Source organism: Bacteroidota bacterium (assembly GCA_016183775.1).
Lineage (GTDB): Bacteria > Bacteroidota > Bacteroidia > JABDFU01 > JABDFU01 > JABDFU01.
This window is the reverse complement of sequence record JACPDY010000119.1, coordinates 1-57,671: the sequence shown is the minus strand read 5'-3', so window position 1 is coordinate 57,671 and position 57,671 is coordinate 1. Positions and strand designations below refer to the sequence as shown.

Below are 57,671 nucleotides of genomic sequence, written 5' to 3'. Positions count from 1 at the left end.
TCTGCCTTTTTTGTTTGATGTAAAATTCTCGACAGTTACCATGCGTAAGTTATGGCAAATGCTGGCACATTTACAAAGCGGTATACTTAATGCCGAAAGCCTGGGCCGCTCACTGGATATTACCGGCACAACCCTTAAACGCTACCTCGATTACCTGCAAGGGGCTTTTATTATTAATAAGCTGCCTCCTTTTTATGTAAACATTGGCAAGCGATTGGTTAAAGCTCCTAAAGTGTATATAAGCGATAGCGGCATTTTGCACTTTTTACTTAATATACATACCAACAAAGAACTCCTCAGCCATCCATCCCTCGGTGCATCCTGGGAAAGCTATGTGATAAGCCAGGTTATGTACGCTAAAAATAACCGCACTGATGCATTTTATTACCGCACGCAAGCCGGCGCGGAGTGCGACCTCGTTCTCGCACGCGGCCAAGAAGTGAAGGCCTGTATTGAAATAAAACACAGCAAAAGCCCTGTACCTACTAAAGGGTTTTACCAATCTATGAAGGATTTGAAATGCAAGAACAATTTCATCATCACTTCTGATGACACTGAATACACTACAAAAGAGAAAGTAAAAATTGTGGGATTGAGTGTCTTCCTGAAAAAACACCTGCCGGGATTAAAATAATCATCCTTGTAAATTTCAAATTGAATTTGAAATTTACAATCTTATCAGAAAATAAATAAAAAGACATCCGATCTTCTCGCTTATACTAATGATTTTATTAGGGAGATAATCCGGTATGATCAATGTTTTCTTATTAATTACATCCTATCCTCACCCAAATGCCTTCACAAAAACATACAAATTAAACCCTGGCTTGCCGGAGGTCTCCTCAATCATTTTCTGAAGATCAACCTTATGAATATCCTTCATGCGTTTATTTTGGATAAGACGATAGGCTTTTTCGGTGAGTAAATACGAGCGTTTGCTGTTTACTTTTTCTTTGTGAAGTTTGTCAATGGCTTGTATTAATTCTGATGTCCCTTCATCACTGGTGGCTACGGCTTTAATTACGGGCACCTCTGTCTCATCTTTTTCCAGGCGTGAGTGAACAAGTGTAATAATATTTTTAATGAAAGTACCGGCCCCATCCCGATCGGATTTATTTACTACAAAAATATCGGCGATCTCCATTACCCCCGATTTAATGGTTTGTACTTCATCCCCTGATTCAGGCACAAGTACAAGTATAGTCAGGTCGGCAAGGCCTACAATTTCAACTTCGCTCTGCCCTACTCCAACCGTTTCAACAAACAAATAATCGAAATCAAAACATTTCATTACATCCACCACTTCAATTATTTTAGCCGATAAACCGCCTAATGAGCCACGTGTTGCCAGCGAACGGATAAATACATTTTCATTATTAAAATGATCAGCCATACGCAGTCTGTCACCTAACAGAGAGCCAAAATTGAACGGGGATGTCGGGTCAATAGCAATTACACCAATCTTTTTGTTTTGTGTAGTTAGTTGCTTTATAACAGAATTAATGAGTGTGCTTTTTCCCGCACCGGGAGGGCCGGTAATACCGATAATAGGAATGCTCCTTTGTGCCTGCAAAGAGGTGAGTATTTCCTCATAGCCTTCCAACTCATTCTCAACAATGGTGATGCAGCGGGCTAAGGCTTTTTTATCGCCTTGCTGTAATTGAAGAAGGAGTTCCTTTATATTCGCACCCATTACTAACAAAGATAATTAATTTGCAGTGTTGACAGACCGTAGACAAAACTTCATTTTGCACGCAAAGGCGCAAAGCTCGCAAAGGCTTTAAATTGGAGCGGTTTCCTGTTTTCTCTTTGCAAGCTTTGCGTCTTTGCGTGAAACCATGAGGGATACCTTTGTGGAATAGCCATATGATGCTATGCAGATTAAATAATATTAAATTTGTGCAAGATGATCCAATTATCAGTCGTAATAATAACGTATAACGAAGAACGCAACATTGCCCGCTGCCTTGATTCTGTAAAAGAAATAGCGGATGATATTGTTGTTGTTGATTCTTACTCGACCGATAAAACTCCGGAAATATGCAAATCAAGGGGGATACGTTTTGTGCAACATACATTTGAAGGACATATAGAACAAAAGAATTGGGCCATTACCCAGGCTAAATACCCTCATGTACTGTCGTTAGATGCTGATGAAGCATTATCTGTTGAACTTCAACGATCAATAGCACAGCTAAAAAATAATTGGAAGCACGATGGCTATTACATGAACCGTCTCACAAATTATTGCGGAAAATGGATCCATCATTGCGGCTGGTACCCCGATCGTAAATTACGATTATGGGATTCACGCAAAGGCAAATGGGGAGGATTGAACCCGCACGATAGATTTGAAATGACCGGCCCTGATTCCAAAAGAGGATTTTTAAAAGGTGATATTTTGCACTACGGATATTATACCGTTGAAGAACACTTTAATAAGATCGGCTACTTTACTGATATATCTTCCAAAGCCTTATTCGAAAACGGGAAGAAACCATCTCTTTTAAAACGATTTGTGAGTCCGGCTGCGGCATTTTTGGGTGACTACGTTCTGAAACTCGGTTTTTTAGACGGGTATTATGGTTTTGTAATAAGTAAAAGCTCCGCGATCGCCACTTACCAGAAATACAATAAACTGAACAGGCTATTTAATAACTCCAAATGAAGGTATTGCACATTTCATCGGAACCAGAGTGGCGTGGCGGAGAACAGCAGCTCGCTTACCTGGTTGATGAGCTATATAAAAACAATGTTCAGCAATGGATATTATGTCTTGAAGGATCATCTCTTCACAACTATTGCAAGAAAAAACACCTGACACACCTCACTTTTTCAAGAGGTCTTCTGCATCAGATACGTGCTGCAAAACAAGTGAAGGATATTTGCCAAAATTATATGATCGAACTGATCCATATTCACGATTCGCATGCTCACAATTTTGCTGTGCTGGCTGCTGATATATTCTTCAACCCCACTCCACTTGTCCTGAGCCGGAAAGTGGCATTTCCAATAAGCAGGAATTGGTTTTCAAGATATAAATACAATCACAAAAAAATAAAAGCAATAATTTGTGTTTCCGAAGCGGTAAAAAATATACTATCGGAGGATATCCGCAACAAGTCAAAACTCTGTACCATTTACGACTGTGTAGACCTGAATAATTTTAGCGGAGGCAGATCAGGGACGCTTCGCAAACAACATAACATTGGTGAAAACGAATTAATAATCGGAAATATAGCCGCACTTACTTCGGAAAAAGATCATATCACATTCATCAATACAGCCGAAGTGCTTATTAAGAAAGACGTAAAGGCCTGGTTTATTCTTGTCGGAACAGGAAATGAAAGGAACCCGCTTGAGTTACTTATAAAACAGAAAGGTCTCCATGATAAAATTATTTTTCATGGCTTTGCGTTAGATATTTCCGCTGTATTACGCGACTTGGATATTTTCCTTTTTACTTCCAGGAAAGAAGGACTGGGATCTATCCTGCTGGCATCGTTTGCCGCCCGGACACCTGTTGTTGCAGCTCAAACAGGAGGCATACCCGAACTTGTGAAACATAACGAAACAGGCTTACTTGCTCCCATTGGAGACGCAACCCGGCTGGCAGAAAATATTATTTCACTGATAAAATCACCGGAGCTTAAAGAAAAAATCATTGTAAATGCTTCTACTTTTGTACAGCAATTTTCGAAAGAGGCCATAAGTAAGCAGATGCTTGATATTTATAAGGAAATTGTGATTAAGTAATCTTAATTGCCCTTCTCTCTTCCAAACAAAAGCAATGCATTAAAGAAAGCGAAAAAGGTAACTCCCGGCTGGGTCTCAAGAGTATCTTCGTTTAAGAAAGAAAGCACAACGATCAGAAAAAACACAAAGTAAAAATAATCATTCCACATTCTATGCCACATGAACGGGCAGATAAGTGTTATTAAAAACCACGCCAACCCGGATATTCCGAATGCTACAGCAATTGACAAATACTGATTGTGCGAACGCAGCCGATGATGTACATCTAGTGGTGAATTCATTTCAGTGTATTGTTCCGCATAGACATTTTTTATATCGCCTGTTCCAACACCGAAAACAGGATGCTTCTTAACAATAGACCAGCCTGCTTTCCAGAACTCCAGCCGCATTACTGCCGAATGACCATTAATATTGGCTCCTCTTTTATAATCCTCAAACTCCCACAACGTTTCCATGATTCGAATTGTTACGGCAGATTTTCCAAGATAATTAACGTTAGCAATGCCATTTTCAATTGCACCCACCTCTTTGTCACCCAAAGAACGAACAGCAGCAGCATCTTTCTTAAGTCCCTTTGAAGCCAGGTATCGCACAAGGGTGTATTGCACCAGGTCACCTCTGGTGTTCTTCCCATTAAAGTCTATTGTTGATCGCTCATTCCAGGCCTGCTCAAGCTCTTTCCAGCATATATAAATCCAAACGGGGTACCCATTTTCCTTTTGAGTATTAGTCGTATCATTCTCATATATATTACCTGATGCGGTAGTTTTTTCAAGTTTTGAATATTCTATCGGAGGAATGTCTTTGCCCGGAGTTACCAGTGGTTTAATATATAAGATTACACCGGTGACCATAACTAAAACTCCAAAAACAGCTACAATCCTAGGCAATAATTTCTTTAATGTAAAAATAAAATAGAGCATAAGGGCAAAGGTGACAAATACCAACGCAACAATCCCGGTAAGGGAATCAAGTATGGTCATGAATATGATCAGCCAGGTTATCACAACTGCCAGTATAACTTTCGAAAAAATAGACGGATCAGAATACAGGTACCATGCTGAAATAAAAATGGAAAGGCAGATCAATAAACTAAAACGGATATGCGAAATAAAAATAGAAATATCGCGAATGTCAGTCACCGGATTTTTGGCATAGATCATCCCGCAGTACACCCCCATACTGATAAATGTACCCACCACAACTGATGCAACAAAAATCGCCATCAACCAGTTAAACAATTGCTTTGAAAGGGGCGCAGAGGTTGAGATCAGCAACGGCAAGACAAGCAGTGGCGCCTTTATGCGTATATCCTTGAAAGCATACTCAAAATCGCTGGTGTAAAACAGGCCCAATAGGTGCATGAGAATTACAGAACTCACAAGCACTGCCATTTTATTCTTCCAAAAATATTTCACTTTTTGAATTATTCCGCCTTCGAGAAGCCAATTTCCCAAAATAATGAACTGTCCTATACTCATTAAAAATTCGGACACAGGCATACCAACAGCAACAACAGATAAACCAAAAAAATAGATCCACTTGTGTGTTTGAGGATGGAATAGTTGCATGCAGTTAATCTAACGCAGCAAAGGTAAATTAATTGTGTGAAACCGGATGTTGATTGTTAGTTGCGTCGCCTGACAACAAACAGTCAACAACAATATCGGAAGATTACTTAAAAAGAGTATACACCACAAAACTCGCCCCGTAAGCCATTATCCCCATATAAAGAAACTGGATGACAGGCCACTTCCAGCTTTTGGTTTCCCGTTTTACTACAGCAAGGGTACTCATGCACTGCATTGCAAACGCAAAAAATATCATCAAGGAAAGTCCTACTGCCTTTGAGTAAAGAGGCTCTCCTGTAGTCACATTTTTTTCAATCATCATTTTTTCACGGATAGACATTGTATTTTGAGCATCTCCCACGCTATATATGGTCGCCATAGTGCCCACAAACACTTCCCGCGCCGCGAATGATGAAATTAATGCGATCCCTATTTTCCAATCAAAACCTAACGGAGCAATGGCCGGCTCTATGGCTTTACCAAGCATTCCTGCATATGAAGCTTCGAGTTTTTGGGCCGCGATGAGCGCATTATTGTCAGCCAGATCGCTGGTTGGCACTGTATTATACCTGCTTTCAATTTCAGCAAATTTGCCGGATGGCCCGTGGGATGACAGCACCCAAAGAATTACTGAAATAGCAACAATTACTTTACCTGCATCAAATAAAAACACTTTTACTTTATCATAAATTGTATATGCAACATTCGTCCAGCGCGGAGCGCGGTACACAGGAAGTTCCATAATAAAATAGCTTTTCTCTTTTGTCTTTATAATAAACTTCATTACTAAGGCCGCCGCCATTGCCGCCATGAAACCGATAAGATACATCAGCATTAATACTAGGCCATGCGCATTAAAAAAACCTGAACTTGTCCCGGCCGGGAAGATCAGGCTGATAAGCAATGTATAAACAGGCAGCCTGGCCGAACAACTCATAAGTGGTGTTATTAAAATTGTCACAAGGCGCTCCTTCCAACTGCTAATGGTGCGGGTACCCATAACAGCAGGAACCGCACAGGCTACACCGCTTATAAGCGGTATTACCGAACGGCCATTCAAACCAAACCTGCGCATCAGTTTGTCCATTATAAAACTAACCCGGGCCATATAACCCGTATCTTCAAGTAAGGCAATGAAGCCAAACAACAATGCTATTTGGGGAACAAATATCACCACCCCGCTTAACCCTGAAAGCACGCCATTGATCAGCAGGTCAGAAAGCTCTCCTTTGGGCAAATACAAATGACCCAAATCTGAAAAACGTATAAATAATTTTTCCCCCCATTGCATCGGGAAAGCGGCGATGTAAAATATACTCTGGAAGATGAAAAACAATACCAGTAAAAATATCAGGTAGCCCCATATCCTATGTGTCAGTAGTTTATCCAGGCGATGTGTTAACGATATTTTATTATCAGGCCTGTCTTCTTTAACAATATCATTTACAAGAGCCGAAATAACATTATACCGTTCAATGCTTTCAACAGCAGGATTCTCGTTAGCGGGAGCGAATTTTATTGTTGATGGCATTATCAATCCACTCAATATCGTCTTAAGTTCGCTAATCCCCTGTTCGTTCCTCGCGCTTATTGGAACAACGGGTACGCCAAGCCGTTCAGCAAGTACACTTGCTTTGTCTGAGATACCCAAATGACCGGCAAGATCAATCATATTTAATGCAACAACTACCGGAAGTTCCAGTTCAATTATTTGTGTGACTAAAAAGAGATTCCGTTTTAAATTTGTGGCATCCACTACAACCACAACCACATCAGGATAATCAGGGTGATTTTTATTCTTCAGTATTTCACAAGCCACTTCTTCATCAATTGAACGGGGCTGCAGGCTGTAAGTGCCAGGCAGATCAATAAAACTGGCTTGTATAACAAGCCCGCTTTTATTCAAAAGATTTGCATAGCCAACTTTCTTGTCAACAGTAACTCCGGGAAAATTTCCTGTTTTTTGATTAAGCCCTGTAAGCTCATTGAATAAGGTAGATTTGCCACTATTAGGATTACCCGCCAGTGCAATTTTTATTACAGATGATGATCTATTCACAAAGAAAAATAAATGATTTGTCGCGGCAAACTACTACACTAAGTTTCGGTGCACTCAGTTGAAATATGCACGATTCAGCTATTCATCGCAGGTTTTACCAATATTGTAGATGCCTCTTTTTTCCGCAAACTTAATAAATAGCCTGAAACAAAAATGGCTATAGGATCGCCCATCGGCGCAATATTATCCACCACGATAGTTTCACCAGGGGTACAGCCCATCTCTAATAGCTTTAAGGACATTTCGTTATCAGTGAACGAATCAATGACAGCCCTCTCGCCCAATTTCATACTCGCCAGCGTATATGTGCCTCCCTGTTTCATTCTATGGGCTAAATTATTCATTTAAAAAGTAATGTATATACCCTGAATTAGGTATTTAGTTGTCAGCAGGTTAAAAAACTGACAACCAACAACATCTTCTGTCCTTACAGATGTGGGCAATCACAGCTTTTTGGGGTCCTTGAGTGCCTGACCTTTGAGGAGCTGCTACATGCAATAAAAAGGCAGCAAACCAATAGTATGATAAGTCTTGATAATCTTATTATTTTTATCCCTGGGTCCATTCCGCCAACTCCTATCTAAGATACCAAATTATTAGCTATTTTTAACCAATTATTGCTTATAAACATGAATTTACTATATCATTTCGGGAAATATTACCTGCTGATCAAACGCACTTTTCATAAACCCGAAAAATACTCCATTTACTATAAACAACTAATGGCCGAGATCAATTCATTAGGTATCGGTTCGCTTGGAATTGCCGCAATCATTTCGGTATTTATGGGCGCGGTTATTACTATTCAATCTTCATTTAACTTCACCAGCGCCTGGATCCCCCTTTATGCAGTTGGTTTAGCCACGCGCCAGGGTATTATACTGGAGTTTGCGCCTACTATTATAAGCCTGATCTTAGCGGGTAAGGTCGGTTCAAATATCGCTTCCGAGATTGGAACAATGCGCGTAACCGAACAAATTGACGCGTTGGAAGTAATGGGGATCAACTCTGCCAGCTACCTGATAATGCCCAAAGTGCTGGCCGCTGTTTTCATAAATCCTTTTATTATTCTGATAAGTATGTTTCTGGGAATATTTGGCGGATGGCTCTTCGGGATCATTACCGGTGTGGTTTCTTCATATGAATATGTTTATGGTATACAATATCAGTTCAAGCCTTTTGGAGTTACTTATGCATTGATAAAAACGGTGGTCTTTGCTTTTATTATTACATCTGTATCTTCATATCATGGTTATTATACAAAAGGCGGTGCGCTTGAAGTAGGACGGGCAAGTACCAAGGCGGTGGTATACAGCAGTATTTTGATCCTTGTATTTAATTTCCTTCTTACACAATTATTGATGTCGTGATCCAGGCGCGCAACATATCCAAAGCTTTTGGCAACCGGCCCGTCCTGAAGAATGTTTCATTTGACCTTGAGCCGGGTAAATGCAATCTTATTATAGGGGAAAGCGGATCCGGAAAAACTGTATTTACCAAATGTATGGTCGGCTTGCTTAAAGTTGATTCCGGCGAAGTGCTGTACGATAACCGGAACTTTACGACAATGAGTTTTTACGAAAAAAAGGTCATACGTAAAGAGATCGGTATGCTTTTCCAGGGAGGCGCACTGTTTGATTCAATGACAGTGGAAGAAAACATTATTTTTCCCCTCTCCATGTTTACTGATAAAACACAGGAAGAAAAACGTGAAAGGGCGAACTTTTGTTTAAACCGCGTAAATCTTCCGAATGCCGCATCCCTTCTGCCTTCAGAGTTAAGCGGGGGTATGAAAAAAAGGGTTGCTATAGCACGCGCAATAGCTGTTGAACCAAGGTACCTGATCTGTGACGAACCCAATTCAGGCCTTGACCCACGAACTTCTATTGTTATTGATGAGTTGATCAAAGAAATAACTTATGAATATAATATTACAACGCTTGTCATCACTCACGACATGAATTCTGTACTTGAAATAGGCGACAATATTGCTTTTTTGTACAACGGAGAAATTCTATGGAAAGGCAACAAAGAACAAATATTGCATGCCGGAGCAAAAGAGTTGGTTGACTTTGTATACGCCACTAAATTCCTGAAAGAATTCAGAAAAAGAGTTATTCAATAATTTTTGCTTTACACTATTGCAATAATTAAAAAAACCTTCCGGGATCCCGGAAGGTTTTTTACTGATATACTTATAATTATTTATTTAACAAGTGTCATCCGTTTGGTAACACGGGTTTCACCTGCAGTCAATGTATAGAAATATACACCAGCCTCCAGGTTAGTGCCATTAAATTGAATATTATGGCTTCCGGCAAACTGTCTGCCTTCATTAATAGTCTGAATTTTTTTCCCTGTAATGTCAAACACTTCGAGTGCTACATTAGCGCCTTCGATAAGTTCGTAGCTAATGTATGTGTTATCATTAAAAGGGTTCGGGGTATTTTGTCCAACGCGGATATTGTTAGCCTGCTTTTCATTAATTCCTACAGGCTGATTTGAGATAATTACGCTTACATTCCATGCAAAGTCAGCACTTGGACGCATACATGAATTTAAATACGCTCCTGTACCTGTGTACTTTCCATATCTTCCAACATGATAGTAGTCAACTCCTGAGTTTTTTGTTTTAGCAGGATTGGTAGCCTGTGTACTTTTATCATACAGATAGGCAGAATTGGCTTTTCCACCTCTCAAAGATCCCGCGAAACCATTTTTTGTTGCAGGACTCATCGGATTGGAATATTGGTATACCACATCACCTGCAGTATAATCAGTCCCCGGAATGAATGAGTAGGTAACCGCCAAAATATTATTTGCCGGAATTTTAAGGCCGCCTGCAGGCATTACAAATACATGTACGTTTGCATAAGCATTACCAACAGTGATCGTGTCGGCTGCAGTTAATACCTTTTTAAGAAATATACGGTTAGTTGCCGGACAGGTTAAGTGCGATACGTCACCATGACTGGTGGAAGAATTAACAAAAGGCGTTAGCCAGGTTCTTGGCGATATTGAACTCAAAACAGTTTGCCACACGCTTGTATTTAACGTATCAGCCCAGCATATCTCAAGTAATAACGTATCATTTACAGAAGTCCTTCTTTGATAAAAACCAACGATTAAAATTGAATCGACCTGATAAGCATCAGTGGGGGTGAGGAAAGGGACTTCATCAAAAGCAGGACCAGGGCTATAATAAGGCGATTTAGGATCCACAATAACTCCCGCACGTATATTAAATACATTTGCAGTAGAAGAACTATTACTGTATTTAGCGGTTGAGTCCATAAATAATACATTCCCGTAATAAGTAAAATCCCCAACAGGAGCATTATTTACACCCTTTTCATATTCTGCTTTTGCATATTGCCAGTTAAGCTCATAATGAAAAACCCCTGATTGGAGTGCTTTAACATTGCGCGCATTAATATCATAATTGGGTTTCCAATTCAGCATTGGGCCGGATTGCACCGGTTGTGTTTCAATGGTATTATATTGAGCCAATGTGTTGATACTCAATAAAATCATGCTAAATAGTGTATTGCTGACAAAATTAAACTTCAACCGAAAGATTTAGAACAAAAAAAATCCCCCCGCCCAAACCGGCGGGGGGATTTTTTTATTGTAGTTAAAATTACTTATCTAACAAGTGTCATGCGTTTAGTAACACGAGTCTCTCCTGCAGTTAATGTATAGAAGTATACACCAGCCTGAAGATTGCTTCCGTTAAATTGAATGTTATAGTTACCGGCAAATTTTTTGCCTTCGTTAATGGCTTGTACTTTTTTACCGGTAATGTCAAACACTTCAAGTGTAACATTTGCACTTTCAATCAGCTCATAACCAATATATGTATTATCATTGAACGGATTAGGAATGTTTTGTCCAACACGTAAATTGTTTGATTTGTGCTCATCAATTCCCACCACCTGGTTAGAAATGATAGTTTCTATGTACCAGCAAAAATCAGCACCAGGATACATGCAGGAATTTGCAAATGCCTGACCACCGGTATATTTTCCATACCTTCCGTTTGTGTAGTAATCCATGCTGCTGTTCTTTGTTTTTGCAGGATTTCCTGACAAGTCTCTATCATAATAATAACTCAGCCCATTTGTACCGTTATAATCTTTCTGGCCAGCCAGGTAACCACCAAAACCATTTTTTGTAGCCGGAGTTGTCGGGTTGCTATACTGGAACACAACATCACCTATGGTGTAGCTTCCCGGAACAAAAGTGTATGTAACCGCTACAGGATTACCTGCAGGGATCTTCACGCCTCCATTTGGCATTACTACAACAATTGCACCTGCAAAAGGGTTACCAACGGTGATCGTATCAGCTGCAGTCATAACACGCTTAACGATTACACGATTACCTGCAGCGGCAGTTAAGTGGGACACATTCCCATGTGATGCAGATGAGTTAAGTTTAGGACAAACCCAATACTGGTTTTTCCCTGAATTATAAACCTGTGTCCAGGTAGTATAGTTGGCAGTATCACCCCATGATAATTCCACTATCATTGTATCATCAACACTAACACGTCTCTGATAGTTTCCATCGATCAAAACTGTATCAACCTGATATGCATCAGAGGCAGTAAGAAAAGGACCGGTGAAAGTAGAATCGTAATAAGGAGATTTGGGGTCAACAACAACTCCTGCACGCATATTAAATGGATTGTCATTTCCGGTACTGCTGCTTGTTACAGCAGTTGAATCCATAAAAACAACATTTCGGTATACGGCGAAATTCGAGGCCGTTGCATTATCAACATTTATGTTCCACCACTCCTTAGCAGCAGCCCATACTAACTGATAATGAAATACGCCCGAACGTATTGAATTGTTATTTATTTTATTAGCCCTGCCACTTGGTTTCCAATCAACAAGCTCTAATCCGTTTTTAGCAGGACTTACGGTGTTGTCCTGCTGAGCATGCTGAGCAAATAAAGCTACCCCGGCAAACATTAAAGTACAAAAAGTAATTTTTTTCATGGTGTCGTTGTATTTAATAATAATTAATAAAACAGTTTTTACAAAAAATTAAGAGCTACGAATTTACAATTTTTTTACAAATAGCAATTGAAGCCGAATTAACTTTTATCCGCAATTAAACTATTTTCATACGATAGAATCACAATTTTGGCAGCACATAACATGCTGATTTTCAAACTAATTCTTCTATATATTGTTCGATTGGCGGACAAGAACAAACCAAATTTCTGTCGCCATGCGCATTGTCAATACGGGCAACTGAAGGCCAAAACTTATTGTCTCTTACCCATTTTAATGGATAAACAGCCTTTTCACGTGAATAGTTATGATTCCAGTCATTGCTAATTGCCGCCTTTGCGGTATGCGGAGCATTTTTGATCACATTATCCTGTGGATCGGCTTTGCCTTCAGCAATTTCCTGTATTTCCTTTCTAATAGTTACCATTGCTTCACAAAACCGGTCTAATTCAGCCATTGATTCACTTTCTGTCGGTTCGATCATTAATGTATCATGTACGGGAAAAGCAACTGTTGGTGCATGAAAGCCAAAGTCCATCAGGCGCTTTGCAATATCGCCCACCTCTATACCCGTGGTACGCTTAAACTCTTTACAATCAAGTATCATCTCGTGCGCAACACGATTATTTTTTCCAACATATAAAATAGGGTAATATTCTTTTAATACTTCTTTCATGTAATTCGCGTTCAGTATGGCCGTTTTGGTAGCCTCAGTTACACCTTCCGCACCCAGCATTTTAATGTATCCATAAGATATAAGCAATATGAGCGCACTACCCCATGGGGCCGCCGAAACAGCTGAGATACCCTGCTCTCCGCCCGTTTTGATCACCGCATGCGAAGGAAGAAACGGAACCAAATGTTTTGCAACCCCAATTGGCCCCATCCCCGGACCTCCACCGCCGTGCGGGATAGCAAATGTTTTATGTAAGTTAAGGTGGCACACATCTGCGCCAATATTGCCCGGGCTGGTCAATCCCACCTGTGCATTCATATTCGCGCCATCCATGTAAACCTGCCCGCCATTATCGTGAATAATTTTGGTGATCTTTTTTATACTCTCTTCATAAACACCATGTGTGGACGGATAGGTAACCATGAAACAGGAAAGATTGTCCTTATGCAATTCGGCCTTTTCCTTCAGATCTGCCAAATCAATATTCCCGAGATCATCGCATTTCACTACTACAATATGCATCCCTGCCATAGCAGCACTCGCGGGATTTGTACCATGCGCAGAAGATGGGATAAGGGCAATGTTCCTGTGTCCGTGGCCCCGTGAAATGTGATATGCGCGAATTACCATCAACCCCGCATATTCACCCTGTGCGCCCGAATTAGGTTGAAAGCTCATGGCCGCGAATCCTGTTATTTTTGAAAGATCCTTATTGAGTTCTTTGAATATTTGCTGGTATCCTTTTGTTTGCTCAACAGGTGCAAAAGGGTGAATATTCGCGAACTCCGGCCATGTGATCGGGCAAAGTTCCGATGCAGCATTCAGCTTCATGGTGCAGGAACCAAGCGCTATCATTGAATGTGTCAATGACAAATCTTTGTTCTCCAAACGCTTGATGTAGCGCATCATTTCACTTTCCGAATGATATAAATTAAATATCGGGTGAGCTAAGAATGGGGACGTACGCTTTGCAAAAGAAGAGGTGAGATGTGAAGCATGAGATGCGAGGTGCTGTTCAGTAATTCCATTTGATGTTTTGCCCAGTGTTTCTGCAAACACAGAAATAATATCATTCAGGTCGTCAATACCAACTGTCTGATCCAGGGCAATACCAACGGTATTTTCATTTATATAACGGAAGTTGATCTCCTTTTTCAGGGCAATGACCTCCACCTGTTTAACAGAAGTTCCGACAGGTAATTTCACTTTGATCGTATCGAAAAATAGTTCATTCTCAATGGTACAACCCAAAACTTTTAATTCATTTGCCAACGCCGCCACGGAAAAATGTACCTGTTCCGCAATTCCTTTTAATCCTTCCGGGCCATGATATACGGCGTACATACTGGCCATTATAGCCAACAAAGCCTGCGCGGTACATATATTTGAAGTGGCTTTATCTCTCCTTATGTGCTGCTCACGTGTTTGAAGAGCCATACGAAACGCCGGGTTCCCTTCCGCATCAACTGAAACACCTATGATACGCCCCGGCAGCAGTCGCTTGTATTCTTCTTTGGTAGCAAAAAAAGCGGCATGCGGCCCCCCGTAACCCATCGGAACGCCAAAACGCTGAGAGTTACCGAATACAACATCGGCGCCCCATTCACCGGGAGGAGTTAACAATGTCAGGGCAAGCAGATCGGTAGCAACAGCAACCATAGCATCGCCTGCTTTTGCACGTTTTACAAAATCTGCATAATTATTAACAGCACCATCAATATTTGGATATTGTATTAATGCGCCATAAATTTTTTCACTGAATTGAAATGTTTTCCAATCGCCCGTTTCAATTTTTATTCCGAGTGGAATTGCACGTGTTTTAAGAACATCAATGGTTTGCGGATACACATCATTTGAGACGAAGAATACATTCGCTTCTCTCTTCTGCGATTCGCGGGAACGATTATTGAATAACATTGTCATTGCTTCGGCACCCGCGGTGGCTTCATCCAATAATGAAGCATTTGCAATTGGCAGCCCGGTAAGATCAATGACCATCGTTTGAAAATTGATGAGCGCTTCCAGGCGACCTTGTGATATTTCTGCCTGGTAAGGCGTGTAAGCGGTGTACCATCCCGGATTCTCGAGAACATTACGCTGAGTTACGGCCGGAATGATCGTTCCGTAATAGCCCAAACCGATATATGAACGATATGCCTTATTTTTTGAAGCGATCTTTTTAAGATCCTTTAAATATTGATACTCCGTCGCAGCTGAGTTGATATTAAGGGACTTGCTCAACCTTATACCGTCGGGAATTGTCTGGCTGATCAGTTCATCAACAGAATTTACCCCGATCTTATGGAGCATCTTTTCTACTTCGTTCGTACGCGGACCGTTGTGACGGTTTACAAATGTGTCTTTAACCATTTTACCTGATTTTTAAGGGTAACAAATGTAATAAATTGAGTATTGATTATTTAATTCTACGTTAATTAAAACATCAACAAAAAACAGGCAGGTGTTCAAATCAGGGTATTATGTGGTTATATTCGCCTCACTTTGACTGCTCTACGACAATTTGGCAATTTTCTATTATTTGGTAACCTCTTTGTATCATTGTGTGCAGGAGCACTAACTGCCCAAACTTATTTATTATTTCACATCAGACCAAACCTCGCCTATATTGCTTTTATTTTTTTTGCAACGCTTTGTCTTTATAACCTTCAGCGGGTTGTTTTATCGCCCGCCTATGGTCAAACAATACCTTCGATAAGACATCATTGGATCATCAATCACCGAAAAACACTGATCTCACTTTTTAGTTTGGGAGGAGCCGGACTATTAATTTGTATCTTCCTCACAGGAACAACATTTTTATACATTATGACTCCCCTTGCTATTGTATCAGTACTGTATTTTTTGCCGGGAGTACGGTTGCGCAAGATCCCGGCCGTAAAAGCATTAATGGTTGCGTTTGTATGGGCTACCGTTAGTTTGTATATACCCTTACAGCTCAATGGAGAAGGTCAGTTAAATAAGGAGTTGCTGATTATATTCCCGGAGCGGCTGTTGTTTCTCTTGTCGCTTTGCATTGTTTTTAACATCCGGGACATTGAGCACGACAAGCTTTCGGCAGTGCGCACCATTCCATCTTTATACGGCATCCAGGCAGGAAAAACAGTGGCAATTGTATGCCTTCTGCTCTCATTACCCCTATCTGTTATCCTGTACCAACATAGTATTTACAGCATGTCAAATATGCTGGCAATTATTATATCAGCAATAATAACCACTGCACTTATTTTAAATTGCAGGAAAAAAAGCAGTGAATACTTTTATTTATTGGGGATCGACGGGATGATGCTTTTACAACCCTTACTGATATATTCTTGTAATTTTATTTAATGCTTCGATAAAAGCATAAGCGGTTTTCATCAGGTCGACCTCGCTATGCGCCTCTGAAACAAATCCCACTTCATATCCTGACGGCCCCAGGTATACACCTAGTTCGAGCAGTTCGCGATGCAGCAATTTGAAATGCTTCATACTATCGGGATCGATCTGTTCAGCAGCCTGAATTTTTTGCTTATCCGTAAATGCAATCCAAAAGATCGATCCAATGGAAAAAAGTTGAAGATTAAAACTTCCGGGTTTCAGGTTTTGCTTTATCTGATCAAACAAAAAAACAACTTTCATTTCGAGGTCCTTATAGAAGCCGGGCTTTAAACATTCCTTCAGCTGCGCCAGCCCTGCCGCCATGGCAACGGGATTTCCACTAAGAGTACCGGCCTGGTACACATCGCCATCAGGCGATATATTGCTCATGATCTCAGCACTTGCTCCATAAGCACCAACAGGCAAGCCGCCTCCAATAATTTTCCCGTAAGTAATAATATCCGGCTGTATGTTATAATAACCGGCAGCACCTGTAAAGCCAATACGAAAGCCGCTTATCACTTCATCAAAAACAAGAAGCGATTTATTAACAGTACATATTTCGCGCAGAAATTGCAGATACTCTTTATCCTGCAGCAACAAGCCATTATTAGCCGGTATGGGTTCAATGATGATACAGGCTATTTCATTTTTAAATTTGGCAAAGGCCTCTTCAACCGCTGCTTTATTATTCAATGAAACAACAATGGTTTCATCCACAAAACTTTTAGGCACGCCAGCCGATGAGGTATTTCCAAAAGTAACCAGACCGGAGCCTGCTTTTACCAAGAGGGAATCACTGTGTCCATGGTAACATCCTTCAAATTTTAAAATTTTATTGCGCCTTGTGAATCCGCGTGCCAAACGGATTGCACTCATCACAGCCTCTGTCCCGGAACTTACAAAACGCAGTTTTTCTATGTACTTATTGTTACTTAATATTAATTCTGCCAACTCGTTTTCCAACTCCGTCGGCGCCCCGAATGAGCTGCCATTCTCAACGGTATGCTTAATTGCATTCACAACTTTTGGGTTAGCGTGCCCCAATATCAATGGACCCCAGGAACAGCAATAATCAATGAACTCATTCCCATCGGCATCCCAAATGTGCGAGCCCTTTCCCCGCTTGATAAAAAGAGGAGTTCCGCCAACCGAACGAAATGCCCGCACCGGGCTATTGACTCCGCCAGGAAAATACGATTTGGCCTTTTCATACAAGGCATTTGATCTGTCTCTCTTCATGACTTTTCCACTTTTGCTATACAAATATATATCTTTGGGCCTCAACCCAACGTATCTTTCTTACGAAGAAAAATATTAATCAGCATGAAATACGAAAATACATTACAGTTCGCCAAAAAACTTGATGCAAAAGATCCGCTAAAGAAGTACCGCAACCAGTTTTTATTTCCAAAACACAAAGGAAAAAATGTGATCTATTTTACCGGTAATTCGTTGGGATTACAACCAAAAAATACACAAAAATATATTCTGCAGGAGTTAAACGATTGGGCGAAGTTTGGTGTTGAAGGACATTTTGAAGCTAAAAATCCGTGGTATTCCTACCATGAGTTACTTTCCAAACCATTGGCAAAATTGGTTGGAGCAAAACCCGAAGAAGTAGTTGCAATGAATCAGCTGACAAGCAATATTCATTTTCTGTTTGTTTCATTTTACAGGCCAACTGCTGCACGCTACAAAATTTTATGCGAAGCAAAAGCGTTTCCATCCGATCAGTATTTAATTGCTTCACAGGTAAGTTACCATGGGTATGATCCTGATGAAGCCATTATAGAAGTTGCTCCAAGAGAAGGCGAATACACCATTCGTAATGAAGATATTTTAGCTGCCATTGAAATGCATAAAGACGAACTGGCACTTGTATTTATCGGAGGTGTGAATTATTTCAGCGGACAGGTATTTGACATGAGATCTATTGCCGAAGCCGGCCATAGTGCAGGAGTAGTGGTCGGGTTTGACCTGGCGCATGCCATCGGGAACATCAAATTAGCGCTCCACGACTGGGGTATTGATTTTGCGGCCTGGTGCTCATACAAATATTTAAATTCCGGGCCGGGCAGTGTAGGCGGAGCTTTTATTCATCAACGACACCACCTGGCAAATTTACCACGCTTTGCCGGCTGGTGGGGGCATGATAAAAACAAGCGCTTTAAAATGGAGAAGACCTTCACCCCTATTCCAACTGCGGAAGGCTGGCAGGTAAGCAATGTACCCGTATTAACCATGGCCGCGCACAAAGCAGCGCTTGACATTTTCGAAAATGCAGGGATGAATGCGTTGACAGCCAAGAGCTCAAAACTCACCAATTACCTGGCATTTGTTATCGGAGAAATTAATAACAGAACGAAGGACAAGGGACAGCATCTTGAAATAATAACACCTGTAAATTCATCGATCACACAGGGATGCCAGCTTTCAATCGTTGCGCATGGAAACGGGAAAGAGCTTTTTCAAAAACTTACCTCAAAAGGCGTAATAGCAGATTGGCGCGAACCGAATGTAATACGCATTGCACCGGTACCTCTCTATAATTCATTTGAAGATGTTTACCGCTTTGGAGAAATACTACATCAGCTACTGTTGAAATAGTGTGCTTAAGTCTTGGGCTTATTATTAAATCGCAGACCGAACATTATTTCATGTGTGCCTGTTGAATAATTGCGCAGGTTGGTAGTTGTCATATCGTACGCATAAGCAAACGTCAGGTAGTTTTGATAGGTATAACCGACAAGTGCTGTGATGGCATCTTTAGTGCGGTAAGCCACACCTGCCCATATCATTTCTTTGTAAATTGCCCGTACACCAATATCTACCTTAACCGGAGCAGGAGAAACATATTTTATCAATACACTTGGCTCCAGACGGATTTTATCATTCAGATCGTACCTATACCCGCCCATTGCATAAAAGTGAGTAGCCAGTTTGCTGAGTGTTGATGTAGTATAATCAAAAAATTTAAGTTTGCTTTGATAAAGCTGAGGAACAGAGACTCCAGCGTAAAATTTATCGTGACGCAGCATGGCTCCAAAACCAAAATCAGGTACAATGACTGATTGCATACCACCACTTAAAGCAAGGTCATTCTGGTCACGCAAAGTTATTTTTGAACCATCAACTGAAAATTGCAACAAACCACCATTTAAACCCAGCGACAGCTTATAGGCTTCATTCAGTTTTAAATGGTAGGCGTAGCTTAATGTCAAACCTATTCTGCGTGTAGGTCCGGTGATATCAGTAAATACATACCCTCCGTAACCCATATTCTTTGATTTATACGGACCATTGGCGCTTAGCGTAAATGTGCGGGGGGCATCGGTAATTCCAACCCATTGATAGCGGTTGTTTGACTTTACCTCAAAATAATCTTTTGTTCCGCTAAGGGCAGGGTTAATTACATAATCATTGATCATGTAATTAGTGAACTGCGGCAATTGCTGAGCCTTTGATACACCTGACAAAACAAGTGCCACTATCAGGATATGTATTAACCGCCTCATTAGATAATTATTAATCATTAACGCATAATTGTTATAGGTCCGGTGAACGCATCAGGGAACAATGGATCATTTAATTTTATCACATAATAGTATGTTCCTACGGGCAGATCCTTGCCATTATACCTGCCATCCCAGGGTGTTCCATACCCGGTTGAGCTGAACAAAAGATCTCCCCAGCGGTTATATACTTCAACTACACATTTCGGGAATTTCTGTATATTATCAATTATCCATGTTTCGTTTTTACCATCGCCATTTGGTGTTATACCATTGTTAAAAACGATCTCGGGCAACACGGTCAACCGTACAGTATCACTTGCAACACAACCATTCGCATCTCTGACAACAACTTTGTAAAGTGTCGTAGTAAGCGGTGACGCTTCAGGATTCGCAGCTGTGCTATCGGTTAATTCCTTACCTGGAGTCCAGCTAAATGAAGCTCCTGAAGCAATAGAAGTCGGAGCGCCTCCAATCATTGTGCTTTGCAAAGAGAATATGGTCTTGTCGGCTCCGGCATCCACAACCGGCAAAGGATTTGCTGACACTACAACAGTATCTGTATCCGAACAAACACCGTTTATTGCCACTAACATGTAGTTGGATGTACCGGCTGGCGGGGTAAGGGTTACAGTTGAATCGTTTCCGATATTAGTTAATGCTGGCATTTGCAGCCATTGATAGGTGGTTCCGGTTATCGGCAGAGAACTATCCCCGCTAAGAATAATCGAACCTCCCAGGCAGAACGAAGTGTCATTACCTGCTTTAGCAATAACATTAATTGTTGCGTTCACAGCCGCTGTATCCAGTTTCTGACATCCATTAGCATCGGTTATTGTTACCGGATAGGAACCGGCATATAGCCCAGCAAGATTCTGGCTGCCGGATGTAAACGCACCAGGCCCTTTCCAGTTATATGTATATGTTCCCACACCACCAGTCACTGAAATGGTCACAGAACCATCATTGGTATTGTTACAGTTCGCATCAACAGGAGTTTTAACAACAACCATTGGCGCAGGCGACTGCACGCTATCCGTATGCTGAACCGTGCAGCCATTTGCATCAGTTAACGTAAAAGAATATTGGCCTTTACACAAAGGACTTGCAACCGAAGTTGTTCCGGTAAAGGAAGACCAGGAGAACATGTATGGGAATAAACCACCTGAAGGGACTGCTGTAATGCTGCCATCACAACTGCCAATACATTTTTCCTTCGTTGTACCTGAAATAGATAAGTTAAGTACGGATGGTTCGGTTATTGTAACAGATGAGGAGATCTTACACCCTACATTATCGGTTACCTGAACGAAATAGGTGCCTGCACATAACGTCTTGGCGGTATCAATTACCGATGACGGGGTATCGCTCCATGAGTAAGTATATGGCTGCGTACCTCCATTGGCCCTTACAATCGCTTTACCATCACATTTTCCAAAGCAACTTACGTTTACAGAACTATCGGAAAGCACCGGGGCGAATTTATCATTCAATGAAATTACCGTCGTTTGTGTACATCCTGATGCATCAGTTACAGTAACACCATAAGTTCCCCCGCCAATATTAATCTGGGTAGTCCCTGTACCTGAATTACTCCATGCATATGTATAAGTACCTGCTCCCCCTGAAACGGTAAGCGCAATGGACCCATCGTTTACATTACATGAAGTCGGATCAGTAGTTACTCCCGCAATACTGATCTGGGAAGGCGATCCGACAAGAATTGAATCGACCAGTATGCAGCCATTTGAATCGGCGACCTCAACAAATCCCAAACCTGCACATAATCCTGACGCAGTAGCGGCAGTTTGTCCGGAAGGAAGCCAGCTATAAGTATAAGGCAGTGTTCCGCCAATCGGGCTAACAGAAGCAGATCCATTGCAGGACCCAAAACAGGTTGCATCAGTTACTACTCTACCCGAAGCAGTTGGCGCGCCTGTATTACTTACCGGTAAACTGAAACTTGACTGACAACCAACTCCATCAGCAATATCAATAGAATATACTCCTGCACAAAGGCTGTCAGTTGAACTGCTTGTTGAACCATTACTCCATAGGTATGAGAATGGCGCATTCCCACCCACAACGTTCACAGAGGCCGTTCCATTGCATATGCCACAGGTCGGGTTTGTTACAGCACTTGTAATAACTATTGGTGTTAAATTTTCATCAACCGATATTACCTGCACTAGGGAACAACCTGCAACATCTGTAACAGTAACAGAATAATTGCCTACACATAAACTACCAATACCCGATGAAGTTGAAGCGTTGCTCCAGCTGTATACATAAGGCAAGGTCCCGCCGGCAGGAAGGACTGTTGCCGAACCATTACAAACTGCTATACAGCTTGCATCTGTTTTTACTGGCGAATTCAACATTAACGGACTCGGCTCAGTAATGGTTACGGACGAAGTGATCAGACAGCCTGCCGCATCGGTGACCTGAACAAAATAGGTCCCCTGGCACAACCCTATGGCAGTATCAATTGATGAAGGCGGAGTATTATTCCATAAGTATGTATATGGCAAAACTCCGCCCATGGCGGATATTGCAGCGTATCCATCGCAACTGCCGGCACAGGATACGTTCCCGGACGTTCCGGCAAGAACAGGTGCTGAAACATTATTTATTGCAACGACCGTAGATTGGGCACAGCCTGCGGCATCTGTAATTGTCACTGTATACAGTCCGGCTCCAAGATTTGTCTGAGTCGCAGATGTTGCCGCGTTACTCCATGTGTATGTGTATGGAGCAGTACCGCCGGAAGGACTTAACGTAATAGCCCCGTCGTTCACGCTGCAGGCCGTTGGCTGAGTAATATTTTCGTTCGTTGCAAAAGCCATTGGTTCGGTAATGTCAACTGTATCGGTTAAGATACATCCATTGGCATCTGTGATCTGAACAAAGCCCGTTCCCGAACAGAGATTAGATATAGTTTGTCCGGTATCGCCAGATGGAAGCCATAAATAAGTAAAAGGTGCGGTTCCTCCAACAGGAGCAACGGAAGCTCCGCCGCTACATTGACCATTACACAAAATGTTTGTCACGGATTTACCTGAGCCTGTTGGTCCGCCGGTATTACTTATCGGAATAAAGAAACTTGCAGAGCATCCGTTTGCGTCTGTCAGATCTATCGAATACACTGCGGCACACAATGAGTTAACAGTAGCTCCCGTGGCACCATTGCTCCATAAATAATTATAAGGCAGGGTGCCGCCACTGGCAATTACAGCGGCTTGTCCATCACAAAGGCCACAGGTGGCATTAGTTAAAGTCGGTGTAACTGTAAACGGTGCCGCTGATGGCACAATTGTTATTGCCTGTGTTGCGTTACAGCCATTTGCATCTGTAACCACAATAAAATAGGTGCCTGAACATAAATTAGCAACCGTAGCGGCTGTCGGACCCATGCTCCATGAATACGAATATGGCAGGGTACCACCTATTGGCAAAGCGGCAGCTGTTCCGTTACAGGCAGCGGAGCAGGAAGCCTGTGATGTAGCGGGAGCCGTTAATGTTAAAGCAGCAGGTTCGGAGATAACAACTGTACTAATGGTCATGCAAGCATTCGCATCAGTAACTGATACGGTATAGGTTCCCGCACAAAGAGAACTTGCTGTATTGCCTGTAGCACCGGTACTCCAGCTCATTACATAAGGTGCAAGTCCGCCTGATGGTGTCGCCACTGTACTGCCGTTACAAATACTATTACATCCCAGGTCTTGTATGGCCAGTGTTAACGCCGGTGCATTATTATTGCTGACAGGGAATGATGCTGTTTGCGTACAGGAAGAAGCGTCGGTAATCGTGAGATCATACGTTCCGGCACTTAAGCCGGTGATCGTCGCAGTTGTGAACCCTCCGCTCCATGAGTAGGTGTATGTTCCGGCTCCGCCTGTAGGAGCAACAACGATCTGTCCATCACTTAAGCCGCATGTCGCATTGGTCACTGCCTGGTTCGGAACAATCTGCGTCGGTGAAACAATATTCGCAGTATCTGTACGGATACATCCGTTGGCGTCAGTTATCTGCACCAGATTAACTCCTCCCGCCAAACCTGTAACAGTGTTTATCGTTTGTCCGGTTGATATCCATAAATATGTATATGGAGGTGTACCGCCATTGGGCGTTACATTTGCGGCACCATCATTCGAACCAAAGCAGGTGACATCAGTTGTAACAATAGTAGAAGCTGATGGGCCATTGGTATTATTAAGAGGAATATTGAACGATTGGGTACATCCATTCGCATCGCCGATATCTAACCCATATACCCCTGCACAAAGTCCGGAAATGGTTGGAGCAGTTGCTCCTGTTCCCCATGTGTACGAATATGTGCCTGTTCCACCGGAAGGGGCTACGCTGATCTGTCCGTTACAAACACCGCAGGTTGCAGTTATAACAACCGGTGTTGTTATGATCGCCGCAGGCTCTGTTATGGTAACTACTTTAGTAATGTTACACCCATTCGCATCACTGACGCTTACCGTATACGCGTTTGCACAAAGGCCTGACGAAGACGATGCTGCAGCACCGTTACTCCAGGTAAATACATATGGACTTGTACCACCACCCATAGCTACATCAGCAGTTCCGGTACACAATGCATTACAAAGCGGATCGGTCTGAGTCACAGAAGCGGTTAACACCAGCGATGTCCCGACCACAACGACCGAGGTAGCAGTGCATGAATTGGCATCCGTAAGAGTGACCGAGTAAGTTCCGGCACACAAAGAAGACTGAACAGCACCTGTCGCACCCGAATTCCATGAATATACATAACCACCCCCGCCCCCTGCGGCTGAAAGCGTTATTACTCCATCACATTTGCCGCTGCAGGTTTCATTTGTAAGAGACACTGAAATGACAAGCGGTGCAGGTGAAGTGATCGTAACCGGTGAATTTCTTATGCAACCATTCGCATCGGTAACTACCAGGGTATAGGATCCGACGCACAAGCCGGTCCTTGCATTTGAAGTGTTTGCAACATCAGTCCACAAATAGGTATAAGGTGTAGTTCCTCCGATCGGTGTAACAGTTACAGTACCGTTACAATCGGTGCTGCAAATATTGTCAGTAGTAACAACGGTCTCTCCCGTAGGACCTCCCGTATTATTAACCGCGATAACAAAGGCGGAAGTGCATGTATTTACATCCGTAATTGTAAGCGAATAATTCCCGGCACACAAAGCTGATAGTGTCGGTGCGGTAGCCCCTGAATTCCATAAATACGAATAGCCGGGTGTTCCACCGGAAACGGTGACATCAATCGTTCCATCGCAAGCACCGCAATTCGCATCCGACACCGCCTGTACAATAGTGATCGGAACAGGAGGTATAAGTGTTACCGATTGTGTATCAGTACAACCATTACTGTCAGTAACTGTTACAGTATATGATCCTGCAGCCAAAGAATTGATAGTTTGAGTCAGTGCTCCGTTACTCCAATTATATGTATAGGGCACTGTTCCACCTGCAGGAGCAGATGTTGCAGAACCACTTGTTGCGCTTAAACAACTTGGATCTGTACCCGTAACATTAGCCAATAATGTAGAGGGCTCGGTAATGGTAACTATTTTTGAATTCGTGCATCCCTTACTGTCTGTCGCTGTTACAGTATAGCTTCCCAGGCACAAGCCCGTTACCGTTTGTCCGGTCGCGGCATTACTCCACAGGTAGTTGAATGGTGCCGTTCCGCCGGCCACTGTCACATTTGCCGTACCATCACAGGCCGAATTGCAGCTCACATCAACCTGGTTAACCGTGAATGACAATACCGCAGGCTGATTGACAACAATTCCTCCTACAGTTGTACACCCGTTCGCGTCGGTTACAGTTACATTGTATGAGCCAGCGAATAATGCAGTGGCTGTAGCCCCGGTTTGTCCGCCCGGCACCCAGGTATAACTGTACCCTGGAGTACCCCCGCTTGCATTGACAAATGTTGTACCATCAGAACCACCATTACATGACACATCTGTTTCACCTGTTGCAGCGGTTAACGCCAATGCCGGCTCCGTTACTACGGCAGTGGAAGTGGCCGTGCAATTATTCGCATCTGTAACCGTAACCGTATATGTATTAGGGCATAGATTAATGGCTATGTTCAGGAGCGCTCCACTGCTCCAGCTGTAATCGTAAGGCGATGTACCTCCTGCTTCTGCAGCAAACGCACCGCCATTACATGCTCCCTTACAGGTTACATCGGTTGCAATTGTGCTGGCTGACAATACGGACGGTTCGGTTATAGTAACTGTGTTTATCGAATCACAGCCGTTTGCATCTGTAACTGTAAATGTATAAGGTCCGGGGGCTAAATTGGTTATTGTTGAGGTCGTTGCCGTATTACTCCAGCTAAATGTATACACAGGAGTACCTCCAGCGGGAACAAGAATGATAGCGCCATCTGCTGCACCTCCGCAGGTAATATCAGCGCTTACCTGGTTAGGAGATATCTTTGAAGGCTGCTTTATAAGCAGTGTATCAACTGTTACACAACCAATACCATCCGTAACCGACAATGTATATGATGCTGCACACAGGCCATTCACAGTTTGCGCGGTTGATCCCGTACTCCAGTTATATGTAAAGCCGGGGGTGCCGGCAGGTGTCACAGTTGCCGTACCATCACAGTTTCCGTTACATAAAGTATTGGTCCGCACTTTAGTCAAACTAGGACCCGCCGTATTGCTTATCGAATAATTAAATATTGATTGGCATGTGCCTCCTGCGGTGAGGGTAAGAGTATAAGTTCCTATACATAATCCACTAACATTTTGACTGGTGGCCGAAAACGCGCCCGGGCCGGCCCATGCATATGTATAAGCAGCGCTTCCTCCTGATGGGCTCACCCCGATTGTACCATCACAGTTTCCGCAGGTTGCTGTAGCCACCACTTCATTGTCATTGAGAGAGGAAGGCTGTGTTATGGTTACCGTTGATGTTTGCGTACACGCATTGGCATCGGTAACAGTTACCGTATATGTTGCCGCACAAAGCGCACTTACAGTTGCTGAGGTTGCTGCATTAGACCATGTATACGAATACCCTCCGGCACCTCCGGAAGGAGCGGATACCGCGGTACCATCACAAATGCCGTTGCAGGTCGCATCTGTTTTTGACACATTGGGTACAATAACAGCAGGGTCAAGGAACACCGCGGTTGAAGTACTGGAACAGGCGGCAGCGTCAGTAACCGTTACAGTATATGAGCCCGAACACAATCCGGTTACGCTCTGTGTTGTTTCGGTGTTACTCCAGTTATAAGTGTATGGTAAAACACCGCCTATTGCATTGGCGGTGGCTATTCCATCACACGAACCAAAACAGCTTAAATTTATGGAGGATGTTGTTACAGTGATCAGCACTGTTGGAGCAACGGCCACTGTTCCGGTAGCCGTACATGCATTAATGTCACTAACAGTAACCGTATATGTTCCCACACATAATCCTACCGCCGTAGGAGTTGATTGCGAATCGGACCAGGTATAATTGTAGCCGGGAGAACCGCCTGAAGGATTAGCCGTTCCTGTTCCATTACAAACACCGCAGCTGGAGGCGCTTGAAGTAAAGGAAGCATTTAAAGCGGTTGGTTGAGTGATGGTAACAGTTTGTGTTGTCTGACAGCCACCATTGTCCGTAACAGTAACCGTATATGTAGCCTGGCACAAGGCAGATATGGTTTGAGAAGTGGATCCGGTGCTCCAGTTATAAGTATATGCCGGCGTACCTCCGCCAGGATTCGCTGTCGCACTGCCATTACACAAACCGCTACAAGTCATATTTGAAGCATTAATAACAACCGACACTACACTCGGTGCAGTTATTGTAACATTGGAGGTTGCCGTACAACCATTGGCATCGGTAAGTGTCAGCGTGTATCCCCCGACACATAACGCTGAAATAGTCTGAGCCGTTCCACCACTTGACCAGGAATAAGTATAGGCGGTAGTTCCACCTCCGGGAGTAGCGGAAACAGAGCCATTACATAAACCCGAACAGCTTACATTAGTTGGCGTAAGAGAAATGGTTAACGGCGCAGGTTGTGTAATTGTAGTGGTTGAAGTGGCCGAACAGTTTTTGGAATCCGTAATAGTAACCGTATAAGACGCTGCACATAACCCGTTTATTGATACTGTGGTAGCCAGTGTACTCCACAAATAGGTATAGGGGGCAGTACCTCCGCCGGCGGAAGCCGCTGCTGTTGCATTACAACTAAGATCACACGATACCGGTGTTGTGGCGATAGATGCAGTTACCGCAACGGGTTCTGTTATTGTAGCCGATGTTGTAGCGGTACAATTATTCGCGTCGGTGACAGTGACTGTATAGCCCGCATCACAGAGCGCGCTTAAATTTGCGGTAACCTGGCCCGATGACCATGCATAGGTATAAGGGGTCGTTCCTCCATTGGTAGTTGTGTTTATAGCACCATCACATATCCCGTTACAGCTTGCATTTGTAATCAACCTTGTTATACTGAGAGTAGCAGGCTGGTTAACGCTTACCGCTCCTGTTTTGGTACAGGAGTTAGCATCTATAACAGTTACGGTAAACCCGCCCACACACAGGCCAAACTGGGTAGCGGCTGTTGATCCGTTGGACCATGCAAAGGAAAAAGGAGTTGTCCCGCCGGAAGGTGTCGCACCTACACTGCCATTACATAAAGAGTTACAGGTAATATCCGTTTTAGTGGCATTTGCCGCCAGGACTCCCGGTTCTGTTATTGCTACGGTTGAAGTACTTGTACATCCTTTTGAATCGGTAAGTGTGACTGTATATGTAGCGGGACATAGCGAAGCGGCGGTTACAGCGGTTGCACCACCGGGACCCCAAGAATAGGTATAAGGTAAAGAACCTCCGGAAGGATTTGCATTGACAGTTCCATTACAAGCACCAAAACAGGTAACATTTGTACCTGTTGGGGCAGTTACCAGGGCTGTAGGTTCTGTAATTGCAGCCGATGACGTTGTGGTACAACCATTCGCATCGGTAACAGTACATGTATAATTAGCGGCACATAACAATGTTAAAGCGGCGTTTGTTGCGCCATTTGACCATGAATAGGTATATGGGATAGTACCGCCAACCGGTGTAATAGTTGTGGAGCCATCGCATTTACTGAAGCAGGTTACATTTACTTTTACCGTTGATGCAGTTAAGGCGGCAGCCGGTTGAGTAATTGTGGGGGAATAGGTTTTTGAACAGGCATTTTTATCGGTAACTGTTACCGTATATGTTGCAGGACATAGGCCCGCCAAACCTGTTGCCGCTGATGAGTTACTCCAGCTATATGTATACGGGACTGTTCCGCCAGATGCGCTTACAGAAGCAGTTCCGTTACATAAGCCAAAACACGTAACATTTGTTGATCCCCCAACCAAAGCCAAAACAGTTGGCTGATTTACTGTTGTGGTATTTGATGCTGTACAACCATTCGCATCTGTAGCAGTAACAGTATAAGTTCCTGCACAAATATTATTATTGATAGCTCCGGTAAACGCATTTGACCAAACAAATGTTACTGGATTTGTACCTCCAACTGATATGGCTGTAGCGCGTCCATCACATGAGCCAAAGCACTTAGTTGCAGTGGAAGTTGGGGCAATACCAATAGGAGAGAAAGATTGAGCCTGCTTTGAATCCGACACAATTGTACCATCAAAAGTATCTTCGGCAAAAATCGAATAGAATTTACCTTCACAAACACCCGTAAGCGTATCGGTTGTAGATGCTGTTGGTCCATGTATTACAGTGCTCCCATCAGGTAAAACCCATGTATAATTATATGGTCCCGTGCCACCAGATACTGTTGCTACCATTTTACTCTTGCAATCACCGGCACATTTATTAAGAACTATTTCAGTTATAACAACTGAAAATGCCATCGCTTGCATTGTTCTTACTTTCCCATAAGGAAATTTTTGTGATTGGAAATTGGAAGTGCTTAACTTATTAACAAGAACAACTTGCGCTTTTGAAGCCTCTAATGTTAAATTATCCGCTTCATTTAGCAACCAATTATTGTGAATAATCATTGAAGATTTATTCAATTGCAAAGAACGCGATAAATTTCCCTGGGCTATAAATGAACCACAGTTAACAGTTTTACTACTTGTGGAAAAAATTCCACTTTTAAAATAAATGGTTGAAGCCGGGGAAGTTGTTAAGTTGTCCGTAAGGTTTAGCGTTCCCCCATTCAGATCAACATATATATCGGATTTTATGACAACGCCAGCGGAATTCAGGAAAGAAGCGGTTTCGGATTTAAAGACCAGGTCACCTTTAAAATTATACAGCAACTCCTTATTAAGTTTCATGGAACCATAAACTGACAATAAACTGCCAGTGGATCCCTCTATAGAAGTATTGCTTTGAATACCATTAAAATATATGTCAGCGCAACTGGCCAACCCATCTATGGCAACACTTTGACCTGAACCGGGAAATGATAAAGAAGTAAAAAATGTATTATCCTGTGAAGTCGGAACAGAAGCCCCACCTACCCCTCCATTCGCAACCGACCAATGCGAGACATCGCTCCAAGCTCCTGTACCGCCCACCCAATAGCGATCGGCAGAGTGCCCTGCAAAAACACAGAATAAGAATAGATGAACTATAAGTATTACTTTTTTCAAAAGCGAGATACTTTATACTATGGACTGCAATACCTGTTTTTTACGCAAACAACCACAAATATGTTACACAAACACCGCTGTTTTAAGCAATTAGCCTGATCTTTATCCACAAAGTAGTTAACAATTTTAACAAAAGAAGGCTTTTCTGTTAAATCAATTGCCTGAACTGCAAGTATTAAGGCCCGAAGATACAAAACTCTTTTGTAAAACAAGAAAAATGAAACTTGTGGGCCTGGCATCCACAAGTTTACTGTTATAAACGGATATTTACATAGACCGGGCTTTGTTGCATTTTGAAAAAGTCGGAAGACTTCAAACTTCCGACCTCGAACTTCCAACCCTTACTTCTTAATTTTAAAAGGAACCACCACCTTGAAACTAATGTTTCTGCCCATATTGTATACACCTGTACGGCCCGTAGTATAATTCAGGTCGGAATATTTTAACCGGTTCAAATGACTCTGGTATCCTATATCCGTGAGATTATTTACACTTATATAAAATGATACAACAGTTTTATCTTTCACAATCACATCTGCTCCGGCACCCAAATTGACAAGTGTGTATCCAGGAGTTTTTGTTTCGGTGTTGTATGCAGAATAGATCTTGTCCTGCGTGAAATAATGATCAACCCCTAATTTAATGTAGGCATTCCCGAAAAACTCTCCCGCTTTCCTGAGATCGGCCCTGAGATCGGATTGCAATTTAGGCGCAGGTGTGAAAGGCAGATATTTAGTTGAATCTGTCTGTCCTGACTGAACGGCCTGCACATACGAAAATGAGTTTTCGAAATGAAGCCAATCGAGCGGGTGCGGATGCACATCAATCACAATTTCGCCGCCAAGCAACCCTGCATTACCCTGCACAAATTTGAATGTGCTGAAACCTTCACTGATCGAATCGCCTCCGCTCACACTGCTTAACTTCCGTAAAAAAGTAAAATTGTTAATGGTATTAGTGAACAGATCAAGCTCGGCTGAAATGTGTTTGGTATTGAAGCCCAGCGCATAATCGACCTGCAAACTGCTCTCTGAATTTAGTTTGGGGTCGCCAATCTCATAACGTATTGTTCCGTCATGTATACCGTTAGCCCCTATCTCGCCAATATTTGGTGCACGGTAACCGCGCGAAAAATTGAGCTTTGTATAAACATACTCCGAGAACTGGTATGTCGCGCCTATGCTGCCCGAAAAACCCCTGAACCCGGTGTTGAATTTTGCAAATCGTTGTATGGAACCGGTATCAGGCACTTCAACTTTTTCATCCTTACTGTTCAAATATAACTCCTTGCCCCGCTGACCTCTTGAATCAAAACGGATTCCTCCGCTGACATCCAGTTTATCAAACGATTTTTTAGCTAAAGCGAATAGCCCTGCATCAAACAGGTCATACTCCGGCACCAAATATTCACTCCCTTTGTTTTGGGATGTTTGCTGCATGCCATTTAACCCAAATGAAATATGGAAATTATTTTTTTCAGGCAACACATAACGCACGTCATAATTAAATGTGTTGAGTAAAAAAAATAACCCATACTGCCCTGGTTTAAAAATATCGGCATACTCCTGCCGGTGATTTTGTTGAAAGCCAAGTGTAAGCTTTAAATTTCCCCGGCCAATAATAAAATTATTATTAAGCGCCGCCTTATAATGTTTTATCTTTTGATACGGGGTGAAAGGGGCATAGCTTTTCATTTCAGCCGGAGAAACAAGTTGAGTTCCCTCTGTGGTATCATTAAGTGCAATCGATTTTACAAACCGGCCTGTCGCGCTGTCGCGCGCGCCTTCAACAACACCGGGCATAAAATCATATATACTGAAATGCAGGTGTGAATATCCCCACGAACGATTCAACCCGGTCATTCCGGAGAAATTATTTTCTGTGAATCCCGAATTAAAAACATACCCGTCATATTTATTTTTGTAGGCATGCGCCTGCTTATTGGTGTATCGCAGATCCCAGATAAATCCATTTATATTTCCGGCAACATTTCCCGAATGGCTGATGAGTCCGTTATTTGTCTGGTAATTTACTGTTATGCTCCCTTCTATCTTTCCATTGGGCAGCGTAGGTGCGCTCATCATATTGACCACACCTGCCATGGCATCCGAACCATAAGCAAGGCTCGCTGGCCCTTTCAGAATCTCTACCCTGTTCACTGATAATTCGTCAATTTCAATTCCATGCTCATCACCCCATTGATTACCTTCCTGACGTATGCCATCATTTACCACCACAACCCTGTTATATCCCAATCCCCGGATCACAGGTTTTGATATCCCGGCTCCTGTTGTTAGCTGCGACACACCGGGTTGAGCCGCGATGGCGTCAATGATATTTGTGGAAGCATTCTGAAGCAACTGCGTTTTTGACACCAATGAAATTGGTGTCGGAGTTCGTGTGCGTTCAGCAGCCTGCGATAGTCCTGTCACAACAACCTCATGCATCTCTTTGATGGATGCTTCCAAAACAAAATCTCTCACAGTGCTCTCAGCCAGGTTAATGTTTTCCACGATGCTTTTGTATCCGATCAAACTTACCTGCACAAGTGTCTTAATCCGGGGCAGATTTTCAATTTTATAAGTGCCGTCAACCCCCGATGCGGCACCGGTTTTCAGGTCAGGAAGGTATATAACCGCCCCTGCCAGCGGCTCACCTGTTGCACTATCAGTAACCGTCCCCGATAAAAATGTTTTCGCACTATTTACAGTGGTTAATGCCAGGGTAACATCAACGATAAATACATATATAATGAATAATATAATCTTCTTCATAAGAAAATAATTTAAGGAATAAATAAGTATGATTTACAGGCTGTCAATACCGGCATAACCGGTATGCAGATTGGCCTTGCATAAGGACTTCTATAAAAGGTCAAGCTTGTACAGGAGGAGCCCGGGAGGTGGAGAAAAACAGATCACCTGCTGTGAAAGAATTATGATAATTGTTTACGTACAGGAAAGATCGGCAGTAAACTTTAAAATCACAACAGGAAGACTGAGCCAATTGGGCAGGCAGTTCATAATCACAAACCGAACAATTGTGTTCGTGTTCATGAAAATGTTTGCTTGCCGAAGTGCAATGAACATCATTACGATGTCCGTAAGAGTGAATACTCTTTTCAATGATGGGTGCTAAAATGCCGGCACACAGAATGAATGAAAATATTTTTTTTAGTACGCCGGACATTGCGGAACAAAAATAACAAATAAATTCAAAATACTGATTCTTCTTATTCTTAAACCCATTGCTTTTATTGTAATTTTACACAATGAACAGAAAGCAGTTTAATCTTTTTTTATTCATGTTATTTATTCTGAATGTTTCTATAGCGCAACGCTTCAGAGCAGGATTAACAGCAGGAGCCGTCGCCACCGATGTTGCGGGGGCGGGAACCCGGGATAATTTCACTCATTTTAACAAACTGGGGTTTACGGCCGGCGGAATAGTGAATACCACTCTTAATGAAAAAAATGTTTTTCAGCTTGAAATAAATTATGTTCAAAAGGGAAGTTTACAGCGCCCGGATTCCGCCAATAACGATTATTTTAAGCTTTCATTCAACTATGTTGAGATACCGCTTATTTTCAGACGGCATTTGCATTTTACATTGTTTAAAAAACCTTCGACCAGGTTTGACCTTGAGGGGGGCGTGTCGGTTGGCCGTTTGATCTATTCCGAACTGATCGGCAACACCAACTACACCCAGAGCATTGATCCGAAAAATTTCAACAAAACCGATGTGAGTATTTTAGCGGGTATCGATTATAATTTCAATTCAAATTTATATTTCTGTCTTCGTTACAGCAATTCCGTTATTCCGGTCACAAAAAAGAATCCCGCTCCGGGACCCGCACTGGTTTATCTGCCCGCCGCGTTCAACCAGGGAAACAATTTGGCCTTTCAATTTTCATTTAAATATATTTTTAGCGGTGGGGAAAGCAATATTGAAACAAAAACCGAATGAAATTTGATCCTTAAGAAATTGACTGCAACCATACCTTAAAACACCAAAACCAAAAATGAAACTGCTCTCCATATTGTTGATAATAACTTTCTGCCGGTTAAATATACTTGCACAGAAAGATACGTCGGTTAAATCTCAAATCCCTTTCGAGGGAATGGACCAGACCTGGCAAAATGGTAATGACCGGCGGGATTCTGCGGTGCTGACCGGCAAATATGTTACCGGCATCATTATGATCGATGTGAATTATACCAATTCATTCAATAATCCTATCGATCACACAGTTGTTGGTTCCACAGCGCTTGCCCGCAACAATGAATTGGAAATTTCATGTGCCGGCTTAGGGGCTGAATTAAATTATCTTGGTGCACGGGGCCGGATCGTGACTCAGTTTGGGACGCGCTCAACAGTTGTTCCCCGCAACGATTATAGTGTGTACCGCGGACAATATGATCTTGCAAATGTTTACCGTTACCTGAGCGAAGCTTACGGAGGATATCATTTTAATGTAATGCATGGCATTAACGTGGATGCCGGAATGTTCATGTCCTATTTAGGCCTCAACTCCTATTACCAGGTGGAAAACTGGGAATATCAGGCCTCATTTACTTCCGATAATACACCCTGGTTTTTCAACGGTATCCGTGTTCAGTTATTCCCGACAAAACGGCTGAAGATCGAGCCATGGATCATAAACGGATGGCAGAGTTATGGTATGTTCAACGAAATGCCGGGAATCGGAGGAAATGTTACGTGGTGTCCGAATGAAAACATTAAACTTCTTACAAATAATTATTATGGCGCAGATGCGGCGGGACTGCCCGGACGGCACAGGTTTCACTCCGACAACAGCTTTTTGGGAAGGTATTACAGTAACAAGAAATCAAAGAGGGTGAGTCAAATGGCATTTTCACTTACGGTAGATATAGGTTATGAAAAAGGTTCCGGCGTGAATGGGTTTCAAAGTGATGCCGCGAAAGGTCCCGCACAAAATTTTGTAAGTGCAATGTTTTACAATCGTGTATGGTTCAATAAAAATAAATTCGCATGGACCATAGGAGGAGGAATGATGTCGAATCCCGGACGTTATTTAGTTCTCTATCCCACAGGGCAGGCGAGTCCTTTGCCAAATCCAACCAATCCCACTGCAACTGCAGGAGCCTTTCCGTTCAGCGCAAACCCCGGAGACCAATTTAACGGGTGGGATTGTTCAACCAATTTCGATTGGATGCCGAATCAAAGTATAACATTCCGTATCGAATACGTTCACCGTGAATCAAGTGTGCCCTACTTTGCCGGCCCGGGCGGCGTTACCTCTCCTACAGGTTATACAACCACACCTTTACCTTTTGGCTGGGCTCCTGACCTTGTAAAATCAGAGGACAGGATAATTTTCGCAATGTTGTTTCGGTTATAAAAAACGGAGAAATCTTCTTTCTGTTCAATAGAGATCGTATTGAATAAGATTATTGCATGCCATTTTTTTCAAAAAAATATTTGGTACAAACCTGCCTGACCTGCAGGCATGTTTGTAGCTTTCGTGCTTTGGTGGCTAAAATCCAATTGCCACTAAAACACCAAAACATGAAAGCCCACCAAAAATCTTATTTGATATAAACTTTAACAAATTATTTGAAAAAGAATCCATTCGGAATAACACCTACCTGGAAACTATCTACTTTGCTTCCTGTAGCATTAAACCGGATCACATATCCGTTACTGCTGAAATTACCGGCATCGGCACCGTATAAATAATCATTTGCAGAATCTATCCCCATCCCATAAAAGCTTCTGCCAATAAATGCCGTGCTGCTTAAACCAGGAGCCGATATATCCTGCGTATAAATGTTTCCCTGGTAAGTGTAGTACAATTTATTTTTTGCACCATTGATGGAAAGATTGGATGGAGTTGAAGAAGTGGAGCTAAATGTATATGTTTGTTCAACAGTGTTGTTTGAAGGATTAATCCTTACCAATGCTCCTGTTTCGGCCAACGCTGTAAAAGAAGTGTTCCATCGTCCTCCGCACAGCACCCATATTTTTCCATTAGCATCTACCTGTATGCCATCCGGATTTGGACCAACTTTAATACTTGTTGAAACCACATCAGTTGTCGAATTAATAACAGTTACTACACTATCATTATCGAACCCTCCTTTGCAAGTAACATAAACAGAATTGCCCGACTTAACCATTTTTTCGGCTCCCTTCCCTGTATTGATAGTTGAAGACACGGTATTAGTTGCCAAGTTGATCACTTTTACCGCGCCATTGAGCCCGGTCGTCCCCCACTCGGTAACATACCCTTTACTGTTATCGATCCCTAAAAAATAACGGGGTTGATTGACCCCGGTAATAGTGCCGGATGATTTAAAATTATCAGCAGTTACTACTTCCACCTTACCCGCATTATTCACTGCGACATATCCTTTTCCATTATAAACACTCATTGATTGTACCACATTACCAAGCGGCAGGCTATTCGCGGTCTGAAAAATATCATTGCTCACCGCTCCGGTGCTTCTGTTATAAAAACTCACAGTTCCGGTTCCGGACCCATAAGGTCCTTCACAGGTTATAAATATTCCGGATCCATAAGCTCCTGATGGGCTATTGGTATTTACCGGGTCAGCTTTTTTACATCCGGATATTGATACTGCAAATGCTATTGAGCCTATTGCCAGCCATTTTGTTACTTGAGTCATTTTGTTTGGGTTTTTAGATTTATAGTTTGTTTTGATTATTTATTCAGGTGCTCGAAATTTACGGCGATGCCTGCCTGGTAATATCTGCCGGGCATAGCGAAGTATGCAATAATCTGGTAGGCTTGGTCCCATATATTATTCACCTGAATAAACGCTTTCACATTCATTTTAGAAACGATAAGCGTTTTACTCAGCGCAGCATTACCTATGTGATAAGGATTCAGATATTGGGTATTATCAGAGGTAGTATATCTATAGCCCACATAGTTATAAGAAAATGAAAATTTAAAACCCTTATACTCCAATCCTGCATTAACAATAGCCTTTTCTGCAGGAGAATAAATGAGCTGTTTATTCAATGAGGCTTCGCTGCCTAAATATATTTTCCTGTTGGTTGAAAGCACAAAATAATAATGTGCTCCAAAAGCTATTTTTATTTTATTTATAGAATACTGCAGTTTCAGATCATATTCCATCCCACGGGCCCAAACGGATAAAACATTTGCCGGCGACCATATTCCATATTTGTCAGGCAGCCAAATGATCCAATTATCAACGTTGTTATTAAAAGCGGTTACTTCTGCCTCTAGTAAAAAATCAATTGTGTGATGAATTAAAGCAAGTCCCAGCTCTTCACTTATTCCACTTTCTGACACCAGACCCGGATTCCCACCAGGCGTCCAATACAGATCATTGAACGTTGGCAGCCGGTAGTTTTTTGATACGCTTCCTCTTGACCTGATCTTCTTAAACACCCGGCCTTCAAATCCTGCTGATGCTGCAAATGGATATTTGCCATTACTTACAAACTCCTGCCGCAGGGTAAGTGTTCCTCTCCATGTATCCTTTTTGTTATTTATGCGATAGGAACTAAAAAATGATGTCCTGTTTTGATACGGACTTTTAATATAGTCACTCGTCACCACCTCATTAATACTCTTTTTTGAAACAGCTTCATTGTATGTATTGTTAATCCCAATATTAATTGACTGCACAGAAGTAATACGGATCTTACTTTCGGCTTCAGAAATAAAAGATCCGGAATGACTTCCTGATCTCAAACTAATGAGTGGATCAGTATAAGTGAGTGCCTCATTAAAATACGCGGAACGAACAAACACAGAAATTTTTTCCTTTTTCAATTGCCATTCCAGCGTAGTGCGACAGGATTCATCCTTTTGATTTGATTTGCTGCTGCCAACCGTCATACTGGCGGGAATGTTACGATCGTTGAATTGATACCAGAATCTGAAACTTATTTTTTGACCTTCGCCTATTTTAAAATAATTTTCCTGCAATATTCCATACTGCTTTAATTCCGCGTTTGCCATCTTTTGTTCAGGCATTCCGAATCGGGCGACATTGGTAAACGGGAAATCATTTTTAGCATCGTGGTTAAATATCTTTGCAGATGAAACAAATCTTTTCCTGCTTATCGTTACTTCAATGTTTTGCTGTTTGTCTTCAAAACTTCCATAACTGAATGTTCCGCCCGCAGAAATCCCTTGGTCAAATACTGCAATGTTATTCAGGTGTATTGCACCACCCACTGCTCCGCTGCCCCACAAAGCTCCTGAACCGCCGTATTGAAGCCCTATAGTATTTATAAAATTTACAGGCACCAGGGCAAGGTCAAGTTGCCCATACATTGGACTTGTGAGATTAAACCCATTCCAAAGCACTGCTGTATGGCCGGCTCCCGACCCTCTGAACGAAGGGCTGGCCAGCCCGCCCATACCATAACTCTTTATAAAAACCTGTGATTGATCGGTGAGCAGATCGGCCAGCGTATTAGTATTATTTCCGGCTAATATATTTGAATCAATTTCCTGAATTTTATTTCCTGAAGAAAAATCTGTAAGCCGGCTGGCGACAATTTCTGCTTCAGCCAAATTATGTACAGTGTCTGCCGGGCTTATTTGTGAAAAACAAAAAGCGGCATTCATTAACGAAATAAACAGAACTAATTTTTTTACAAATGTTTCCATAGATAAATGATCTGTCCCGAATCATTTATCATTCAAACCGCATGGATAAAAAATAATGAGAGGAAAAATTGGTTTCTTCTCATTCTACTCCTATCCCGGAAGCTCAAATGATAATTAATACGATATGGCAGGTCTTCTGACTTACACCCTGTTGCCTGTCTTCCCATCCCGCCATTAGCGGGAAAGTGACTAAAGATGTGCAACGCTTATTGGTGCTTACAGCAGCGGGAACTGTCCAGGTATTTCACCTGATTCCCTTTTAATCTTGCTATTTTGTTAAATAACAAAGAACCAAATCAGGGACGAAGATATAAAATTTTAATAATTCCAACTTCTATAGATGTAAAACGATTCTATATAGTCAATAATGTGAGTTTCTCCGGCATTAAACCCCTGAATTCTCAAATAATACAGGTCTTTTACAAAATCGCGGATAATCTTACATAGGTAATGTAAGGTCTTTTGTTAAGCGGAATTTAGCCATAGAAGGGGCTTTCTTTGTAGGAGAGATTCAAACTGACTAAACAATAATTCAATGAACCTTTTAAAACCACATACCATGAAAACGCTGGCCACTTCCGCTTTACTATTAGTGTGCACATACATGTATGGTGCTGACGCTATCAGGCTGAAAATTTCCGGAAACAACTATTCCGATGAAACTCTAATACGCTTCATGGATGGAGCAGATAATGGATTTGATAACAACTATGATGCTACCAAAATGTTCAGCTTTAACAAAAATGTACCTGCCATTTATTCTATGGTCGATGCAGTCAATCCACTCGTTGTAAATTCATATCCGCTTCTGATAAAAGGTGGAGTAAAGACAAATATTTTTGTAAGAAATTATATCGCAACAACCTATACTATAAGCTGTGAGGAATTTGGAACGATCTCCCCTGACGCCTGTATATATATGGAGGATATTAAAACAGGTAGTTTTTATGACCTGAGGAGAAATGCAAGCCACACCTTTCAGCTCCAGGCCGATTCCGCTTCCAATACACCCCGCTTTGTCGTGCACTTTAGTGTTCCGTCAACGCTTAGCACCAGCGCGGCATCCTGTACAATGAGTAACAACGGAAGCATTTCAATTTCAAAACCAAATTGGGATACCTGGAACTATCAATTATCAGATGTTTCAGGAAAAATTGTGAAAACGGGTTTCGATATTTATTCATCAACCACTATTGATAACCTGTATCCAAACAACTATACATTGACCATATTCTCAAAATATGGCTGCCCGGAAAACTTCACAGTTACAGTGCCAGTAATGAATTCTATAAAATCCTCATTTATTTCCTCAGCTGATGCTGTACGGGCTGATTCGGCAATTGTAGCATTTACTAATCAATCCGAAAATGCTGTTAAATATTTATGGGATTTCGGGGACCAGCATTTTGATTCGCTGTCAGCAAATCCCACCCACTCTTATTCAAAGGCAGGATCATATATTGTGAAGTTAACAGTGGTAAACGGAGCCTGTTCAGACGTTTCACAAAAAACTATAGAGGTATTGCCATCAAAGGGAGTCACCACCGGAATAGGACAGGATTACACCGGCAAAAAAATTAAAATATTCAATTCTGCGGAAGGACTTATGATAGCTATGCCTGATAAGGCATCCGATAAAACATATACTATATCCGTATATAATTCTATCGGGCAACTATTATATAACGAAAAGACAGAAAGTTCAGGCAGCAATTATTTGCTCAGCGGTTTCAATAGCAGAAATAACATATTAATTGTACAGGTGCGTACACCCGGGGAATTGTTTTCTGAAAAAATAGTTACAGGAGAATAACGGATCACATTGCAGTGCCTTTAATTGATTGTTCTTATCTGAAAAGTGAAATATATTGGATCGAAATCGCCGGGGGAAGACCTCCGGCGGTTTTGCAGAAGAAATTACTGATCAATGTTATCTATTTGTTTGGATGGAAGTGAAACCATAAAACTGGAGCCATTTCCAATGCTACTCTTTACAGCTACAGCTCCACCGAGTGTTTTTACCACCTCATTTACAATATACAGTCCCATACCTGTTCCTTCACCCTCCTCCCTGGTCCGGAAATAAGGCTTAAAAACAAGTTCAAGTTCATCTTTCGCTATGCCGATTCCATTATCCTTTACTTCAATAGTAACGCCATTACTTGAACCATTCACAGATATGTCAACAACAGGTTCTTTGCTTTTCGATCTGTATTTTACAGCATTGCTCATCAGATTCCGTATAACCGATGATACCAAATGACTGTCGGCATAGAAGGGAATATTATTGTTTATAACAATGTTAAATTTAACGGTATTGAATCCAGGCAGGTAGGAAAGCTCTCTCAAAACACCTTCAGTTATTTCATTAAAATCAATGCGGTCAGCGGCTGGATCTCTTATTGTTCCTTCCATCAGGTCTAACAAATCTGTGAGTTGCTTTTCGAGTGAAACTCTGCACTTTTCAATGATAGAAAACAGTTGTTTCAGATCATTGCCAACCTTCATTATATTTCCGACCTCAATTGCTCCTTTTATACTTTTCAATGGACTCATTACATCATGCCGGATCCTCATAAAATCGGGAAGCTTTTGTATCGCTATCTTTCTTGCTTTCCCTTCACTTTTCGTTTGCGATTCCGCTGGAACCTTGTTTTCTCCCGGTGAAAGATCAACGAATAACTGATCCAATTGATGAATTGTTTCTTCTAAACGATCTGATTGTTCAGAAGTCAGAGAGGAAGTATCAGTATCACTAATTCTGGATTTGATCATTGCAAGCAGGTCAACAATAGTTTCCCGCGATTTTGTGCTTTTTTTCAATTACAATTTGTTTTTATTAAATCTACTATATAGATGCAAATTTAATCAAAGATTACGTATTTATACGCATAAATCACTAGGTATTTATACCTATTTATGTTAAAACTTTTATTGCCAATTAAACCATGGTGTTAGTTAATTATCTTGCACAATATTGTATTTTTGTCCCATGAAGGATTGTGGGGAAAGGAAGTTGAACATCAATTTATCCTGAATGAAACAACGAAAACCCAAGGCCAAATACTCGTCGGTTATGCTGGTCGACGACAGCGAAATCGATAATTTTATCAACCAAAAAATGGTTGAGGGCTGTAACTTCGCTGAACGGGTGTATATTCACACGAGCAGTAAAAGCGGACTTGAATTCCTTAGAAACCTTGAACAGGCCGGCGACGGAGGAACACCATTATTTCCGGAGATCATTTTCCTTGATATTAATATGCCTATGATGGATGGCTTTCAATTTATTGAAGAGTTCGACAAGCTTAACACTGCATTATTGGGGAAAACAAAAATAGTAATGCTCACTACCTCTATCAATCCGGCTGATATTGAAAAGGCGAAACATCTTTCTTCCGTTCACAAATACATAAACAAGCCCCTTTCTCAAAAATCACTGGATCTCCTTTAATTTTTATCCCTATTGTTTGTTTATTGCTGCTACCTATTTTTCTATGTACTGCAATGTTTTTCCATCAACGGTTTTAACGGGAACCCATTTACCATGCTGGTCCAGTTTTTCAATCAGATAAAATTCTACTTCCGAATTCCAGCCAGAATATGGGGACCACGTGAGCTGCACATTGCCTTCAACTAATTCAACATTAAGCAATATAGAAGATCCCATATTACTCTGCGGGGTGGAAACGCCGCAGGAGTTAACGACCTCAATACGATAATAATAACTCTGCCGATTTACATCTACATCGCTATCGAAATATTCCCTGACTGCAGCCTTAACTGTATTTATCAATTTGTAATGACTGCTGTCAGTCGACCGGTATATCTTATACGCCGTTACAGTTTCTGGTTTGATTTTGGGCTTACTCCATTCCGTGTAAACCTTTGCATTATTAATCACAGTAGATCTGACCACTTCTACCTTCTGATCGGCAAAACTATTTGGCATGGGTCCAGCAATGGAAGTATCGCTGGATGACGTGATACTGTTTCCACATATTTCAGTGCCTTTCACCCGATATGAATAATAGGTCGGGCATAAAACGCTTTTATCAAGGTACATCAGAATGTTGGAAGGCACAGTTGCCATTAACTGAGGCGAAGCTCCTCCCGGTTCACTGCGATAAATTTCATATTTTGCTACAGAACATCCTTTATAAGGTGTCCAGCTGACCTTTACATTATCTTTCGCAATTATTTTCGCGGTCACATTTATTGTACAGTGCGCATTGATCTGATCAACAGGGATACTGTGAGCACAGCCATCCCGTGTTTCCACTTTGTAACAGTAAGCACGATCAAGTGTATTTAATCCTTTGTCATTATATAGCGTAGTAGCACGGTTATTTATCACGGCGACTTGGGTAAATACAGCTTCGTTGTCAGCTTTACGCCATATCACATACGAATCAAAATCATTTACCGTAGCCGGTTCCCAGGCAATATCTGCTGTTGTATTTGAAGAAACGGTAACCACCAATAAAGGTGAAACAGGTGGAGGCATTGAATCGGACACCCATATCATGGCCGGTTTTACAATGGTATCGCTGCAACCATTATTATTCGATACGATTAATGATATTGTTTTTGAACCGGCGGTTACGAAACTAACAGCGGGATTTTGCTGAGTCGAAGATAAAGTACTGTCAAAGTTCCATAAGTAGGTTGCGTTTTGGGTAGAAACAGAAGAATCTGTGAATTGCACGCGGGAGAACGGGCAAACAGCAGACGCATTGCTTACAAAGCGTGCAACGGGTGTTTGCAGCACTTCAACAGGTTTAACATTGAACGTATCCGAGCAATTATATTTTGTTGAAGCGATAACCTGTACGGGATATTTTCCAGGCAGGGTATAAGTATGCTTCACAGATAAAAGAGTGTCCCTCCCTCCATCGCCATATAGCCAGGTGACACGCTTTATATTAAGGTTTGAAACACTAAAAGCCACTGCATAAGGCTGGCAACCTTTTGCACCTGAAAGATCAAACCCGGAAGATGAAGGCATGGAATGAATTACAAGAGGAGTATTCATAGTTGATGAACATGCATACTTATCTGATATTGTAAGAGACACATCGAATTGACCCGAATCCCTGTAACTGTGTTCAGGCATTTGCTGCAAAGAAGAATCACCGTCACCGAACCTCCAAAGCCATGAGATCGCTTTTGATGAAGTATCGGAAAAAGATATTAATTGATTTGCGCATCCCGATGCCAGAGAAACACTGATCTTACTCTGCGGGCCGGATCGGATATTTACCGGGTAAGGAAGCACATAACTTGCCGGACATCCCATGGAATCTGTAATAAGTAATGATACATTATATTTTCCCTGATTTTTATACAGATAAGAAGGGTTTTTAACTGTGGAGAAGCTTCCATCTCCAAACAACCAAGTCCAACTGGATGAATTCATCGACTGGTCGATAAAGTTTATGCTTTGCTGACCGCACAAAGAAGAATCAGAAACCGTAAAATATGCGGATGGCCCAAGTACATGGACATAATCAATACGGGAAACAGTATCGGAACATCCTTTATTATTCAATACAACCAGGCGTACAGAATAACTTCCGGGAGTGGGATAAATGTGAGAAGGATTCCGGAGCGTTGAAGAAGATCCATCTCCAAAATCCCAGAACCATTTTGCTGCTCCTGCCGACGAATCCCTGAATGACACCAAAGAGGGAGCACAGGTAGAAGATGAAAACCCTGAAAACAGAGCTTTGGGACCACCAACAACAACAGGCGGCAATTGTACCGAGTCCGCACATCCCCCGCTTGACTTTACAATAAGCGTTGGCGTATAGGTTCCCTTATTCCTGAATATATGTGAAACCTGCTGGCTAACAGACTCTCCCCCATCGCCAAATTTCCACAACCACGATGCAATATTAGTCCCTTTTCCCGTGAAAACTACCGGGAGCGGCGCACAACCACTCAATACACCAATAACAAACCTGGCCTTGAGCTCAGAAATATTGGCTTTGGAAATACTTGCGGTGCAGCCATTACTGTCTATAACAGTAAGTGAAACCTGCCCGGCAGGCATAGTATTGAATGTATGAACCGGATTGCGAAGTGATGAACTTGTTCCATCGCCGAAATTCCATAACCAGGATATGGCATGCTTACTGGAATCGGCATATTGAACTGTAACCGGGAAACACTGCCTGTCTTGTACAAATGCAAAATCGGCCGAAACAAGATCTACTTTTACAGGTTTAGAAAACACGCTGTAACAATCATCGTCATAATAGGCAGTAAGTGTTACGGTATAATTTCCAGCTTTCGGAAATGTATGCATGGGATTCCCCGCCCTTTGTTTGGGGCTGCCATCGCCGAAATCCCAGACACAAAAATTATTTGCAGGCTGACTGATCCCGCTCGACTTGTTCTTGAATACCATTGCCAGCGTACCGCATGTATTTTTACGTACAAATGTAAAATCGGCAATCGGCTGACGAACCAATATAGTTGAAGACAGCGTGTATTTAAAATGGCACCCAATACTATTGTCGGCAGTAAGTGTTACTGAGTAATTTCCAGCGGCAGAGAATGTATGATCAGGATTTTGACTGGAAGAAACTGTTCCATCTCCAAAATCCCATTTATAATTGAACAACCCATTTGCTGCGAAATTGAATGTGACGGCATCTCCCGCACATACATCATATCGGTTCGCCCATAAGGTGGCTCCCGGTCCGAAATACGAGGTTTGCAAATGCCTGTCCTCACATCCCTCAGAATTTTTTACCGATAATTCGGGCGAATATACTGCTGAATCGGAATAATTATAAACAGGATTCTGAACGACCGATGTGCCACCATTTCCAAAATTCCATAGCCACGATGTCGGATTTTGAGAGGAATCAATAAAGGCAAATGTTCGTCCTGTACAGCTCTCCTGTTGATTCATTGAAAAATATGCCTTCACACTGCTTACCTGCACGTATGAAGGAATGGTTATAGTATCGATACGGCCAATGGAATCTTCAGCTATAATAATTACATTATAATTGCCCTGATTTTTATATACATGTTGAAAACTTTTAGCGTAACTGTATGCGCCATCGCCTGTCAGCCATTTGATCTTTTTAGCGGCTGAAATAAAATTGTTAAACGGGACGGCAAACGGCGCACAACCTTTTATGGCAGGCAGATGAAGTGTATCAATATTACTTCCTGTCCCGGGGATTTTCCCAAAGCCTTTGCCGGGATCTAAGATACCACTCAGATTACCCAAATTCCCGGCACAGTCCGGAAGCACAATAGAATTACCCTTTATAACATGCCCCGAACAGCCCGCTGCTGTTTCAACTTTAAGTGAAACCGAATATACCCCGGAACCGGAAAAAGTATGCAGCGGCTGCTTTTGATTTCCTGTTGTACCGTCACCGAAATCCCATAACCACGAGACCGCGTTCGCTGTGGTGTCAGTAAAAGGAACTGTATAGTTTGAACATGCAGGCAATGAATAGGTGAATCCCGCCGCAATACTGCTTACTTCAATTGTTTTAAATTTTGAAATTACCATGTCACAACCATTCGCGGTTTTGACGGTGAGAGTGACAACATATACTCCCGGCTGCGTATATGTATGCTGAGGTGATTGAAGGATACTCGAAGTGTTATCTCCAAAATCCCATAACCATCCCGAAGCTCCGGGTGTTGCATCGGAAAAATCCGTAGTGTAAGGAACACAGCCCCGGGAAGGCGCCGGCGGAGTGTATCTCTGCCCCGGATTAATCATCCGTATGTAATTATTAAGAACGATTGAATCTTTACAACCTAATGGCGTGCTAACAGTGAGCCGGACACTGTAGGTACCCAAACCGGTATATATATGTGTTGGGGTCATGGAAGAATCAGTAGTTCCGTCACCAAAATTCCATGTGTAATTGCCGGCTGATGAGAAAGCGGGTTTGAAATTTACTGCAAGCGGAGAACAGCCTGATGTTATGTCGGCTGTAAATCCGGTTGCGCCCTGCTCAACAACAATATCTTTTGAATAAGTGAACGCATGTTCACAATCATTACTGCCAATAGCCCGGAGTGTTATTTTATACTTGCCTCCATCCGGATAAACATGCACAGGATCTTTTAACGAACTGGTATCTCCATCACCAAAATCCCAAAAATATTTTACAGCACCAACGGAACTGTTAGAACAGATTATCTTTAAAGGAGCACAGCCTTTGTCTGCACTTACCGAAAACTTAGCCGCAGGGCTCTTTTTTACATTTATATATTGGGGCTTTTTAGTGTATGCCGAACAGCCCTGATTATTACTTACTGTAAGGTAAAGATCGTACTTGCCATCATTGGAATAAGTATGAACAGGATTTTGTGACGTGGATGTTGTTCCATCACCGAAATTCCACAACCATGAATTTGCCCAACTTGTAGTGTCTGAAAATTTTACTGAAAGCGGAGAACAGCCAAGAATAATATCACTGTAAAAATCCGGTGAAGTCGGAGTATATATCTGTATATAGTTATTAATTGCAACGGTATCATAACAACCATATTTATTTTTTGCAATGAGTGTGACAGTGAAGCTGTCCGTATTATTATATGTATGGGTGGGCTGCTTTAACTGTGATGCTGAACCATCTCCAAAACTCTATTTCCATTCAATTGCGGAGCTGTCGGAAGGACTAAAAGAAAATATTGTGGCAGGGTTGCAGCTGGTAGTGGTATTGCTGGTAAAGCCTGCATCGGGTTTTGGATAAATTTCAATGTAGTCGGTTTTCACCATTACATCCTTGCAATTGAACCCGTTATCGGCAACAAGTTTGACAGTGTATTTACCGGGAGTAACATAGGTATGCTGTGGGTCCCGAAGAGTGGAAAAACTTCCATCACCGAAATCCCAGATCCATTTGTCTGAATTGACGGAAGTATTAACAAACAGAAAATTATTGTCATTCACACAGGATGATATTTTTGCCGCATAAAAACCGGCAACAGGCAATGTTTTAACTCTTATGAGGTCCTGCAACACCAGGGAATATTGGGCACCATTCGATTTGCTGCAAAAAAGTTTTACGGTGTAATTTCCCGGAGAGAGGTACACTACGGACGGGTTACATTGGGTAGAGGTGGTTCCATTTCCAAAATCCCAAAACCAGGAACCTCCATTCTTAGTCAGATTCTTAAAAGTTACATTCAAAGGAACGCATCCGCTTGTTTTGTCCGGTTTAAAATCCACCTGTTTAGTGGTATCAGTGCCAAGATTTGTATTATGAGGCGGCTGATATAAAGGGTTCTGGGCAAAAATTTTCCCTGCACACAGCATCACGCAAAGTGCGTATATGTAAATGTTATTTTTTTTATCCAGGGACTTTGTACTTTTCATAACACCATTGATTTATCAAATATAATATATGTAACTATCATTTTCTGGATATCGAGATTTCCGCATACGATCTTTCATTATTTACAGTTTTTACAACCTCACTGATTACAATTCCCTCTTTGTTAAACCTTCTTATGCGATAGTACGATTCATTCGCCAAAGGGTACTCATCAATGAAGCAATGAAGCAATTGATTGTCGCCGGGCGACTCAATACTTTGCTTTGCATACAAGGGCGTAAAAACATGGTTATCCACTGATCTCTCCAATAAATAGAGTGATTCCCCGTTTGGTTCAATAACTTCCCATTTTACATACGCCTTTCCTTCAATGCACTTTACTTTAAATGAAGTGAGTGTATAACTCTTCTTGATGTCACTTCCGCCATAATTGCATTTGGATTGCCCGAAAGAAACATTAGCTGCACTTAATATTATTGCAAATGCGAGGGCCGTTATGCCTGCCCTATTTGCAAAAATTTTCAGTAGTGGGTTCTTGGTTTTCATGATTTCCTGGTTTTTAAAGATTTATACTGTGTAAATAATATCCATTTTATTGCAGCAGCATCAGGCTGCCTGTTTTAATTATTCGCTGTGTATTCTCTCCGCTGGCTGATATCCTGTATACATACATATCCTGTTTACATAATACGTCCAGGAAAGTGCCATCCCATTGCTTATTGATATCAGTACTTTCGAAAACGAAATTGCCCCAACGATCATAGATCACCATTTTGTATTCAACTATTCCTTTACCAACAGCTCCGAATGTATCATTCAACCTGTCATTATTAGGAGTAAATGCATCGGGAATATATAAGGTAAACCCGGGAGTAATCTCAACTGTATTTGATTGACTGAGGATTTTATTGTTTCCTTTTTTAAATGCAGTAACTCTATATACTTCGCTTCCTTCTTTTTCCTGAGCAACGGCTACTGCAGCCAACGAGAAGAAAGCGATGCAGATAAATATTGTTGCTACTGATTTCATTGTTCTTTTCTTTTGTTATATCAAAGTAACTGCATAGCACGGGGGTATACCACCCTACTTGGGGACGATAATAACAGATGTAAGATTTTTTAAACAATTGTCCGATTTCAAAAGGGAGTGAAAAATTCGTTATGGAACCAGCCGGGATCCAGATCAGATCAGCCCTTCTATGTTCTGACCTATTGACGAAGGCTCGTAAATAAACATGGTTCAGAAATGGCCCCGGGAGGGACTTATATCATTTTGATGTATTTATGACCGCAAAAACAAAGAAATAATACAAATACGGCAAATTGAGAGGATTAATCCGGGTAAGATTTTAAGCTTAAATGAGATAAAATACGACTGTTTGAAGGGAATTTACACTATCCGGCACTTTTTAAAGAAGAACTTTTCAGCTCCGGCAAAGTTTAGCGATCGATGCATCATCCATCGGGAGGTATTCAAGCATACGGGTTCTCCCTTCGTTGTTCAACCTGAATTGATTTCTTAGTTTGAGCAGCTTTTCAAGTGAATTATCTTTCAGGGCTTTCGAAGAAAGTAATAGTTGCAACATTTTCGAAAATATCTGTACCTGCTCGTATTCTCCGCTTTCATTTAACTCCCTTATCTTACGGGTCACATTCTTCAAATAAGTAAAAGCTGTTTCATCCTTATTAGCAAGTATATACGCGTAAGTAAGAAGAAGCTTCAACTCCACCTCTGTATGAGAAAAATTACGCGTACTGATGTTATTCAGTAATTTTTGAAGCTGACTTATCGCTTCCTGTTCATTACCTGAAAGTAAAGCGCATATGGCCTGTGATTTTACAAAATTCACATAATTGGGGATATCGTCAGTATCGGGCTTATAGGACTCAAATATTTTTGCATTCTCTTCAACCATTGCCTTTTCAGATTGGTCATGAATGCGATATTCCAATGCCGACAGTAAAAACCGGGAAGTGAAGCAACAAAAACTGCACAGCATGAAAGAGGGAAGTGAATCATTTACCTGTTCGTAATATACTTTCGCCTTCTTATATTGCTTTAAGTGCATATAATATTCAAACTTTAAAAAATTATGAATGTTCAACAGGTATTTGTAGGTGATATCTTTATCGTAAAGGAGCAATGTTTTCTCAATATAATCGAGCATATCTTCAATAGGTTCATCATCCTTAACAGCATCCGGGCGGGTGACAAATATGGCAAAACTGATATTAATAATATTCTTGTAGATGGCCAGATGATGCGAGCGGTAAAGCTCTGCAAGCGCGGCCATTTCTTTTTTAATGATAACCAGGATATCGGTAAGTGCAATGTCCTTTGAAAGGTAGTACTCGCCAAGTGTTTTATGGAAATCAGCTATAAGGTCTTCTCCTTTATCCAGCGAAGCTGTATAAGCAAGGTGTTTATTGTACTGTTGCGAGTATTCGTAATATTTTTGCGAATGCAGGTGGAGCTTTTTCAAAGCGCCATATACACCCCTGAGCTCATGAGGCAGGTCGTGTTTTATCAGATCTTCTTCAAGTTTTTTAAGTATGACAATTGCCTGCTCGCGCGGTGTATTATAAACCAGGTTGGGAATAGTTGAAACGGTATGTAACAGATCGGCGCGTGAACCCTCCAGGTTTGAAGCGAGAAACTCCTGCACCTTATCATACAACCTTGATTTAAGGGTATAGTATGCGCTTTGATTAACGGCCAACTGTGTAGCTATATCATCATCATTCAGCTTATTCTCCCGCATTAAAGTAAAAAGGAAAAGAAATTTATCTGCTTTGGTGGAAGCTAATTTTTTACTTACCTGATCGTAATCCTCCTCTTTCAGTTGAAGGATCATATCTTTTAGTTTGATCATACTTTGATTAGATAGTTTAAATCACCAATATAATAATTTCTTCACCCCTGTTTTCTACGGAATAAAGTTAATTGATATCGGAGAATTAACAAACATCAATCAAATAACATTTACTATTTGATCAAATTTTAAAAATCCGTGTATTTCATCGAATGCCGGAGGATCCTTTATCTCTATTCCAAGAAGCAAAACATCATCGATCTGTTCCTGTTTCCCCTTCCACTCATCAAAAAAACTGTTTATAATCTGTTCCTGGACATCTATAGGTATGTAACATGATTTTGTCAATAATGAGATCAGGCGCTTTTTCGAAATTTTTTTTGCACTTTTATCATTAAACTGATCCGCGTACCCATCGGTAGAGAGGAATATCCTGTCATTTGCTTCAAGGTAAAGAACATGATTCGCATACATTGTATTTTCAGCCTGGCCAATAGCGGTCTTATCGGCCGCGATCTCATTGAATTCCCCTTTTCTTACAACATATAAAGGACGGTTTGCGCCGGCACATTCTGCAATATTGGTTTCGAGGTCTATTGAACACAAAACAATGTCCATTCCGTCCTGAAGGCTTGTTTTATCGTGATTAAGAATTTTCCGAACACCTTTATTCAGCTGGTTTAAAATATCAGCCGGATGGCTAACTTCCCTCTTATTCACTATTTCATGAAGCAGGTTGCTGCCCATCATTGATAATAAAGCCCCTGGTACGCCGTGACCCGTGCAGTCGGCAACGGCGATAAAAAATTTATTGCCTTTCCTTTTGAACCAGAAAAAATCTCCGCTTAATACATCCTTAGGCTTATATGAAATAAAAGATCCCGGGAATGCATCCTTCAATACATTTACATTGGGAAGTGAGGCGCTCTGAATTTTCTGGGCGTAATTTATACTGTCCTTGATGTCCTTATATGCACTTTCGATCCTTTTATTGGCAATATCCAATTTGGCATTCAGCCTCTCCAGCTTTTTCTTATTAATTACATTCTCGATCGCTGAAGGGAGCCGTAACAGATTGCTTTTTAAAATATATTCATCTATTCCTTCCTTCAGGTATTCCGCTAACTTTCCTTCAGAAATGGAGCCGGAGATCAGGATAAAAGGAATGTTCTGATATTGCCTTCTTAAAATACAAAACGCCTCTATACCACTAAACTGCGGAAGAACGCAATCCGAAAATATTATATCAGGCCTATACTCCTCCAGCGCCTTTACAAAGGAGCCTTCCTGCCAGACTCTTAAAATGCTGAATGCGATATTTTGCTTTGCAAGAAATCTTTTGATCATTTCAGCATCAGCCTCCTGATCTTCCACGATAAGAATTTTTATCTGTTCCATGTTTATTGGTTATATTTAGTACGCCTTGTTTTGTGTTTTCAAAACTACCTCATGGAATTATATTATGATCAACAACCCGGACTCAAGCCTGACTCATGTAAGATTTTTGATCAATTGGTTCGCAAACCCGACCTAAACATGTCAAAATAAAAGCACAGCAATTCAGCAGTTATTTTATAAAATAGGATATCCTATTTTTAAAAAATAGGTATTTATACCTAGGCATTATTACTAGTTTTTATAAAAAATTCTACAATTGAAAACTCTGCACTACATTTGACCAGGAGAAAACTTAACCGGACCAGGATGATTTTAACGAAAAGCAACAGATGAATGGAAGAACTGGAAATCCATGATCGGTACAAATTTTTTTCCGGAATCGCGGCAACTATTGTAATTGGGCTGGGGATGTTTGTTCTGGCCGGCTGGCAGTTTGATGTCGGATTTTTCAAACGCCCATTCCCCAACTTAGTTGCGATGAATCCTACAACTGCTTTATGTTTTATCGCTTCCGGTATCTCAACCCTGTTAATCGTAACAAACAAAAGTATGCACAACACCAATATGTATGTATTACTGTTTGCAGCGGTACCGTTTATTATTGGCATACTAAAAGTATTTACACTTGTTTGGGGGGTCGACCTTCGGATTGACAGTCTGCTTTTTGCTGAAAAAATAAAAAATGATGTCATTGGAAATCTGTCGAATCGCATGGCCCCTAATACAGCATTCAATTTTATGATTTGCGGAACGGCATTATTGCTGATCAATTATGAAACTAAAGAAAAACACATGCCAGCCCAATATCTTGCTTTAATTGTTGCATTAGTTGGTCTGCTATCGGTATTGGGATACCTGTATCGCGTGCAGGCATTTTATGGTGTGCTTACTTATATTCCAATGGCTATCCATACTGCAATTGGTTTTCTTTTTATCTCACTTGCGATCCTGTTCACCAATCCCGATAGAGGAATTATGAAAGTAATTACAGGATCGTATGCGGGAAGTTCCACTCTGCGTTTCTTAATTCCGGCTGCAATCATTATACCGATCATACTGGGCTATTTCCGACTTATAGGAGAATGGGAAGGCCTCTTCGGCATGGAATTCGGAGTCGCCATACTTGTATTATCCATTATAATCGTATTTATGTGCCTTATTTGGTATAATGGGGTATCACTTAATAAAAGGGATATCCTGCGGAAGCTGGCCGAGAATAACCTTCTAAAACTAAATATGGAACTTGAAGCAAGAGTAATAGAACGCACAAAAGAATTTCAAAATAGTGAACGGAAATTCAGAGCTCTTATTGAGAATAATTATGATGCCATTGTATTAAACGACAGCGATGGAATACCATTGTACCAGAGCCCATCCGTTGAAAAAATGCTTGGATGGTCCTTAAACGAAAGAGAAAATAAAAACGGTACGGAGCTTATGCATCCGGATGATGTGGAAAATGTAAGAATTAAAATGAAGGAGGCGCTTGAACACCCGGGCAAACCAATTCATTCCTCTCATCGCATAAAACATAAACAAGGCCATTACATCTGGACTGAAGGAACAATAACCAATATGCTGCATGAACCGAGTATTGGCGCTCTGGTATCAAACTTTCGCGATATTACGGATCGCAAACTTGCTGAATCCGAATTAAAAGAAAAAGCCATTTACACTTCCAAAAGGTCGTGCGACCTTTTGGAAGTGCTTTTAAAATATTCCATGATGGACTTCTCACAGCGGATACCCGTGAGCGAAAAGGGAGATGAATGGGACGCTATTGCCATTGGCCTGAATACACTAAGCGAAGAGCTTGAAAGCCATATAAAACAGGTACAGGACGCCAATCGACAATTGGTTGCTGTTAACAACGAATTGGAATCATTCAGCTATTCTGTTTCTCACGACCTGCGTGCCCCCCTGCGCGCTGTGAACGGGTATGCCCAGGTGTTAAACGAAGACTACTCCGCAGTTTTAAATAAAGAGGGGAAACGGCTTATTGAAACCATACAATACAATGCCACAAAAATGGGAACATTGATAGATGACCTGCTTTCCTTTTCAAGACTTGGACGAAAAGAAGTGCAGCGATCTGCTATCAATATGAATGACCTGGCGGAAGGTTTAATTATTGAGCTGAACAAAACCGTAAAGTACAACGCGAAGATCGAATATGGCAAATTGCACACCGTTACCGGCGACTACGGACTCATTTACCGGGTCATGTTCAATCTGGTTTCAAACGCGGTAAAGTATTCTTCAAAAAATGACAATGCCCGAATAGAGATCAGTTCGGAACAGAATAAGGATGAAACCGTTTTCTTTATTAAAGATAATGGGGTAGGATTCGATATGCGCTACTCAGGTAAATTATTTGGTGTATTCCAACGGTTGCATACCTCCGAAGAATTTGAAGGGACCGGAGTGGGACTTGCAATTGTGCAGCGAATAATTTCGAAGCACGGAGGCCGCGTGGGCGCGGAGGGATACCTGAACAAAGGAGCCACTTTTTATTTCGCTTTACCTAACAATTAAAAAACATAAAAATGGAAAAACAAAAAGTAGACATTTTACTGGTGGAAGACAATATCAATGACGCGGAATTAACTATCCGCGCACTCAGAAAAAATAACATATTAAATCTACTGGTACACCTGAAAGATGGTGCAGAAGCCCTAGACTATATTTTCGGCACAGGCAGTTATTCCGCCAAAGAACCAAACAATGAACCAAAAATCATTTTGCTGGACCTGAAAATGCCAAAGGTAGGCGGAATAGAAGTGCTTGCAAAGTTAAAGTCAAACGAACGCACAAAAAAAATCCCTGTTGTTGTGCTTACTTCATCAAAAGAAGATCCGGATATAAAGGCCTGCTATAATTTAGGCGTTAACAGTTATATCGTAAAGCCGGTTGGATTTGAAAATTTCACAAAGGCAGTCGCCGACCTTGGCATGTACTGGCTGCTCCTTAACCAATCTCCTACTTAAAGAAAATCAAATGACAAAAAAAATTAAAATACTTATGGTGGAAGACTCTGCTGCGGACGCGGGATTGATCCAGCATGAATTAAAAAGGGAAGGAATTGATTTTGTCGTCACCGTAGTTTCAACCAAGGTCGGTTTTGAAAAAGAGCTGATTGAATTTATTCCCGATGTTATACTTTGCGACCATTCGCTTCCACAATTTAATTCGATGGAAGCATTGAGGGTCTTTCTCCTTCATAACGTCAATATCCCGTTTATTCTTGTTACAGGATCCGTCTCAGAAGAGTTTGCTGTGGAAAGTCTCACCGCGGGAGCTGATGATTATATTCTGAAGTCATCATTAAAAAGACTGCCTTCAGCTATCTATAATGCAATTGCGAAAAAGACTGCCGAAAATGAAAGAGAAATAAATTTCAGAAAACTACAGGATGCAAATGCGGAACTTAAAACATTTATTTACAGGTCGTCGCACGATATACGGCAGCCTGTTTCTTCTATTCTGGGATTGATCGAACTGACAAAAAAACAGCTGAATAATTCACAGCTGAATAATTCAGAGACGACACCTTTGATTGAAATGATGGATAATTGTGCAAAAAGACTCGACAATATCCTGCTGCAATTGATAGAGGTTATTCGTGTGAAGGATGACCTGCCAGAAAAATCGGAAGTTGACTTCCACTCTTTAATAACTGATGTTATTGATCAATTAAAATATCATACCGGCTACGAGAAGATAAAATTCAGCGTTAACGTTGAAAATATCACTCCTTTCTATTCAGACGAAAGCATGCTCATATCACTATTTCAAAACCTGATCGGAAATGCGATACAATACAGGAATTATTCTATACCGAACCCCTTTGTAAATATTAATGTTAAAAATGTTGCCTCCGGACTTGAGATTTTAGTCAGTGATAACGGGATAGGAATAAAAAATAAATTACTGGATCAGGTTTTCGAGATGTTTTACAGGGGAACCATCCAGTCGAACGGACTTGGTCTTGGATTATATTTAACAAAAAATATTGTGGATAAATTAAACGGGATAATTAAAATAGACAGTGTTGACGGGAAGTCAACAACCGTTTCTGTTTTCTTTCCGTGTTGAATTAAATTTTTAAAGAAATAACAATACCCCCGCATATAAAATTGTTCAGCGCGAATTTATTCAGGAAAAACTCTTCACTGTTTTCTTAATCACCAATAGTAAATTCCTGGATATCAATGTTTAATGATTTTATTAATCCCCGGCCCGTTTATTGCACAGAAGATTTGCCAGCTATTACCTTATCAGGATACAGCTAAAATTCATAGATTGCAGAGCAGAATCCGGATTCGGATTATTGTGGAATAATGAAAATAAAACTATTAATACCGCTCATCGGAGTTCTTCTTTTGTGGCAACCACTTTATTCGCAAACTGCCGATGAAACAATAGATCTGTTAAATACGCTATTCAGTGAACACAGCATAGGAACAACAAATTTTTCACTTAAAAAGGTAAGCGATACCGAAATTATTGCCACCAACAGTGTAGCAGTGAATAACTACGGTTCCGAAAAACTCACGTATCGTTTTAATCCCAAAAACGCCCTGTCGCTCAAAAGCATTATAAGTAAAAAAAATGTGACGATTATTTTCACTTTCAAAGAAAATTCTGTTGAATGGTTCGACAAATATTTGCGGATTGAAATGTTAAGTAAGATCCAGTGCTCTCTCATAAACATGAATGAAAAAGACATTGACGATCTGCTGAAAGCGTATAAACATTTAATTAATTCACTTGGAGGTAATCTTAAGGACGAAATTTTTTAAACAGGCCTATCCAATTAAGAATTTTTCATCCACCAAACCTGCCTGAGCGGCAGGCA

At 41.4% G+C, this 57,671-nt stretch carries 36 protein-coding genes and 1 riboswitch (1 of these 37 running past the window's edge); of the genes, 15 read left to right on the top strand and 21 right to left on the bottom strand.

Going from position 1 to position 57,671, the window contains the following annotated elements; translation table 11 throughout:
* Window positions 1-634 carry the 3' portion of an ATP-binding protein gene (locus tag HYU69_14305; protein ID MBI2271513.1) on the top strand. It extends 539 nt beyond the left edge of the window, so the window shows 634 of its 1,173 coding nt (coding positions 540-1,173); its start codon lies beyond the left edge, outside the window; the stop codon is at window positions 632-634.
* Between the two features lie 150 nt (window positions 635-784).
* Here the strand turns inward: HYU69_14305 and meaB are convergent, their stop codons facing one another.
* Window positions 785-1,693 carry a methylmalonyl Co-A mutase-associated GTPase MeaB gene (meaB, locus tag HYU69_14300; protein MBI2271512.1) on the bottom strand — a complete coding sequence of 303 codons (909 nt, stop codon included), beginning with the start codon at window positions 1,691-1,693 and terminating at the stop codon, window positions 785-787.
* A 213-nt stretch (window positions 1,694-1,906) separates the two neighbouring features.
* Here meaB and HYU69_14295 point away from each other — a divergent pair, with 213 nt between their 5' ends.
* The gene (locus HYU69_14295; protein ID MBI2271511.1) at window positions 1,907-2,668 is read left to right on the top strand and encodes a glycosyltransferase family 2 protein; all 762 of its coding nucleotides are present in this window, start codon (window positions 1,907-1,909) and stop codon (window positions 2,666-2,668) included.
* Window positions 2,665-3,756 carry a glycosyltransferase family 4 protein gene (locus HYU69_14290; GenBank protein ID MBI2271510.1) on the top strand — a complete coding sequence of 364 codons (1,092 nt, stop codon included), beginning with the start codon at window positions 2,665-2,667 and terminating at the stop codon, window positions 3,754-3,756. The genes HYU69_14295 and HYU69_14290 overlap by 4 nt, the downstream gene beginning before the upstream one ends.
* Before the next feature lie 2 nt (window positions 3,757-3,758).
* Here HYU69_14290 and HYU69_14285 read toward each other — a convergent pair whose 3' ends face one another.
* The 3 genes from HYU69_14285 to HYU69_14275 all read right to left on the bottom strand — a co-directional run bounded on the left by HYU69_14285 (window position 3,759) and on the right by HYU69_14275 (window position 7,709).
* Window positions 3,759-5,327 (bottom strand): O-antigen ligase family protein, encoded by a 1,569-nt coding sequence (locus HYU69_14285; GenBank protein MBI2271509.1) that lies wholly within the window; start codon window positions 5,325-5,327, stop codon window positions 3,759-3,761.
* A 103-nt stretch (window positions 5,328-5,430) separates the two neighbouring features.
* On the bottom strand, window positions 5,431-7,365 hold the full coding sequence (gene feoB, locus HYU69_14280) for a ferrous iron transport protein B (GenBank protein ID MBI2271508.1): 1,935 nt from the start codon (window positions 7,363-7,365) through the stop codon (window positions 5,431-5,433).
* A 95-nt stretch (window positions 7,366-7,460) separates the two neighbouring features.
* A complete protein-coding gene (locus tag HYU69_14275) occupies window positions 7,461-7,709 on the bottom strand; it encodes a ferrous iron transport protein A (protein ID MBI2271507.1) in 249 nt (82 codons plus the stop codon).
* A 306-nt stretch (window positions 7,710-8,015) separates the two neighbouring features.
* Between HYU69_14275 and HYU69_14270 the strand changes: the two genes are divergently transcribed.
* A complete protein-coding gene (locus tag HYU69_14270) occupies window positions 8,016-8,756 on the top strand; it encodes an ABC transporter permease (protein ID MBI2271506.1) in 741 nt (246 codons plus the stop codon).
* Window positions 8,753-9,511 (top strand): ATP-binding cassette domain-containing protein, encoded by a 759-nt coding sequence (locus HYU69_14265; GenBank protein MBI2271505.1) that lies wholly within the window; start codon window positions 8,753-8,755, stop codon window positions 9,509-9,511. The genes HYU69_14270 and HYU69_14265 overlap by 4 nt, the downstream gene beginning before the upstream one ends.
* A gap of 80 nt (window positions 9,512-9,591) precedes the next feature.
* On the opposite strand, the gene HYU69_14260 is transcribed toward HYU69_14265, so the two are convergent.
* From HYU69_14260 to gcvP, 3 genes are all read right to left on the bottom strand, one after another.
* A complete protein-coding gene (locus HYU69_14260; protein MBI2271504.1) occupies window positions 9,592-10,920 on the bottom strand; it encodes a T9SS type A sorting domain-containing protein in 1,329 nt (442 codons plus the stop codon).
* Window positions 10,921-11,030: 110 nt separating this feature from the next.
* Complete coding sequence (locus HYU69_14255) at window positions 11,031-12,392, bottom strand: T9SS type A sorting domain-containing protein (GenBank protein ID MBI2271503.1); 1,362 nt, start codon at window positions 12,390-12,392, stop codon at window positions 11,031-11,033.
* Window positions 12,393-12,564: 172 nt separating this feature from the next.
* Window positions 12,565-15,456, bottom strand: coding sequence for an aminomethyl-transferring glycine dehydrogenase (gene gcvP / locus HYU69_14250; GenBank protein ID MBI2271502.1), 2,892 nt, complete (start codon window positions 15,454-15,456; stop codon window positions 12,565-12,567).
* Between the two features lie 132 nt (window positions 15,457-15,588).
* Here gcvP and HYU69_14245 point away from each other — a divergent pair, with 132 nt between their 5' ends.
* Window positions 15,589-16,434, top strand: a complete 846-nt coding sequence (locus HYU69_14245; GenBank protein ID MBI2271501.1) for a UbiA family prenyltransferase — start codon at window positions 15,589-15,591, stop codon at window positions 16,432-16,434.
* Here HYU69_14245 and hemL read toward each other — a convergent pair.
* Window positions 16,405-17,706, bottom strand: a complete 1,302-nt coding sequence (gene hemL, locus HYU69_14240; protein MBI2271500.1) for a glutamate-1-semialdehyde 2,1-aminomutase — start codon at window positions 17,704-17,706, stop codon at window positions 16,405-16,407. The genes HYU69_14245 and hemL overlap by 30 nt on opposite strands.
* An 84-nt stretch (window positions 17,707-17,790) precedes the next feature.
* On the opposite strand from hemL, the gene kynU reads away from it, so the two are divergent.
* A complete protein-coding gene (gene kynU / locus HYU69_14235) occupies window positions 17,791-19,074 on the top strand; it encodes a kynureninase (GenBank protein ID MBI2271499.1) in 1,284 nt (427 codons plus the stop codon).
* Window positions 19,075-19,079: 5 nt separating this feature from the next.
* On the opposite strand, the gene HYU69_14230 is transcribed toward kynU, so the two are convergent.
* The 4 genes from HYU69_14230 to HYU69_14215 form a co-directional block, all read right to left on the bottom strand.
* The gene (locus HYU69_14230) at window positions 19,080-19,982 is read right to left on the bottom strand and encodes a type IX secretion system membrane protein PorP/SprF (protein MBI2271498.1); all 903 of its coding nucleotides are present in this window, start codon (window positions 19,980-19,982) and stop codon (window positions 19,080-19,082) included.
* Between the two features lie 17 nt (window positions 19,983-19,999).
* The gene (locus HYU69_14225; protein MBI2271497.1) at window positions 20,000-30,619 is read right to left on the bottom strand and encodes a gliding motility-associated C-terminal domain-containing protein; all 10,620 of its coding nucleotides are present in this window, start codon (window positions 30,617-30,619) and stop codon (window positions 20,000-20,002) included.
* Window positions 30,620-30,960: 341 nt separating this feature from the next.
* Window positions 30,961-33,393 carry a TonB-dependent receptor gene (locus tag HYU69_14220; GenBank protein MBI2271496.1) on the bottom strand — a complete coding sequence of 811 codons (2,433 nt, stop codon included), beginning with the start codon at window positions 33,391-33,393 and terminating at the stop codon, window positions 30,961-30,963.
* Window positions 33,394-33,493: 100 nt separating this feature from the next.
* Window positions 33,494-33,808 (bottom strand): hypothetical protein, encoded by a 315-nt coding sequence (locus HYU69_14215; protein MBI2271495.1) that lies wholly within the window; start codon window positions 33,806-33,808, stop codon window positions 33,494-33,496.
* Between the two features lie 82 nt (window positions 33,809-33,890).
* Here HYU69_14215 and HYU69_14210 point away from each other — a divergent pair, with 82 nt between their 5' ends.
* Both HYU69_14210 and HYU69_14205 read left to right on the top strand, forming a co-directional pair.
* Complete coding sequence (locus HYU69_14210) at window positions 33,891-34,586, top strand: PorT family protein (GenBank protein MBI2271494.1); 696 nt, start codon at window positions 33,891-33,893, stop codon at window positions 34,584-34,586.
* 55 nt (window positions 34,587-34,641) lie between these two features.
* A complete protein-coding gene (locus HYU69_14205) occupies window positions 34,642-36,003 on the top strand; it encodes a porin (protein ID MBI2271493.1) in 1,362 nt (453 codons plus the stop codon).
* 211 nt (window positions 36,004-36,214) lie between these two features.
* On the opposite strand, the gene HYU69_14200 is transcribed toward HYU69_14205, so the two are convergent.
* A complete protein-coding gene (locus HYU69_14200) occupies window positions 36,215-37,291 on the bottom strand; it encodes a hypothetical protein (protein ID MBI2271492.1) in 1,077 nt (358 codons plus the stop codon).
* Between the two features lie 35 nt (window positions 37,292-37,326).
* Window positions 37,327-39,279: a TonB-dependent receptor plug domain-containing protein gene (locus HYU69_14195; protein MBI2271491.1), complete on the bottom strand. Its 1,953-nt coding sequence runs from the start codon at window positions 39,277-39,279 to the stop codon at window positions 37,327-37,329.
* Window positions 39,280-39,387: 108 nt separating this feature from the next.
* Window positions 39,388-39,590, bottom strand: a riboswitch (cobalamin riboswitch).
* 224 nt (window positions 39,591-39,814) lie between these two features.
* Here HYU69_14195 and HYU69_14190 point away from each other — a divergent pair.
* Window positions 39,815-41,092: a PKD domain-containing protein gene (locus HYU69_14190; protein MBI2271490.1), complete on the top strand. Its 1,278-nt coding sequence runs from the start codon at window positions 39,815-39,817 to the stop codon at window positions 41,090-41,092.
* Window positions 41,093-41,196: 104 nt separating this feature from the next.
* Here the strand turns inward: HYU69_14190 and HYU69_14185 are convergent, their stop codons facing one another.
* Entirely contained in the window at window positions 41,197-42,102 is a 906-nt protein-coding gene (locus tag HYU69_14185; GenBank protein MBI2271489.1) for a HAMP domain-containing histidine kinase, read from the bottom strand.
* A gap of 214 nt (window positions 42,103-42,316) precedes the next feature.
* Here HYU69_14185 and HYU69_14180 point away from each other — a divergent pair, with 214 nt between their 5' ends.
* The gene (locus HYU69_14180) at window positions 42,317-42,733 is read left to right on the top strand and encodes a response regulator (protein MBI2271488.1); all 417 of its coding nucleotides are present in this window, start codon (window positions 42,317-42,319) and stop codon (window positions 42,731-42,733) included.
* A 33-nt stretch (window positions 42,734-42,766) separates the two neighbouring features.
* On the opposite strand, the gene HYU69_14175 is transcribed toward HYU69_14180, so the two are convergent.
* The 6 genes from HYU69_14175 to HYU69_14150 form a co-directional block, all read right to left on the bottom strand.
* Window positions 42,767-47,668, bottom strand: a complete 4,902-nt coding sequence (locus HYU69_14175) for a PKD domain-containing protein (protein MBI2271487.1) — start codon at window positions 47,666-47,668, stop codon at window positions 42,767-42,769.
* A gap of 240 nt (window positions 47,669-47,908) precedes the next feature.
* Window positions 47,909-48,643 carry a PKD domain-containing protein gene (locus HYU69_14170; protein ID MBI2271486.1) on the bottom strand — a complete coding sequence of 245 codons (735 nt, stop codon included), beginning with the start codon at window positions 48,641-48,643 and terminating at the stop codon, window positions 47,909-47,911.
* A gap of 37 nt (window positions 48,644-48,680) precedes the next feature.
* Entirely contained in the window at window positions 48,681-49,148 is a 468-nt protein-coding gene (locus HYU69_14165) for a hypothetical protein (protein MBI2271485.1), read from the bottom strand.
* A gap of 46 nt (window positions 49,149-49,194) precedes the next feature.
* Entirely contained in the window at window positions 49,195-49,632 is a 438-nt protein-coding gene (locus HYU69_14160) for a gliding motility-associated C-terminal domain-containing protein (GenBank protein MBI2271484.1), read from the bottom strand.
* Window positions 49,633-50,026: 394 nt separating this feature from the next.
* Window positions 50,027-51,475, bottom strand: coding sequence for a hypothetical protein (locus HYU69_14155; GenBank protein MBI2271483.1), 1,449 nt, complete (start codon window positions 51,473-51,475; stop codon window positions 50,027-50,029).
* Between the two features lie 99 nt (window positions 51,476-51,574).
* Window positions 51,575-52,813 carry a SpoIIE family protein phosphatase gene (locus tag HYU69_14150; GenBank protein MBI2271482.1) on the bottom strand — a complete coding sequence of 413 codons (1,239 nt, stop codon included), beginning with the start codon at window positions 52,811-52,813 and terminating at the stop codon, window positions 51,575-51,577.
* Window positions 52,814-53,146: 333 nt separating this feature from the next.
* On the opposite strand from HYU69_14150, the gene HYU69_14145 reads away from it, so the two are divergent.
* The 4 genes from HYU69_14145 to HYU69_14130 all read left to right on the top strand — a co-directional run bounded on the left by HYU69_14145 (window position 53,147) and on the right by HYU69_14130 (window position 57,615).
* Window positions 53,147-55,348 (top strand): PAS domain S-box protein, encoded by a 2,202-nt coding sequence (locus HYU69_14145; protein ID MBI2271481.1) that lies wholly within the window; start codon window positions 53,147-53,149, stop codon window positions 55,346-55,348.
* An 11-nt stretch (window positions 55,349-55,359) separates the two neighbouring features.
* Window positions 55,360-55,800: a response regulator gene (locus HYU69_14140; protein MBI2271480.1), complete on the top strand. Its 441-nt coding sequence runs from the start codon at window positions 55,360-55,362 to the stop codon at window positions 55,798-55,800.
* Between the two features lie 10 nt (window positions 55,801-55,810).
* Window positions 55,811-56,908 carry a response regulator gene (locus tag HYU69_14135; GenBank protein MBI2271479.1) on the top strand — a complete coding sequence of 366 codons (1,098 nt, stop codon included), beginning with the start codon at window positions 55,811-55,813 and terminating at the stop codon, window positions 56,906-56,908.
* A 245-nt stretch (window positions 56,909-57,153) separates the two neighbouring features.
* Window positions 57,154-57,615 (top strand): hypothetical protein, encoded by a 462-nt coding sequence (locus HYU69_14130; protein ID MBI2271478.1) that lies wholly within the window; start codon window positions 57,154-57,156, stop codon window positions 57,613-57,615.
* Window positions 57,616-57,671: the final 56 nt, after the last annotated feature.

What these genes read in the sequence shown, in the direction of transcription:
- HYU69_14270 (MBI2271506.1), top strand. Translation starts at nt 8,016, where the DNA reads ATGAATTTACTATATCATTTCGGGAAATATTACCTGCTGATCAAACGC.
- HYU69_14285 (MBI2271509.1), bottom strand. Translation starts at nt 5,327, where the DNA reads ATGCAACTATTCCATCCTCAAACACACAAGTGGATCTATTTTTTTGGT.
- HYU69_14130 (MBI2271478.1), top strand. Translation starts at nt 57,154, where the DNA reads ATGAAAATAAAACTATTAATACCGCTCATCGGAGTTCTTCTTTTGTGG.
- HYU69_14205 (MBI2271493.1), top strand. Translation starts at nt 34,642, where the DNA reads ATGAAACTGCTCTCCATATTGTTGATAATAACTTTCTGCCGGTTAAAT.
- HYU69_14195 (MBI2271491.1), bottom strand. Translation starts at nt 39,279, where the DNA reads ATGGAAACATTTGTAAAAAAATTAGTTCTGTTTATTTCGTTAATGAAT.
- HYU69_14135 (MBI2271479.1), top strand. Translation starts at nt 55,811, where the DNA reads ATGACAAAAAAAATTAAAATACTTATGGTGGAAGACTCTGCTGCGGAC.
- HYU69_14140 (MBI2271480.1), top strand. Translation starts at nt 55,360, where the DNA reads ATGGAAAAACAAAAAGTAGACATTTTACTGGTGGAAGACAATATCAAT.
- HYU69_14190 (MBI2271490.1), top strand. Translation starts at nt 39,815, where the DNA reads ATGAACCTTTTAAAACCACATACCATGAAAACGCTGGCCACTTCCGCT.
- HYU69_14170 (MBI2271486.1), bottom strand. Translation starts at nt 48,643, where the DNA reads ATGAAAAGTACAAAGTCCCTGGATAAAAAAAATAACATTTACATATAC.
- HYU69_14215 (MBI2271495.1), bottom strand. Translation starts at nt 33,808, where the DNA reads ATGTCCGGCGTACTAAAAAAAATATTTTCATTCATTCTGTGTGCCGGC.
- HYU69_14210 (MBI2271494.1), top strand. Translation starts at nt 33,891, where the DNA reads ATGAACAGAAAGCAGTTTAATCTTTTTTTATTCATGTTATTTATTCTG.
- HYU69_14160 (MBI2271484.1), bottom strand. Translation starts at nt 49,632, where the DNA reads ATGAAATCAGTAGCAACAATATTTATCTGCATCGCTTTCTTCTCGTTG.
- HYU69_14145 (MBI2271481.1), top strand. Translation starts at nt 53,147, where the DNA reads ATGGAAGAACTGGAAATCCATGATCGGTACAAATTTTTTTCCGGAATC.
- HYU69_14150 (MBI2271482.1), bottom strand. Translation starts at nt 52,813, where the DNA reads ATGGAACAGATAAAAATTCTTATCGTGGAAGATCAGGAGGCTGATGCT.
- kynU (MBI2271499.1), top strand. Translation starts at nt 17,791, where the DNA reads ATGAAATACGAAAATACATTACAGTTCGCCAAAAAACTTGATGCAAAA.
- HYU69_14165 (MBI2271485.1), bottom strand. Translation starts at nt 49,148, where the DNA reads ATGAAAACCAAGAACCCACTACTGAAAATTTTTGCAAATAGGGCAGGC.
- HYU69_14220 (MBI2271496.1), bottom strand. Translation starts at nt 33,393, where the DNA reads ATGAAGAAGATTATATTATTCATTATATATGTATTTATCGTTGATGTT.
- hemL (MBI2271500.1), bottom strand. Translation starts at nt 17,706, where the DNA reads ATGAAGAGAGACAGATCAAATGCCTTGTATGAAAAGGCCAAATCGTAT.
- HYU69_14180 (MBI2271488.1), top strand. Translation starts at nt 42,317, where the DNA reads ATGAAACAACGAAAACCCAAGGCCAAATACTCGTCGGTTATGCTGGTC.
- HYU69_14155 (MBI2271483.1), bottom strand. Translation starts at nt 51,475, where the DNA reads ATGATCAAACTAAAAGATATGATCCTTCAACTGAAAGAGGAGGATTAC.
- HYU69_14260 (MBI2271504.1), bottom strand. Translation starts at nt 10,920, where the DNA reads ATGATTTTATTGAGTATCAACACATTGGCTCAATATAATACCATTGAA.
- HYU69_14275 (MBI2271507.1), bottom strand. Translation starts at nt 7,709, where the DNA reads ATGAAACAGGGAGGCACATATACGCTGGCGAGTATGAAATTGGGCGAG.
- HYU69_14230 (MBI2271498.1), bottom strand. Translation starts at nt 19,982, where the DNA reads ATGAGGCGGTTAATACATATCCTGATAGTGGCACTTGTTTTGTCAGGT.
- HYU69_14255 (MBI2271503.1), bottom strand. Translation starts at nt 12,392, where the DNA reads ATGAAAAAAATTACTTTTTGTACTTTAATGTTTGCCGGGGTAGCTTTA.
- HYU69_14295 (MBI2271511.1), top strand. Translation starts at nt 1,907, where the DNA reads ATGATCCAATTATCAGTCGTAATAATAACGTATAACGAAGAACGCAAC.
- HYU69_14290 (MBI2271510.1), top strand. Translation starts at nt 2,665, where the DNA reads ATGAAGGTATTGCACATTTCATCGGAACCAGAGTGGCGTGGCGGAGAA.
- gcvP (MBI2271502.1), bottom strand. Translation starts at nt 15,456, where the DNA reads ATGGTTAAAGACACATTTGTAAACCGTCACAACGGTCCGCGTACGAAC.
- HYU69_14200 (MBI2271492.1), bottom strand. Translation starts at nt 37,291, where the DNA reads ATGACTCAAGTAACAAAATGGCTGGCAATAGGCTCAATAGCATTTGCA.
- meaB (MBI2271512.1), bottom strand. Translation starts at nt 1,693, where the DNA reads ATGGGTGCGAATATAAAGGAACTCCTTCTTCAATTACAGCAAGGCGAT.